The organism is Culturomica massiliensis (genome assembly GCF_900091655.1).
Lineage (GTDB): Bacteria > Bacteroidota > Bacteroidia > Bacteroidales > Marinifilaceae > Culturomica > Culturomica massiliensis.
This window is the reverse complement of the sequence record NZ_LT594620.1, coordinates 115,343-173,013: the sequence shown is the minus strand read 5'-3', so window position 1 is coordinate 173,013 and position 57,671 is coordinate 115,343. Positions and strand designations below refer to the sequence as shown.

Here is a 57,671-nt window from a genome sequence, read left to right as displayed (position 1 = left end):
GACTACCAGGGTATCTAATCCTGTTCGATACCCACGCTCTCGTGCATCAGCGTCAGTTACAGTCTGGTAAGCTGCCTTCGCTATCGGAGTTCTAAGTTATATCTATGCATTTCACCGCTACTTAACTTATTCCGCCTACCTCGTCTGTACTCGAGCTCTACAGTATTAATGGCGAGTCCGGGTGAAGCCCGGATATTTTACCACTAACTTATAGTGCCGCCTACGCACCCTTTAAACCCAATAAATCCGGATAACGCTCGCATCCTCCGTATTACCGCGGCTGCTGGCACGGAGTTAGCCGATGCTTATTCGTAAGTTACAGTCATCGCGCTACACGTAACGCTTATTCTCCACTTACAAAAGAGGTTTACAACCCATAGGGCAGTCTTCCCTCACGCGACTTGGCTGGTTCAGGCTATCGCCCATTGACCAATATTCCTCACTGCTGCCTCCCGTAGGAGTCTGGTCCGTGTCTCAGTACCAGTGTGGGGGACCTTCCTCTCAGAACCCCTACCTATCAAGGACTTGGTGGGCCGTTACCCCGCCAACTATCTAATAGGACGCATGCCCATCCTGTACCTCAGAAGATTTAAATCAAAATAGATGCCTATCATGATTACTATGGGATATTAATCCACGTTTCCATGGGCTATCCCCCTGTACAGGGCAGGTTGCATACGCGTTACTCACCCGTGCGCCGGTCGCCATCAGTCGGTATTGCTACTGACCATGCTGCCCCTCGACTTGCATGTGTTAAGCCTGTCGCTAGCGTTCATCCTGAGCCAGGATCAAACTCTTCATAGTAAAAAAAACTTGTAAAATTATATTCCTTTGCCCAGTTATATCCGTCCGAAATGGTTGATTTCAGGACTCGCACTTGCTTCATTTTGTCACTACAATATGTTAAAGAACTTCTGTCGGTCTTGACCGCTGTTTTTTAGCGGAAAGTGACGGCAAAGATAAGGCGATTCATACAAACTTCCAAATCCTGACCGCTCTTTTTTTTCAAAACTTTTTTCAAGAACTGACTCCCCGATTACCCCGCTGCCATAACCTCTATCTCTCGGAAAGCGGGTGCAAAGATAACGCAATATATAAACCATTTCCAAATTTTTTATACAGTTTTTTGCGGAAAATTTTCTTTTTATTTTTAAGTTATTGATTTACAACACACCCCAAAAACCACCTGAAAACAATCAGGCAAATAAATAACCGGCAAATTTAAATTTCAGACAATCTTTACGACAAGAATATTCTGAATACATAGAAAAATCGGTTTTTTAAACCATCATTCTTTGATTCACGTTCTTCAAATTTTTCCAAATTGTCCTGCTACTAAAATAAACGGTCATTACCAATATTATAAAAAATAAAGCCTTACATCATGACAACTTCTCAGTTCTATTAGAAAGACCGCAGTCAAAAAAGATATCGTTATCGATAGATGTAACCGGTCACGTTACGATAAAGTAACACGACAGGAATATTTTCCGGAATTTCATAAACACCCATCGTTCACAAACACTAAAAAAACAGTATATTTGCGGAAATCAAAAACAACTGATAGCAATAAGTATGGCACAATCACCTTCTATCCCCAAAGGGACAAGAGACTATTCACCGGAAATAATGGTGAAACGGAATTACATATTCGACACGATTAAAAGTGTTTTCAAATTATACGGTTACATGCCTCTGGAAACTCCGGCAATGGAAAATTTATCTACATTGATGGGAAAATACGGAGACGAAGGAGACAAACTATTATTTAAGATATTAAATTCCGGAAATTTCATAGCGGATATTTCTGACGAAACATTACTAGACAGAAACATTCCCCAATTGACCCATAAAATTTCTGAAAAAGGTCTTCGCTACGATCTGACTGTTCCCTTTGCACGATTTGTTGTCCAGCATCAATCGGAAATTGCATTTCCTTTCAAAAGATATCAGATCCAGCCGGTATGGAGAGCCGACAGACCGCAGAAAGGACGTTACCGGGAATTTTATCAATGTGATGTCGATGTAGTAGGGAGCGATTCTTTATTAAATGAGGTCGAATTGGTCCAAATTGTAAATGAAGTATACAAGCGACTGAAAATCAATGTACGACTCTTAATCAACAATCGAAAAATTTTGGCAGGTATCGCCAATATAATCGGTTATCCCGACAAACTCACCGATATTACAGTAGCTATCGATAAAATGGATAAGATCGGGAGAGAAGCTGTCAATCAGGAATTGCGGGAAAGAGGTATCGATGAAGAAGGTATTGCTAAATTGCAACCGATACTGGATCTAAAAGGCAGTAACGAAGAAAAACTGGCACAGCTTCAGACCGTACTGAATGAAAGCGAAACGGGACTGAAAGGAATTGAAGAATTGAGTTTGGTATTCGATTATTTGAAAACATTGAATATTTCCATCGATATCAAGTTAGACCTGACTTTAGCCAGAGGATTGAGTTATTATACAGGAGCCATTTTTGAGGTAAAAGCACTGGATGCTGAAATCGGAAGTATTACGGGAGGCGGACGCTACGATGATTTGACGGGCATATTCGGTTTAAAGAATGTTTCCGGCGTAGGAATCTCTTTCGGGGCAGACCGGATTTTCGACGTTATGAACCAACTCGATTTATTCCCGGCAGACACAAAAGCAACCACACAGATTCTCTTTGTCAACTTCGGAACAAAAGAAGAAAAATTCTGCTTATCCTTGCTCCAGTCCTTACGTCAGCAAGGTATAAATGCAGAATTATATCCGGATGCTGCAAAAATGAAAAAGCAGATGACGTATGCAGATAAAAAGGGAATACCTTTCGTAGCATTGGTCGGCGAAAACGAAATACAATCCGGTACAGTAGCTTTAAAAAATATGCAGACCGGCGAACAAGAAAATGTAAAAGTCGAAGAATTAGCACATAAAATATGTTGATCCATAAAAAAGAACACAGACCTTTAAAAAGTCACGGATACGATTCCCGCTGTCCGTGACCTTGAATATCTTTTCATTCCGCGTTTTATCAATTTTTTAATTACCAATCATCTATTTTTCAATTACTATGATACATTATATATCTCCCGTTCCGCTAACGTTTGAGACGATAGAAAACATTTTAAACAAAGGATATAAATTAGCTTTATCCGAAGAAAGCAAACAATTAATCAATGATTGCAAAGCCTATCTGGATGAAAAAATTGCAAGATCGGAAAAACCGCTATACGGCATCACGACCGGATTCGGCTCACTTTGCAAAATCAGCATTTCTCCGGAAGATCTCAGTCAGTTACAGGCTAATCTGGTCATGTCCCATGCTTGCAGTGTCGGTGAACCCATTCACAAAGACATCATTCGTTTGATGTTATTATTAAAAGCTCATGCATTGTCTTTGGGTAAATCGGGAGTACAACTCGCCACCGTCGAGCGGATCATCGATATGTACAATCACGATGTACTTCCGGTTGTCCGCGAATTGGGATCTTTGGGAGCATCCGGCGATTTGGCTCCTTTGGCCAATTTATTTCTACCGCTTATCAACGAGGGGACTGTTTATTACAAAGGAAAAATTCAGGATGCCAAAGAAGTTAATGAAAAGTTAGGATGGAGCCCGATTGCTTTAGGAGCAAAAGAAGGTCTGGCATTACTTAACGGGACCCAATTTATGAGTTCCCATGCAGTATATGCATTATTGAAAGCTTTCAAAATTGTAAAATATGCCGATATTATCGGAGCGATCTCACTGGATGCTTACGACGGACGTATCGACCCCTTCTTACCGCAAATCCATGAAGCACGTCCTCATCCGGGACAAATTGAAACGGCAAGGAACATCCGGGCATTATTAAAAGATTCTGAATTTCAACAGAAACCCAAAGTACGTGTGCAGGATCCCTACTCTTTCCGCTGTATGCCTCAAGTACACGGCGCCTGTAAAGATACGGTCATGTATGTCGCTTCCGTCGTTGAACGGGAGATAAACTCCGTAACCGACAATCCGACCATATTCGTCGAGGACGATATGATCGTTTCCGGCGGTAATTTCCACGGAGAACCCCTGGCACTGGTACTGGACTTTTTAAGCATTGCACTGGCCGAATTAGGAAGTATTTCAGAACGCCGCACTTACCGCCTGATCTCGGGCGACCGGGGACATTTACCGGAATTTCTGGTAGCTAATCCGGGATTAAATTCCGGATTTATGATCCCGCAATACGCTGCTGCTGCCATCGTCAGCAAAAATAAACAACTTTGTACCCCTTGCTCTGTCGATTCAATTCCTTCCTCCAACGAACAGGAAGACCACGTCAGTATGGGAGGAAACGCAGCGACCAAAACGGTAAAAGTATGTGAAAACGTAGAACGTATCCTGGCTATAGAATTACTGAATGCAGCACAGGCTATCGATTTGCAGCGTCCGGGCAAAACCTCACCCTACCTGGAAGAGTTTTTAAAAGAATTCCGGACCATTGTGCCTTTCAACCAGGAAGACCGGGTTATGTATAAAGATATCGATGCAGCAACCGCATTTTTACAAGAAGGAGAATTCCATACAAACTAAATATTAAACATACATTCAATAAAAACCGTCTGACGATCTTTTCAGACGGTTTTTTCATTTTATATTATACCCATAATCCTCCCTTACAAAAAAAGAATTGCAAATCACAAATCAAAAGTAATTGAACAAATCTGTAAGCCAGTCATGACAAAAATGCCAAAGAAGTCAACGGACTTATAAAAATAATTCCATAACTTTATGGAATTCGTGTCAATTATACATCTATGCAATAAGGAAACAAAAATACAGATCATGAAAACATTACTCACTCTGATTTTTTTATCAGCTTTTTTGGGAAGCTTCGCCCAGGACAAATGGGAAACCTTATGTAAAGAAAAACCGCAAACAGCATTACAAGAAGCCCGGAAATTATTTGAAAAAGCCCGGAAAACCGATAACAGCCCGGAAATGCTTCAGGCTCTTATCATACAAATTCGGTGTCAAACGGCCATTGACAGGGATTCTATGCCCGCACTGATTCAAAAAACAGAAAACATACTACAAAACAGCAACAATCCGGTGGAACAGAGTATCCTCCATTCCTTGTTAGCCGATCTTTACTTGAATTATTACAATTACAACCGTTATCAAATCAATCAACGTACTCCGCTAGCCGATTATATTCCTGAACATATAAATGAATGGAGCCGGAATTTATTCTATGATCAGATCAGCCGGCATGCCCTGGATGCGCTTCAACCCCAAAGCTTATTGGAACAAACGCCGGCAACAGCTTATAAACCCATACTTCTCCTGGGAAAAGATTCCCGCTCATTACGTCCGACATTACTGGACTTTATCGGTTACAGAAGCATCGACCAACTAAAACAACTGGAAAATTCTTCGACAATTTCCCAAACGGCGGTAGACAGTCTGTTGGTAGCCCTACCGTTTTTTTTACAACAGCCGCTCCCCGGTTCACTTTCCGGCTATACACTCAACATATTGAAAATATATCAACGTCTGATTCACGCCGGCATGTCTTCCTCCAATCCGGAAGCTTTACTATGTGCTGAACTAAGCCGATTACATTACATAAAAAACTTATCTTACGAAAATGACAGTCTTTATCTGGAACGATTACAGGAACTAGTTACTCAATACGACAACCAGCCTTTAATAGTCGAGGCTATTGCTCAAATTGCACAAACTAAATTAATTGACCGAAACAACACCGATACTGAAACAGTCTATCCGGAAATAATTGCTCTTTGTCAAAAGTACATCCGGAAATATCCGACTTACGCCCGTATTAATTTACTGAAACAAATTATCCAAACCATTAACCGTCCCAAATTGTCCGTTCAATACAACGACTATATTTACCCGGGCCAATCTTTAGTGTTACAAGCATCTTATTACCGGGCCAAAGAAATACAACTCGATATCTATCGTATAAAAGAAACGACAGAAGCCTATTACAAAACGGGAAACGATTCATCCTCGGTCAACAAACAACTCTTTTTCAGTAAAAAATACACATTACCTTCCCGGTATGTAAAAAGAGATACGACTTTTCGTATTCCCATTTCCCAAAGCGGACTTTATGAAATCGTACTGCGAAGCCCTAACAGTAAAAAAATAGTCAACACATTCATTTGTAATAGCTTATTCACAGTCTCACAAAAAGACAACCAAAAAATAACATTCATCGTCAGAGATCGCATGAGCGGAGCCCCGGTATCCGACGCCCGCATCCGTATTTTCGCCCCTATTTCCGGAAAATACAGAAATTACAGGCAAATCACGGAAATCCGTACAAACAAACAGGGACAAGCCGTTTATAACAGCAGCAAATCACAGATTAACTACGAAGTCATCAATGACCGAAATCCGAATGGTCCTATATCTTCCGAATATTATTACACACCCCAACCCAATAAGGCCAGCTATTATACCGACATTTTTACCGATCGTCCCATATACCGGCCGGGGCAAACAGTCTCATTTTACGGTATTGCCTGGACCCGGACGCCGGACAGTACATATATCGAACCCAACCGGTCGTATGAAGTGACATTATCGGATCCCAACCGGCAAATCATCAACAAATGCACGGTAAAAACCAACGAATGGGGTTCTTTCAACGGCTCATTTACCATTCCACCCCAAACATTAAACGGAGAATTTCGCTTGAATATAGCAGGAAAAGGATATGCCTATATTACCGTGGCTGAATACAAACGTCCACAACTGGAACTCATTCTCCACCCGCAAAAAGATTCCTATGCCTTCGGAGAACAAATCCGACTAACCGGTAAAGTCAAAACCTATTCCGGAGTATCGTTACAGAATATTCCCATCAGTTATGAAATTACGTTACAATCATTCTATCCCCGGCCGAATGCCTCCGAAACCGTTATTACGGGAGAAACACAATCTGATCCGGAAGGTAATTTTTCATTCAGCTTTCAAGCTCAAAAACCGGTATCCTCGTACTATATGAACTCCTATTATTACAATATAAAACTAACAGCAACCGACACCAAAGGGGAAAGCCAGGAAATCATCCAACGTCTTCCGATTCAGGATGCTTTCTATAAATTGACTATACTCGGCAAGACTTACGTCAACAAACAAGACAAAAATCACTTCTATATCCAGGCTGTTAATGCTGCAAACGAAAAAATCTCCCGGACGATTTCATACAGCATAAGTAAATTACAGCCACTGACATCCTTAAAACAATCCTATAATCCGGACAGTGCCCATATAGAGAAAACCTTATATCGAGGGGAATTAAACACCTTAACCGATTCTCTATACGTCGATTTTTCTTCGTGGCAATCAGGAGCCTATATACTTATTGCCCAAGAAAAGACACGTGAAAAAGACACCGTTACAACTAAAAAAATCTTCTATCTTTATTCTGCTCAGGACGCCAAACCTCCTTACCTGACCTACGAATGGCTGGTTAAAAACACATTCACCGCCCGTCCGGGGGAGGATATAGAAATTAACTTCGGTACTTCTGCCCGAAACGTATATTTATTGTATGAGTTATATACCGATAAAGGTCTGATCACACAAAAGCAAACCGTACTTTCCGACACGATCCTGCGTTTAAAGATTCCGTATGAAAAAACTTACGGCAGTAACTTTTGTGTCAATTTATCTTTTGTAAAAGACGATCAATTTTTCAACAACAATGTCCGTATATACAAATCAATAGAAGATAAAAAATTAGACATACACACACAGGTTTTCAGGGATAAGCTGATCCCCGGGCAATCCGAAACCTGGGAATTTTCGATCCGGAATACACAAGGACAAGGAGAAATCGCTGAAATTGCAGCCGTTATGTATGACCTTTCATTGGAAAAATTCAAATTTCATGCCTGGGATTTCCAACCCGACTTTTATTTTCGTACCAATTGTCCGGCATGGGCTTACAAGTCAAATCATAACTCCGTTGCCTGGTTCAGCTTCCCCTATCGCCCGGACAAATATCCGGATTTTGTCTTCGACCGCCTGAATTACTACGGTTATGATTTCCATCCCCTCATAGTATACTCCGTAGAAAATATGCTTGCCGTAAAGCAAGAAGTTTATATTACGGAGTATGCCAGCGACATGGAAGCATCTCCCGCCCCAATCAGGGAAAATTCAGCAAACCTCAAAACCCGGCAAAAAAATGCCGGTCACGGACAACAGGAGGACGCCTCCTCTTCCGGTGATTATACCCGGGAAAATTTTGCAGAAACGGCCTTTTTCTATCCTCACCTGGTCAGCACCGACAGCGGTACGGTAAAACTTCATTTCACCGTACCGGAAACCCTGACCCGCTGGAAATTCATCGCTCTTGCCCACACCAAAGACCTGGCCTACGGTAAGATTGAAAAAGAAATCACGACACAAAAAGAACTTTCTGTCATGCCCAATATTCCACGCTTCTTCCGAAACGGCGACCGGACTGTCCTAAAAGCGACCGTTAATAATCTCAGTTCCGAAACCTTACAGGGAGAAGCGATTCTGGAACTGTTCAATCCAACCGACAATACCGTCGTGCTGCAACGCAAAACCGATTTCCGGACAGAAGCGGGGAAAAGCAGTACCGTCGATTTTGAATTCGCTATTCCACAAAACACCAGTATACTCGGTTGCCGAATAATTGCGCGTACACCTGATTTCAGTGACGGCGAACAACATCTCATACCGGTATTGCCGGACCGCATTCTGTTAACAGATGCACTAGCCTTTTATGCAACAGAAAAAGGCAAACACCGGTTTGAAATGCAACCGGCCTCCAAAACCAAGCAAGACTACCGTTTGACGTTAGAAGTTACGGCAAACCCACTTTGGTATGCAGTACAAGCCCTCCCCCGTTTACAGGAAGCGCAAAACGACAACATCACCGATCTGGCCGCTGCCTTTTATACCAACACAATCGGTCATTCCATTGTAAAATCGAATCCGGCAATTGCCACAGCCTTGAAAACCTGGAAGATGACAGCTTCTTCCAATACGTTATTATCTAAACTGGAACAAAACAGCGAATTGAAATCCATACTCCTTGAAGCAACGCCTTGGGTTTTGGATGCTCAAAACGAAACAGAGCGTATACAGTCTCTCTCTCAACTCTTTGACCTCAATCGCCTAAACGATTTACAGAACCGTTCACTTCAAAAAATGGCCGATTTACAAAACGAAGAAGGTGGCTGGAGTTGGTTTAAAGGAATGCCCGCAAGCCATTTTATGACTTACAATGTCCTGACCATTATGGCCAAAGCCAGCCTTTCGGGACAACGGGAAGCCGGTGAGAAAGAAAAGTTCATGCAAATAAAAGCATTGCGTTATATCGATCAGGAACTGATCAAGAATTTCACTGCACAAGACACAACATTAACCCATAACCGTCTGCTTTACCTCTACACCAGAAGTTTTTATACGGATATTCCTCTGGGAGATGCCCTTTCCATTCATAAATCACTTCTGAAACAATTAAACAGACAATGGCCGGATTTATCCGTTTATGAAAAAGCTTTAGCCGCCATCGTTTTGTCCCGATACGGTCAAAAAGAATACGCAGAACGAATTTTAAGCTCATTAAAAGAATACGCTACACTCCGGCCGGATCAAGGAATGTTTTGGGCCAATAACCGATCCGGCTATTATACCAATTCCGCCATACTCATTCATACCACGATTATGGAAGCTTTTCATGAAATACAGGGAAATACGCCCGATATCGACCTGATGAAACAATGGCTGCTTCGTCAAAAACAAACCCAGAACTGGGGCGACGTCCCCAGTACGGTCGACGCTATATACGCATTGTTATTAACCGGCAAACGACAGCTTGACGAACCGGAACACCTGACAATAGCCGTCGGCAAAAAAGAAGTGAGTATTCCGGAAAACGACAATGTTTTCGGATATATCAAACAAACCTATACAACCGGAGAAATAACTCCCGATATGTCCACTGTGACCCTGGATAAAATACAGGATTCACCGACCTGGGGAGCTTTGTACCTCCAATATTTCGAGCAACTGAAGCAAGTACGGAAAAAGAAAAATACAACACTCCAAATCGATAAAAAACTTTTCATTGAAAAAACAACTGCCAAAGGGAAAGAATTACTCCCCATCGATAAAGAATTACACCTGGGCGACAAGATAATTGTACGCCTGACCGTCACCCTCGACCGGGATATGGAATACCTGCATATAAAAGACCTGCGGGCAGCCTGTTTCGAACCGGTCGAACAAATTTCCGGTAATCAATGGAAATACGGTACCTGTTATTACGAGGAAATTAAAGACGGAATAACTAACTTTTTTATCCATTACCTGGCCAAAGGCAGCTATACTTTTGAATATGCCTTATGGGTCAATCAAGAGGGAACATACCAGGACGGCCTGGCAACCATCCAATGTCTGTATGCACCGGAGTTTGTCTCTCACAGCACTACGACAAATATAAAAGTGAATTAATTCTTCAATTTACCCTACAAAAATGTCCGCAAAACCTGCTGATTTTGCGGACATTTTATTTTTTTGAATACTTACTTATCTATAACCAGACGGAATCCCGAACCATGAATATTCTCGATCCTGACACTTTCGTCATCTTTAAAAAATTTACGTAATTTTGTAATATATACGTCCATACTCCGGGCCGTAAAATAATCATTAGCCCCCCAAATCTCATTCAACGCTTTTTCCCTGGTCAGAAGACCATCCTGGTGTTTGTATAATAATTCTAATAAATGTGCTTCTTTGGGTGTCAATTTAATAACCTGATCCCCGTCCCAGGTAACCGTACGCAATTCCGTATTAAAATCATATCTTCCGATTTGAATAACTTTCAGTCTGTCCTCGCCACTGTCATGCTCACAACGGCTGAGAATTGCTTTTATCTTCAATATCAGCAACTCAGAATCAAAAGGTTTTATGATATAGTCGTCTGCTCCGATCTCATACCCTTGTTTCATATCTTCTTTCAGACTCTTGGCTGTGATATAAACGAAAGGAACGGATGAATCGATTTCCCGTATCTTCTTACCCAAAGTAAAACCGTCCATTTCCGGCATCATTACATCCAGAAGGCAAATGTCAAATCTTTCCTTACGAAACGCTTCCAATCCTTCGTTCCCATTTACACACAGCGTCACTTCATAGTCAGATAACTGAAGATAAGACTTCAACACAGAACCAAAACAAGGATCATCTTCTACCAATAATATCTTTTGTCCCATACAATATTTCCAATAAATTAGTTGGCTAATTTACTATTTAAAATTAAAAAAGCAATATATTACTCTATTCTAAAAATAATCTCGACTAAAGTTCCTTTATTCTTTTTCGAAGTAAGACGCATAGAGCCATTATGCAACTCTACAATCGATTTTGCATAACTCAACCCCAATCCGAAGCCCCTTACATTGTGCAAATTTCCACTCGGTACCCGGTAAAATCGCTTAAATACCTTCCGTTGAGCCTCTTTTGAAATACCGATACCATGGTCCTGTACTCCTATAATCCGCATATCTCCCTCTCTCCGCGTAAAAACCTCTATTTCCGGAGCTCCGGAAGAATATTTGACGGCATTATCCAAAAGATTGGATATGACATTCATCATATGTACCTGATCCACGTAAAGGATAAAATTTTCAACTTTTAACCGACAAGCCAAAGTACCTCCGGCAGTTTGTACCTGTAACATAAAATGCCCCACCGCTTCACGGATCAAATCATTCATATCCGTTTCCACACGATTCAAATGAATTTCCCGACGGTCTAATTTCGCCTGCTGCAATATACGTTCCACGTATTTATTCATCCGCTCGTTCTCGCTTTTAATAATCGAATTGAACTGCAACAACTGTTCCTTATCATTCAAAACTTTTTCTTTAGCAATAGCAGAAGTAGCTAAAGAAATAGTAGCAATAGGGGTTTTAAATTCATGGGTCATATTATTGATAAACTCGCTCTTCATCACAGAAAGTTTCTGTTGCCGCATGATAATGAGTATTGTCACTGCAAATACGATCAATAAACCGAAAACACAAAAACCGGATGCAAAGAACAACCATCCCATATTTTCAATGATAACCGGTTGCACCGATTTAAAACGTATGCCCAGATAATAATCTTTCTTAATGTAATCGTAAGGGAAAAGATCCACATAGTAAAAATTTTCAAGCTCCTTGTCCCTTACCTTATCCAACAAATCTTTTCTGGATAAGATTTCATATGTAAACGGTATACGTATGTTATATCCCCTAAAATAACTGGTAAGCAAACTTTGCAAATCTATACTCTCCAACCTCTTCTGGATTGAAACATTCTGCGGATCCTTTTCTTTGACCAACCGGATCATAAAATCCTTCAACTTCTCGTTTATCACCGAATACAGATTGGGTTCCCGGGTTGTGTCTACAGCCGAATAACCAATAGATTTAATCGTTTGAACAATAAACTCCTGGTTGCTTAACTTACGTACCCCCGAATGCGGTAACGGTATTTTCTGAGGAGCAATATAAGAACGCTCCTGATTCAAACGGTTGATATCCGTATGTAAAAAATCATACAAATAGGTTGAAGACCATCCCCCCATAACATTCCCCCCTGCCGAAGAAGCTATCAATTCATTGTAATTCTGAATTTCCCCCAATTGTTTCTGGACTTCCCGGAGATATTTCAGATAATTGATCTCTTCTACCCGGTTCACAACCCGGTTCAATACATCGTAAACCCGGGAAGAAAAACGAGTCTGCCGTTCCTGAAGAGCATACTTTATCCAAATCCACTGGACAATAACTACAGCAGAAAAAGCCGTAATCATAAACACCAACAACACCCGGATAATAATCTTTTTAATCATATCCTATTACGTATATTTCTTTGATACCGAAGTAAAGTCAAAAGGTAAAATTAATATTATTTTCAATGCAGACAAATTCACGCTCTCAACAACTGAAAAACATTTTCTTAAAAAAGAAAAAGGATGCCCACGAATGAGCATCCTTAAAAACAACTAAGTAATAAAAACGGGAAAACAAAACCACTTTCGTGGTTTATATCTATTGCAATCTTTCAGTCAACAACTGATAGATATTACTTTCTTTATTCTCGATACACATACTTTCAAACAATCTTTTTTGAACATCCGCACTATCTTTCAGCTCATCCCATATCAAAAACAAAGATAATTCCTGGCTCGGATTCATTTCAATCAACTTCTCTATATACTCAAACCGATACCGCTTGAATTTTTCCAAACGCCTCCGGTAACTTGCCAATATAAATTCACCACGACTATTAAGAACTTCCCTCCGTTGCAGATTATGAATCATTTTTTCCAATTCAGCCAAAGGCATATCATACCTTTCTTCCAAAAGCTGTTGTAAAAAAACATATTCTTCCGCCAAATCCGAGCCTGTTACTGAAATCCGACCGATATCAGCCAAACTGCCTTCAATCTGAATTTTCCGATGCGAATCGATTATAAAATCAATCGACCGTCCTTTATCCAAATTCAGCCAGACCCAAGCCGGTACACTCACCCCTTTGCTTTTCAAATCGATTTTCCCATCCACCACATCCTGCTCTGCAATTACAACAGTATCATTTGTCTGCGGCTCGATCATCGCCAATGTGATTTTTCCTTCCAACCCCTCAATCTCTCCCTTTATAACCGTTACATCAGAGTTACAAGCATATAATAATAAACCCGCTATTATCCAAAACACCTCCGACATTCTCATCACACCGTTGTTAAAAATGAACTTCTTCAGGAAAACCCACACAAATATATAAATTAATTAAAAAAAACAAAAGATTTTCCTAAAAAAGATCAATGAATCTGTTGTTTATTCAAAAAATGCAGGATAGCGCCGGAAGGCCGGGGGGCATTCGAACTTACGATTTTCCCTTCCGGATCAACCAGAATAAAACGCGGCACACTGATAATCATGTAATCCTGATTGAATTTCCCATTCTTATCTATAATAGCTTGCATGCCCCCGTATTTTTCTTTCTTTAATGCTCTCTCCCACTCCGACTTCCGATCCGTTCCGTCTATAGATACACACAAGAACTGAATATTCTTTCCTTCATATTCCTTTTCCAACAACTTTATATAAGGTAATTCTTTTTTACACGGCATACACCAACTTGCCCAGACACTGATGTACAGATACTTCCCCCTGAAATCTTTCAACCGGATCGTTTTTCCATTTCCTCCCTCCAAAGTAAAATCAGGCGCCGGCTCTCCCACCAACAATTTCTCCCAACGGCTCACGATATCCTCAATATATTGGATACGTTTGGAATCCTTACACTCGCGCCGGAAAACTTCCAGCAAATGCCCGGCTCCCTCTAACCCATTATTTTCCCACATATACCTGTATACCACTTCCGACAACAAAAAGTCACGGATATCCGGTTTGGTAAAATGAACAAAAATATAATCGGCAATACCACTTGTATAATTCTCTCCGGCATCGTATTGGTTACCCCCTTGAAAATATACATAATTCAACAAGAACTTACGATAATCACGGGTAACAAACAATTCGTCATGATCCAAAGAAAAAGTCGATAAAAAATCACTAAACATTTTTCCCGGATGATAAGATCCGACCTGATTCTGCTGCCGATAAAACGGATATACCAGGATACGCTCTCCTATGGAGTAACGAATTCTCAATTTTTCAATATCCGTAAAAACAGCATCAAAATTCTTAGCTTCAAGCAATGTGGTCTTCTCTTCAATCAAACGTTGCATTTGTTTGACAAAGTCTTCCTCTTCCAAGGCATAATAATCCTTATTGAAGAAAACAGCCATTTCCTGCTCCTTCATATAATTATTGATCCCCCCCAAGCTTCCGCTGAAATTCAAAGATCCGGAAATATTCAACATATTAACATATATCTCCAGGTCTTCACCGGGACTTAAATACAAATCGAGAGAATTCGGTAAGAAAGAGGCATAAACGCCTTTTTGCAACGGTATCGAACCTGCAAAAAAGCCATTCTCATCCAATGGAAAAGAATAAATCGTGTCATCAACCCATACAGAAACAATCGTATCTCCGTTTTCTACCCGGCCACTGACAATAACGGCATTCTTCCGGGCACAGGAAGACAACAATAAAAATATTATTATTGCACCCGCGATAATTTTCATTTAGTTTCCCCTGTTTTTATTATGAACAAATATAAACAAAGAGAAATGTAATCCGTGTTAAAAAAAACCTAATAAAAAATGGCGGCTTCGATAAAAGCCGCCATTTTATTATAATTAAAGTTCAATTACTTAACAATAGCCTGAAAGTCCGGATTCTGGAAGAATTTAGCAAATTCTATATCCGTTTCTGCCAGGTTCTTCATAGAAGAATCTTTTGCACAAGCATCTTTCAGGTTTGACATAACCATATTAGCATCATTCGTTCTGGCTCCGATAACAGCCTTCAGGTAAGAAGCCAATGCAGAATTGTCTTTGCCTTCGTTCAATTTCTTCAATGCTTCGTTGTTATTACCGTTCAGCAAATTAGCCAAAGCAGCATTTACACAGTTGCATTTTCCGAAATAATCAACAGCAGCTTTGTAATCCCCTTTCATGATAGCTACAATACCTTTGTTATAGTTTACTTCATTACCTGCACCGGTTGCCGCACCAAACAAAACTTCTGCCTCTTTCACATTGCCGTTTTTCAATTCAACTGCACCCAAATTGTTTTTCACAATCTTATTATTTGCAGACAAACTGTTTGCTTTGTCGAAATCGGATTTAGCCTGAGCAATTTTACCCATTTCAAAAAGAATCATACCGGCATCGTTGAAACCTCTCCAATCATTCGGGAACTGTGACATTACAGTTTCATAAACAGCCAATTTATCAGCATCGTTATCGAATAAAGTAGCGGCATATAACAATTCTTCAACATCCAATTCTGAAGGATTGGATTTAGCCAGGTCTTTGATCTGTTCGTCAGATTTTCCTACACGCTCTGCATTTACAACAAATTTAGAACGTCTCAATTTCGGAAGAATCTGATCTGCAATTGCAGAGTAAGCAGAAGCAATATTTTTAATTTCTCTTTCTCTCACTTCCGGATCAGAATGCATGGCCAATACACGAAGAATCAACTCTTTGTCACGGATGCTGGAAGCTTCCATAGCCTTTTTGAATCCTTCCCAGTCTTCTGCTACCACATATTTCTTGAAGAAATCCAAATTCTTATATTCATCCATTTTGTTTTTCTTCATATTCTTTTTCAGGAAATTGTCTGAAGCACCCTCACGTTTGTTTGCTAATTTATCATTCCAGTCATAGGATCCGTCCGGAGAAGCATAAGACTGAATTTCAACGTTTTTCAGATTTACATTTTCATCCGCTTTAGCCTCCTTCAGGAATTTCTCCATAGCCAGAATTTCTTCGGATTTCACCTGATTGTTACGAATCTGGGAAGAGTTGATCAGATAATAAATAGCAGCTTCATTCTGTTCCGGAGTAATTCTTTGGAAATTATCTTTACCCAAAACAATAGCCGGATCATTATTTACCAAAGTTGCTGTAGCTACGATACCGTCAGCAATCTTAATCGGATCGAAATCAACCGACTTGGCACCTTTAGAAGCCTGTACCTTCACTACAAGATCTGAAATTCTCATAGCGTCTTCATAAGGCATCTGACCGGTGTAAGAAATTGTTTTACCAGCTTCATAAGGCACAACAACGTTATTTCCCTGAACATTTTCTCCCTGCAAAGTCTGTGAGGCAAAAGCTTTTTCACCACCTTGATATTTCAATACGGGAGTCGCTACTGCCGTAACATTCTTGTTAAAGAATTTAGCAGGAATAGTCACGTCGATTTTTACATCAACCATATTCCCTTTCTCTTCCAATACTTCAGGTGTTACTTTATAACCTAATTCTCCAGCCCTTTTTTTCATTTTATTCAAAGGAGAACAAGAAATAACGACAACCCCTGCCAACATTAAAGTTGCAACTGATCTAAATGTCCTTTTCATAATTGTTCAAAATTTTATACTTAAAAAATCTAATTGGTCCTTGTTTTTCAGAGCAAATGTATAAAAAAATATCAAAATAACCACTCCTTATAAAAAATATTGCAGAATTAACCAATATTCAGTTTATGCTTAATCAATCTTTCTGCAAAAGCGATGGCATTATCCACTCCATCAGGGTCGGAACCACCGGCAGTAGCGAAAAACGGCTGACCGCCGCCGCCGCCTTTTATTTCCTGAGCAGCCTCCCGGACAATCTGGCCGGCATGTAAACCATATTCTTTAACCAAAGCATCGCTGATCATGACCGTCAAGTGAGGTTTACCTCCGTAAACACCTCCCAGTACCAGAACGACTTTGTCATATTCTCCTTTCAACTGGAAGGCCAGATCTTTTACCTTAGCCTGCGGAAGTTCCGTCGTTTCGAATATCAGATTGATATCCCGGATAACGATCCGCTCATTCTTCAACCGCTCTTTTACCAACTTCAGGCTTTCGGCTTCAAATCGTTCGATATCTTTCTTCAAACCTTCATTTTCCTCCAAAAGTGCCGTGACATTTTCCATCACCCCTTTATTGGATTTAAACAACTTCTCGACATCCTTCATTAAGTCGAAATAATTGACGATATATTCCTCGGCCTTATCTGCCGTTATCGCTTCAATACGTCTTACGCCGGCAGAAACGGAACTCTCACTGAGTATCCGGAAAAAACCGATTTGCCCCGTCGCAGGCACATGCGTACCTCCACATAATTCTATCGAATCTCCAAATTTGATAACCCTTACCAAATCTCCGTACTTTTCTCCGAAAATGGCAATAGCTCCCATTCTCTGCGCTTCACTCATAGCAACAGCCCGACGTTCCTCCAAAGGCAAATTCTGACGAATCAAACGATTCACGATCGCAGCAACTTCCCGCAACTCTTCATCGGTGACTTTCTGAAAATGAGAAAAGTCGAATCGTAAATGCTCATCACTGACATACGATCCCTTCTGTTCAACATGCTTACCCAATACCTGCCGCAACGCATAATCCAAAAGGTGGGTTGCCGTATGATTATTGGCAATCAATACCCGCCGGTGTAAATCAACCTTGGCAAAAAATACCTGAGTCAGATCCATAGGCAGTTGCTCCACGATATGTATCGTCAAACCATTTTCTTTCCGGGTATCAATGACCCGGATTTTTTCCTCCTCCCCAGTCAACCAGCCACTATCACCGACCTGTCCTCCGGCTTCTCCATAAAACGGGGTCAGATTAAAAACAAGATGATACTGTGTTTTTCCTTTGGTCACCACCCGGCGATAACGGGCTATACGTACTTCAATTTCCGTATTGTCATATCCGACGAACTCCTGCTCATCGTCATTGAGCAACTCCACCCAATCATCCGTATCTACAGCAGAAGCCGAACGGGAACGTTCTTTCTGTGCTTCTAATTCTGCCTTAAACTCCCGACGGTTTACAACCAGACCCTGTTCCCGCAAAATCAATTCGGTAAGATCCAAAGGAAAACCATAGGTATCATATAATTCGAAAGCTACATTTCCCGGTACTGTCACAAAATCTTCCTCTTTCGTCTTGGCTATAATACGATCCAGCAGCTTAATGCCCTTATCCAACGTTCTTAAAAAAGCATTTTCTTCCTCCCGAATAACCTTCTCGATCAACTGTTGCTGAGAAACCAATTCAGGATAATGCTGTCCCATCACTTCAATCAGAACCGGAACAAACCGATACATAAAGGCATCTCTCTGATTCAGATAAGTATAAGCATACCGGACAGCACGCCTTAATATACGGCGAATCACATACCCCGCTTTCACATTGGACGGTAATTGACCGTCTGTTATCGAGAAAGCAATGGTCCGCAAATGATCCGCGATCACACGCATTGCGATGTCGGACTCCTCTGACGCTCCGTATTTTATCCCGCTGAACTCTGCAATTTTACCTATTATCGGAGTAAAAACATCCGTATCGTAATTGGATGTCTTCCCTTGTACAGCCATACATAAACGCTCGAATCCCATACCGGTATCCACATTGGTATGCGGTAAATTTTCCAGACTTCCGTCCGCTTTACGATTGAACTGCATAAACACCAGGTTCCAGATCTCTATCACCAATGGATTATCCTTATTAACCAGTTCCCGTCCAGGTTTTATCTTCCGTTCCGCATCCGAACGTAAATCGATATGCAATTCGGAACACGGACCGCACGGTCCCATATCTCCCATTTCCCAGAAATTATCCTTCTTGTTTCCAAATAATATCCGGTCCTCCGGTAAATAATTCAACCAATACTCCCGGGCTTCCATATCCGGCTCCAGATTGTCTTCCTTATCACCTCCGAAAACAGTTGCATACAACCTGTCTTTATCCAACTTCATTACATCCGTCAGAAACTCCCATGCATAGGCAATAGCCTCCTTTTTGAAATAATCTCCAAACGACCAGTTACCTAACATCTCAAACATGGTATGATGATACGTATCATGTCCTACTTCCTCCAAATCGTTATGCTTTCCGGAGACCCTCAAACACTTTTGCGAATCCGCAACACGTTTATATTTCATACTCACATTACCTAAAATAATGTCTTTAAACTGATTCATCCCGGCATTTGTAAACATCAATGTGGGATCATCTTTGATCACCATCGGTGCCGATGGCACTATCGTATGTGATTTACTCTCAAAAAAATCGAGAAATTTCTGCCTGATTTCTGCCGACTTCATATTTATATGTTATTGTGTTTATATACTTTAAAAATAGTTTACAGCTTACAAGAGACAGCTGTATCAAGGTTGCAAAATTAGATTATTTCTTTAACTTTGCATCGGAAAACTTTAATTTTATATATACAAATGCGAAAAACAGGATATCGCTTTAACCCCGAGACACTGTCATACGATAAAATAGAAACCACTTTGCGAAAGCAATTCTGGATTCTTACCAAAAAGTTATTCTCCACCGTGTCTCTGGCTATCGTCATTTTCTTCATTGTTTCTGCATTTGTGGATTCCCCGAAAGAAAAAGCTTTAAAACGTGAAAATGAGGAAATCCTGGCTCAATATCATCTGTTAAGCAATGAAGTTGAGAAACTGGACGGAATACTGAAAAATCTGGAAGAAAGAGACGACAATATTTACCGGGTTATCTTCGAAACCGAACCGATAGACGCCTCAATACGAAGAGCCGGATCGGGGGGTGTTAACAAATACGAGCATTTAAAACATCTGGATAATGCCGAATTAATTATCAGTACCACCAAAAAACTGGATGAACTTTCCAAAGCCCTCTACATACAAAGTAAATCTTACGATGATGTCGAAGAGCTGGCAAAAAATAAAATTGAAATGATAGCTTCAATCCCGGCCATTATTCCAATATCGATGAAAGATCCCCGGGTACGTATATCTTCTGCGTTCGGGAATCGCGTACATCCATTCTATAAAACGATAAAATTTCATGCCGGAATGGACTTTGCCGGAGCAGTCGGGACACCCATCCATGCTACAGGAAACGGAAAAGTAATTTCTGCTGAAATCCGCCAGGGATATGGAAAATGTATCGTTATCGACCACGGTTTCAGTTATACGACACTGTACGGCCATCTGAACGGATACAATGTAAAAGTCGGACAAAAAGTAAAACGCGGAGATATCATTGCCTTTATCGGAAACACCGGAGGTCTTTCTACCGGTCCCCATTTACATTACGAAGTGAGAAAAAACAACGTACCGATGGACCCGATCAATTATTACTTTAATGATCTTACCCCGGACGAATACGATGAATTGGTAAATATCGCCAACAACACAGGTCAAAGTATGGATTAAAGGAGAAAAAGGTATTCCGGAGATTTCAGCCCCGAATACCTCAATTTTTCTTCGATTTTTGATAGAAAATCATGGAACCGGAAAAACAATCTTTAAAAGTATATTATTCAATCGGAGAAGTAGCCGATATGTTTCAGGTCAACACATCCCTTATCCGTTTTTGGGAAAAGGAATTCGATATCATCAAACCCCACAAAAACAAAAAAGGGAACCGCCAGTTTACAAAAGCCGACATTGACAATTTTCACCTGATCTACCATTTGGTAAAGGAAAAAGGTATGACCCTAAAAGGGGCCCAAATGAAATTAAGCGAACAGAAAGCTGAAACAGAAGCCAATTTTGAAGTTGTCAAACGTCTCCAAGCCATCAAAGAGGAATTGATCCTTATCAAAGAGCAACTGCCTTAATCTAGTTCTGATTTTTTTTACAAATCAATATACATCGGCCCGGTACTCATGTCTTACGGACAAAATACCGGGCCGTAATGAAATTATATAAAATCCGAATAAATACCTCATATTTCTAACCCTTGCAAATTAAAAATACACGAAATGACCTATGTAAAAGACATCACCGCTCTAATTGAAGCATTTGCACCGCTTAGTTTGCAGGAAGATTACGATAATGCCGGATTAATCTGTGGAGACCCCGGCAATGAGGTATCTTCTGCATTGCTTTGTACCGATATAACCGAGGCCGTTATCGATGAAGCCATCGCCGGACATCATAATCTGATCATTTCCCACCATCCGCTCACCCTGCAAGGCGTGAAAAATCTTGTCCCCGACAATTATATCAAACGATGTTTGTTAAAAGCAATCCGCAATGACCTGAACCTGTATGCAGCACACACGAATATGGACGCCGTCATCAAGGGGGTCAGCGGGAAAATGGCGGAAAAACTGGGATTAACCGACCAAACCGTATTACAGACAAACGGACGCCTATTCAGCCTGACCTTCTTTACCCCGGAAAAAGAAGCCGAAAAGATAAGAACGGCAGTTCTGGAAGCCGGCGGCGGACACATCGGCAAGTATAGCCATTGCTCTTTTAACAACAGAGGACTGGGGACATTTTTACCCCAGGAAGGTACACACCCTTATTGCGGTGAAAAAGGACACCTGCACACAGAAGCTGAAATCCGGACAGAGATCACCGTCCCGGAATACCTGCTCCCTTCTTGCATACAAGCTCTAAAATCAGTTCATCCTTATGAAGAACCGGTTTGGAATACCGTTTGCATCGATAATGTAAATCCCTCTACCGGTTTCGGTATTGTCGGCTATCTTCCGGAAGAAACAGAAACCCGTGTTTTCCTGCAACAGTTGAAACAACTTTTCGGGTGTGGAACGATCCGCCATACCGGAATCTGTTGTCCTACTGTCAAAAAAATTGCCGTCTGCGGAGGTTCAGGAGCCTTCCTGATACGCCATGCCATTCAAAGTAAAGCTGACATTTACATCACCGGCGATATCAAATACCACGACTTTTTTCAAGCCGAAAACCGGATTATTTTAGCCGATATCGGGCATTATGAAAGTGAACAGTATACAAAAGAGATTTTTTATGAGCTACTTACAAAAAAAATACCTAAATTTGCGGTTCAGTTTTCTAAGGTGAATACAAATCCGATAAATTATTTATAATATATGGCAAGCAATAACAATGAAAAACTACAGGAACTGACAATAGAAGAAAAACTGCAGCACCTGTACGAACTACAACGCATCGATACCGAAGTCGATAAAATCAGAACTTTAAGGGGAGAACTTCCATTGGAAGTACAGGACCTGGAAGACGAACTGGCCGGTTTGGAAACTCGTCTGGAAAACCTGAGAACGGAAATCGGAGAAGCAGATAAAAGTGTCGCACAGAAAAAAATCGAGATTTCTAAATCCGAAGAACTGATAAAAAAATATAGTGAGCAGTTGGATAACGTGCGGAACAACCGGGAATACGATGCTTTAAGTAAAGAAGTCGAATTCCAGAAGCTGGAAATCGAATTACAGCAGAAACGCATCCGCGAAGCTCAAAAAGCAAAATCTGAAAAAGAAGAAGCCCTTGAAATAGCTTCCCGCCAATATGAAGAGAAAAAAGCCGATTTAGAAGCCAAAAAGGCCGAATTGGAGGATATTATTGCTGAAACTCATAAAGACGAAGAAGAATTAATCAAAAAATCAGAACAATTATCCCATAATATTGAAGAACGTCTGCTTACAGCATACAAACGCATTCGTTCCAATGCCCGTAACGGGCTGGCTGTCGTCACGGTCGACCGTGATGCCTGTGGTGGTTGTTTCAATAATATACCGCCGCAACGGCAATTGGATATCCGTTCCCGCAAGAAAATTATCGTCTGTGAATATTGCGGTCGTATCCTTATCGACAAATACATCTGCGACTATGACGGAAGCCAGCAGAAAGCAGACCTCGAAACAGCCATGGAGGCCCAAAAGAAAAAAGGAAGAAGAACTAAAAAATCAGAAGAATAAAATAAAGGCTGCGTGAAAAGCAGCCTTTTTTGAATTCAGAAATTTAAAGACAGACTGATTTAGAGGATATCTCCGTACTTTTAAATTTCCGAATTTCCGAATCTTTATACTAAAACTATGATTGCTACGAATTACAATCCGAAAGAAAGTGAAGAGAAATGGTATCAGTATTGGATGGAAAACAAATTTTTCCATTCGGAAGTAGATAAAAGCAGAACACCTTACTGCATAGTCATTCCCCCTCCTAACGTCACCGGAGTACTTCATATGGGGCATATGCTCAATAATACGATTCAGGACGCATTGATCCGCCGTGCCCGCCTGCAAGGAAAAAATGCCTGCTGGGTGCCGGGAACCGACCACGCCTCTATTGCAACGGAAGCCAAAGTCGTAACAAAACTACAAAGTGAAGGTATCCGGAAAACAGACTTAACCCGTGAAGAATTCCTGAAACACGCCTGGGCATGGACAGAGAAACACGGGGGCATCATCCTGAAACAATTGCGTAAATTAGGTGCTTCCTGCGATTGGGAACGTACTGCGTTCACAATGGATGAATTACGCAGTGAAAGCGTTATCAAAGTTTTTGTAGACCTTTTTAACAAAAATCTCATTTACCGGGGAGTACGCATGGTAAATTGGGATCCGAAAGCCCTCACAGCTTTATCGGACGAAGAAGTCATATACAAAGAAGAACACGGTAAACTGTATTACCTGCGTTATAAAATCGAAGGAGAAAACGGTTATGCCGTTGTCGCTACGACACGCCCGGAAACCATCATGGGAGATACCGCCATGTGTATCAACCCCAATGACCCGAAAAACCGGCATCTGAAAGGTAAAAAGGTGATCGTTCCTTTGGTAAACCGGGTCATTCCTGTTATCGAAGACGAATATGTAGACATCGAATTCGGTACCGGCTGCCTGAAAGTGACGCCGGCCCATGATGTCAATGATTATATGCTGGGTGAAAAATACAATCTCCCGGCTATCGACATCTTCAATGATAACGGTACAATCAGTGAAGCCGCCGGACTATACGTCGGCATGGACCGTTTCGATGTCCGGAAACAAATCGAAAAGGATTTGCAAACCGCCGGATTACTTGAAAAAACAGAAGCCTATACCAATAAGGTAGGTTATTCGGAACGCACCAACGTGCCTATTGAACCTAAGTTGTCTATGCAGTGGTTTCTGAAAATGGAACACCTGGCACAAATCGCATTGGAACCGGTTATGAACGACGACATCCGTTTTTACCCGGCCAAATTCAAAAACACATACCGCCATTGGATGGAAAACATCAAAGACTGGTGTATCAGCCGTCAACTGTGGTGGGGACACCGGATTCCGGCCTGGTATTTACCGGAAGGCGGATATGTCGTAGCTGCGACAGAAGATGAAGCGCTGGAACTAGCCCGAGTAAAAAGCGGCAAAGCCGACCTGTCGCTGTCAGACCTGCGACAGGACGAAGATTGCCTGGATACCTGGTTCTCCTCCTGGCTGTGGCCGATTTCCCTGTTCGACGGAATCAATCATCCGGATAATGAAGAACTCAACTATTATTACCCGACAAGCGATCTGGTAACCGCACCGGATATTATTTTCTTCTGGGTGGCACGTATGATCATGGCCGGTTACGAATACAAAGGCACTATGCCTTTCAAAAACGTATATTTCACAGGTATCGTACGCGATAAACTAGGACGTAAAATGTCTAAATCGCTGGGGAATTCTCCCGACCCACTGGACCTGATCGATAAATACGGTGCTGACGGTGTCCGGGTGGGCATGTTACTGTGCGCCCCCGCCGGAGGCGATCTGCTGTTTGATGAAAGTCTGCCGGAACAAGGACGTAACTTCACCACGAAAATGTGGAATGCTTTCAAATTGGTAAAAACATGGGAAATCGCTGACATCGCCCAACCGCAACATTCGGCTCTGGCATTGACCTGGTTTGAAAATGTCATCAATAAAGCTAAAGAAACCCTGAACACCCAATTCGAACAATACCGCATTTCGGAAGCATTGATGACCGTATACACTACTTTCCGGGACGAATTTTCTTCCTGGTTGCTGGAAATCATCAAACCGGCTTACGGACAGCCTATCGACCGGAAAACATACGAAAAGACCCTTGATCTGTTCGCAGAGCTTTTACAATTGCTTCATCCGTTTATGCCGTTCATTACGGAAGAAATCTGGCAAAACCTGAAAGAACGTAAAACAGGTGAAAGTATTATGGTATCCGTTATCAACAATGACACTCCTTACGATGAGAATCTGCTGAAAGAATTTGAATTCGTAAAAGAAATAATTGTCGGTATACGGAATATCCGGAAACAAAATAACATCGCTTTCAAAGACAGACTGGAACTGAAAGTAAAGAAAAATGACCGTTATCCGGCAGCTTTTGCCAGCATTGTCGAAAAAATGGGTAATATCTCTGCAACCGAAACGGTAACCGAAGCAGTTAAAGGTGCGTGGAGCTTTATCGTTGATACGGTAGAATACTTTATCCCGGGCACCGGCAACGTTGATACCGCAGAAGTTAAAGCCAAACTGGAAGAAGAACTGAAATACACCCGGGGATTCCTAAAGTCAGTAATAGCAAAACTCAGTAACGAACGCTTCGTCAGTGGTGCTCCCGAACAGGTTGTCGCTAATGAACGTAAGAAACAAGCCGACGCTGAAGCTAAAATAGCTGCCATTGAAACCCAGTTGGCTGAACTGAAATAAAAAAGTCATATATTTAAATAAATGCCGGATTCATTGAATTCCGGCATTTTTATTTCCCAATAATCCTTGCTCCAGATAGACAAAATCACTACTTTGTAAACCCGTAAAACAACCCTTTAATACCATGAAAACAGGACTTATATTTCCGTTGCTTTATGTGTTTTGTCTGACAGCTTGCCGTTCCGGGAATTCAAACTCTGCCACGCAAACGACAGCAGACTCATTACCGGTCGTTCAGAAAAACGTCATTCCGCTTAAATATTACGGACATCTCTATTGCCCGGTAATAATCAATGATTCTGTCAGAGGAAATTTTATATTCGATACCGGAGCCGATAATTTATACGTAGACAGCCTGTTTTTGGCCCGGTCTCCTCTCCCGCAGCAACAAACCGACATGGCTATGTTACCGGGAGTCGGTTCTTCCTTTCAAAAAGTAAAACTAATCCGGGATAAATACAACTGTCAATACGGTCCGCTGACACTGACACCTCCATATACCGTCACCATAAACCTGAAACCGATCCTGGGAAAATATGCGGACGGGATTATCGGAATGAACTTTCTGAAAGACTCGGTCTTTTCCATCGATTACATAAAAGAAAAAATCCATTTACTGGATCCGAAAGAATTTTCGGCTGAAGGATATGAAAAGCTTCCCATATCCATCCGCAAAAACCGGATATATATACAAGCTGCAATACAGGTAACGCCTGACAAAAAAATCAAAGGAGAATTCCTGCTGGACTTAGGCAACGGCGGAAGTATTGATCTGACAAGCCACTGTGCCCGGGAAAACAAACTGGCACAAATCCTGCCCGAAAAAATAAAAACATATACCAACTGGGGAGGGATCGGAGGAGCTTCCTCTTCATACACCTTCCGGGCAGACACCTTCTATATCGGTAATCAAAAAATAATCAAACCCATTGCATATTATTCCAACGATACGCGGGGCGCATTATCCTCCAAAAACTACATCGGGCTCATCGGCAACAATATTTTAAATCGTTTTGACCTCATTGTAAACATTCCGGACAGTAGCCTTTACCTACGTCCCAATAAAAATTTTACCCTTCCATACAACCAAACCAGCACAGGCTTCAGCTATGTAGACCGGACAGATATTTGCAACGGATGGATCGTCAGAGCTCTTTATGAAGGATTACCCGCAGAAAAAGCCGGATTGCAAATTAACGATATCATCATAAAAATCAACAATAAGCCGACCAAAGACCTCTCCATCGACGAGCAGGAAAAACTTTTTAAAAACCTGGGCAGTCCTTATACCCTCACCGTAGAACGCGGCAAACAGCTCCTTGAACTCACTCTCGAAAAAGTAAATCCTAATCGTTAATAACAGACTTCGATGCTATATTTAAAAATGCCCGTCGTATTAACCGACAGGCATTTTTAAATATAAGCCATATCAAAACCGATCCCGATACGAAATCATTTCAAGGCACGTTCAATAACTTCAATCAGCTTTTGAAAAGACTCCTCACTATAACCTTGCTCAGCCAGAATAATTTTCCCATCCCGGTCAATCAGAAAATTACGGGGAATTGTAGCCGTAGCAAATAAAGAATAAATTTTCCGATCCGTATCCATACCCATCGGAAACCGATATCCGGTTTGCTTGCGGAAAGCCTCTATCTTGTCATAGGAATCCTGACGGGAAATCGGCAGAAAAACAAAATCTTTTCCCCTAAAACGATCGATAATATCTTTCTGTACCCTGGCCAGTTCCTGACGGCAAGGAGGACACCAGGTTGCCCAAAAGTTCAGCAACACCACCTTCCCCTTCAAATCCTTACTATCGATCACCGAACCGTCAAACATTTTCACCTTGAATTCGGGCATCTTCTGCCCCACCTTTACCAATGTCTCTCCGGCCTGCGCCTGTACATACGAATAAGCAGAAAGCAATAAAAATACAAATAACAATTTCTTCATATCCCATAATTATTAAAAATGACCAACTCCACAACGATTAATTCATGCCAAAAATAAAAATATTATGGAATTATTTTACCAATTTTGCATGAAAAGGAAACGGCGAAGAATTTTAAAATTTGTATAGTATTTATTTATAAGCCGGTATCCTTATATTTGATCTAAAAATCGAAAAAGTGAAAACAAGCGGTAAAAACAACACGATGAAATACGGGCTGAACGATAAACCCGGAGCATTTCCAATGCTAATGTACGGACTGCAATGGTGGATCGTTTCGATTCCCTGTGTCGTTATTATGGGAATTATCGTCGCACAACTTCACTTTTCGGAAGCTGACGGACAGATTTTTTACATGCAGAAACTATTCGGAGTCATGGGAATTGCAATGACAGCCCAGGTACTGTGGGGCCACCGCCTACCGGTAATCATCGGACCGGCCTCCGTTCTCCTGATAGGTATTCTGGCAGCCATTTCCGTAGGTACAAATGCCATTTACACATCCATTTTGATTTGTGGAGCGATCATTGCTCTACTGGCATTCGGAGGATGGTTATCGAAATTACAGGCCCTTTTTACCCCGCGTATCATTATTGTCATTCTATGCCTGATAGCTTTTACTCTCGCTCCGGTGATACTGCAACTTTTGTTCGGAAAATCCGGACACGCCCTGTTCCACCTCTTTTTTGCTTTGATATTGGCATTCGGCATGATTATCGCCAACAAAATATTAAAAGGAATCTGGAAATCCACCGTCGTATTATTCGGAATCATTGCAGGTACGCTGATATATTACAGTATAGAAGACTTACCCCTTTTCCCGGCACCGGCAAACTTAACGGAAGAAAATTTTTCTATATGGCTCGGATCGCTGGATTTTAATGCCGGTGCTATACTTTCTTTTTTCTTCTGCTTCATCGCACTTACCGTAAACGAACTGGGTTCGATTCAAGCCGTAGGACAAATGCTGGAAGCCGACGGGATGAAAAAACGTACCGACAGAGGGGTTGCTCTGACAGGATTGTCCAATATGCTATCGGGCGCCTTGGGGATCATCGGTCCGGTCGACTATTCCATGAGTCCCGGTATCATTGCTGCCACCGGCTGCGCTTCCCGGTATACCCTGATACCTGCAGGCCTGGGGTTACTCGCCTGCGCATTCTTCCCGGGATTTATTCAGATACTCAATTGTATTCCGCCTACCGTCATGGGAATCATCCTACTGTACCTTATGTCGTCTCAATTATCGGCAGGTATGCAAATGTTGAACCGTAACAATGCCGTATCGGATTTCAATAGCGGTATCATTATCGGATTTCCCCTTATGGTAGCTTTGTTATTGTCATTCGCACCACACCAGGCAATTGAACAAATCCCGGCCTTTATACGCCCCATTGTCGGAAACGGATTCGTCATGGGAGTAATTTTCGTCCTGCTACTGGAACATTTGGTCTTTCCACATAAAAAAAACAAAATACAAGCCTAACTTATAACAATTTCCAAAGACATTGCTCCAGATCGACACAACCGTTTTTCTTAAAAACGATTCCTTCTGCCTCCAGTAGCTGACGTTGTTCCGGCCAATGCGGGACAATCCTTCCCTGACTGTTTACGACCCGGTGACAAGGCAAATAAAACGCCGTCGGCGCTAAAGCCATCGCCTGTCCTACCATTCGGGCATGTTGCGGGAAACCGGCCAAACGAGCCAGCAAGCCATAAGTACAAACACGCCCATAAGGAATCCGGGCAACAATATCATATACTTCTGCATTCAATTTCTCCCGGCTGACACGCATCTCTATATTTTTTATTTTTTCAAAATTAAAAATAAAATTCAAACAAACGATGAGTATATTTGTCCCGAAGCAAACAAAGAAAGCAAATAAGTAAAATCAATCGTAAACCAGAAACATTATTCCCAATTTAAAATTTACAATCTAAAATTCAAAATCTTTCCTATGGAATCTACCTACTTCTATGAAGGTCCGATCGGACAATATTGTCTTTGTGAAACAGACGGAAAATTAACCAGACTATGGTTGGGTAACCGTATTTCAATGGCAACTCCCGGTAAGAACATCGAAGAAACCCCTCTCTTACGGGAAGCCCATAAACAATTAAACGCCTATTTCAACCGGGAACTTCAAACGTTCGACCTGCCTCTTTTTCCCCAGGGAACCGACTTTCAATTAAAAGTATGGAATCTGCTTCGGGATATTCCCTACGGCACAACCATCACCTATGGCGAGTTGGCCCGTCGTACAGGAGATCCGAAAGCCTGTAGAGCCGTAGGATCGGCTAACGGGCACAACCCTTTACCGATTTTTATTCCCTGCCACCGGATTATGGGAGCCGGAGGTAAACTTACAGGCTACACCGGAGGTCTGGATATAAAAATCAAATTATTGCAAATCGAAAGAATATATTTAGGATAAACCCGGTATTCCCGATGATTCAAATTACAATCTGTCGTCCCGGTAAAACCGGTATCCTTAGCCGAAAATGTAACAATAATGCAACAAACTTTCAGGAAATAACAGCAAACAGTAATGTATCTTCGTAAAACAAAATACGACCGGATGATTCGGTCATGTCGCAAAAACCATCCGGGTCGTATCGTAATTATCTCCAAGTCACTTGAGTTCCTGCAAAGCCTTTAACGCAACTTCATCGTCCGGGGTAACCTGAAGTACTTTTTCAAAATATTCCTTCGCAGCCGGCAGGTCTTCGTGAATATAATTATAATAAGCCAGATACTTATAACTTTCAACCAACTCTCCGGCATAACGTTGAGGATTACTTTGAGTTATCTCTATAATCTTTTCGTAATAAGGTTTAGCTAAACCTTGTGTAGATTCAGGATCCAATTGTGAATTGGTTCTGGCCCGCCAGAAATAACCGACATAGCTGGAAGGAACAGCCTCTGTCAACAAGGTAAACACAGAATCGGCCAAATGCAACTCCCTTTGGCGTGTTTCCGGAATAGAATCCGCATTCCCCAAACTATAATAACATTTCCCGAACTTCAACAACTCTTCGGCAGACAATTGTTTTTCCTCCCTGAAATACTGTTCATAATTCTGCAAAGCATTCGCATAATCCTTCATCTTCATTTGTAAATCGGCCATTTCCAAATATAGCGTATTCTTTTCCTTATCGACAGCCAACGCTTTCTGATATTGCTTCAAAGCATTTGCATAATCCATGATTCCGGCCAGACCTTTAGCATAACAAACATAGTCCTGAGCAATCAAATCCTCCGGAGATGTCGTTTCAACAAACTTACGTATCCACTCTACCCCTTCTTCTCCCGGTTTAGTCTCTGCATAAATATAAGCCTGTAACCGTCTCCCGACGATATTATCCGGCTCTGCGGCAACAACAGTCTCCAATACAGGTAATGCCTCCGCATACTGTTCATTAAAATACAAACAACTGGCGTAATGCAACATGTGCTCTGTTGTCTGTAAGCCGGTATTCATATATCGGGCATACGCCTTTACAGCCTTCCCATAATCCCCGGCCATCCGGTGAAGCTCTCCTTTACAATAATAACTCCCCGGAAAATCCGGAAAATTTTCAATCGCTTTATTTACGGAAGCCAATGCCGAAGCTTTGTTCGTCGGACCATAAACAGCTGCCTGCTTCAAATAAGCAGGAATACAGGAAGCATCGTAGTAAATAGCCATATCGTAACACGTACAAGCTTCGCCGGGCTGTTTTTCCTGTATCAGCATATCCCCCTCGACCAGATAGATTTCCGGATTTGTTGCATCGTATTTTTTGGCCTTTTCTATTGCAGTCTTTACGGCATTCTCGTCGCGGACATATAAATAAGCCCGGGCAATAGCCAATTCCACGGCGACGTTTTTCCTATATCCTTTCATTCCCTCCGCTTCTTTAAACTGACGTTCAGCAGCCGTTGCATCATTCTTTAAACTCAACATTCCTTTTCCTACATAATTTAAAGGATGAGAAGGATGGGTCTTTATACCTTCCTCAAAATAAAAAGCGGCAGAGTCGGCTTTTCCCAACATCAGATAACTGCTTCCCAGGTAATAGTAATTTTCAGCGTTATTCCCTTCTGTACTCTGTAACTGTTTCAAAAAAAACAGTTTTGCGGGTCCGTACATACCTGCTTCGTAAAAATAAACTCCGGTCTTATTATCTGCAGCTTTCGATATAAAAACTACACTTAACCCTAAAATAATCCATATAATCCGTTTCATCGTTTTTAATTTTTATAAGTTATCTGCAAAACCTGCCATCCGGATGCAAGACTTCCGTCCATCAGGCTCATCCTAAATTGTAATTTCATCATTCATCCGTTATATTTACAATATTTACAGGCATTGTTGCCGGCAGCAATCCATTCTTCAGCACAATCCTCTGTCCGCGGCTTCCCGCCAAAAACGAAGCCAAGCCGGTAGGCAAACCACTCCGGGGATCGTTCAATAAAATATAAATACTCCTCCGTAACGGATATTGTCCGGTATACAGATAATAAGGATAAGGCTGAAAACTGTTGCGGGCATTCGGTAACATTGCACTCCCGACACGCATTACCCGTACCCTATTTAAAAATTCCATACTCAACGAATCCCGGTCGTCACTGATCCAATTCACACCGATCACACCAAGTGCATCCGGCGTACGGGAAACATAATCGACGACGGCCCGGTTGGAACCGGCAGCAAAACAATTCTCCGACAGTGAATCCCCCTGCAAAAGAGAGTCCAGCATATAACGGACAGTACTGGAATTCGGATCGTCGAAAGCCACCCGGATATTTCCCCCTCCCATCCGGCCATACAAGTCTTTCCACCGGAGAATTTTACCTGAAAGAATTTTCCGGAGCATATCCGTATTGACAATCGTATCGTTATTCTGCAGATTCACGATCAAAGCAATTCCATCCGTTGCAATCCGTATGACCTGCGGGAAAAACTTACGACTATGAAAAGATGCCATTTCTTCTGCCGTCAACGGCCGGGCAGCAACAGCCAACCGGACACTGTCCGCCAACAGCAGGTTGATCGCCCGGGTCTCATTGGTATAAGCGGGTACGATACCTGCTGCGGGGGTCAATGCCTCAAAAACAGCCAATTCAGCATCCAATAACGGGAAAAGAGTTGCGTCTACAGCAATCCGGATAACCCCGCTGTTCAAGGTATCCTGATTTACAGCCGGCTTGCTTCTGCATCCCCACAACATACCAATCAGTATAATCACCCCAACAAACAGATTTCCCTTACCAATCATCATAACATCGCTAATTTTGATTCAACTTAAAAGTAACCGGTAAAGTAAAACTTGCAGACACGGGAACACCTCTCTGCTTTCCCGGTATCCATCTCGGCATTTTCTCCACCATACGAACCGCCTCTTTATCCAAAGCAGGATCGACAGAACGAACGACGACAACATCCCGGATAGCTCCGTCTTTCCCGACGACAAACTGAATATACACCCTGCCTTCTATACCGTTTTCCTGGGCCGTAATGGGATATCTCAACTCCTTGTGCATCCACCTATGCAAAGCCTCCATTCCTCCCGGAAAGGCAGGCGGTTGCTCCACCACTTGAAACACCTCGTCTTTCTCTTCCTCCTGAACGATCACCTTGTGTTCTTCCAATTCTGCAATATCCTTTCCATGCTCCTCATCGTTCCCTTTCACATCCGCAACAGAAATAGCTGCTTTCGTTTCAGTCACCTCCTGTTGTGTTTTGATCTCATCCTCATCCCTCACCTGCTCGTCCGCCTTAATAACAGGAGCCGTAAATTTTATGGTACTCTTCAAAGCCGGAGGCGGTGGAGGGGGAACTTCAATCTGTATCTTATTTTCCTCCTTTACTTCCGGTTCATCCATTTTTAAATCGGACAAAGCCGTTACCGATACCATTTTTTCCGTATTTTCCACCGGACGGATAAAACGGATAAATGCCGGTAAAAGCAACGCAACAATTACACATACAACCACAATCAGATATGCAGTAATGTGGCGCCGCGGAGATGTCTTACGAAGCTTATAGGCTCCGAAATCCTTATTTTTTCCCTCAAATACCAATTCGCACCATTCGGGGGAAGTCCATTTGATATCTTTTGCCATAATCTTCCTATTTAGACTTATTAACCGGGTCCTCCCGGACGACATACCCATCATGTGTCAGATTCTCCAACAGTTGTAAATCCCCGGGAGTAATATCTACAATTGCATATCGCCCGATATTACATATCTGCATTTCATCCAACGCATCTATCAAATTACTGTAATCGGCAAAATCCGTAGCTTTTATCAACACAACCGGAGAATTCTTATCTTTCTTCAACTCGGCAACCTCCTTTTCAAACTCTTCACCGGTAATCTCCAGATTCAACTTTTTTTGCTTCAGTTTTTTCACTTTTTCTACTACATCCCTGTTCCGTCCCAATAAAACAGAACGCAATCCGGAAGAGGAAAAATCCGTAGCCTTTACTAAATCCGGATCTTCATAATTAGCTTCCCCGAAATAGTAAAACACCTTACTATCTTTCCCAAGCAAGACGGTCACTGCCGTAGAAGCCTTCACTTTATTCTGCTCCTGTTCATTCTGCACATCCTTACGCGGCATACTGATCTCCATGGTTTGGGGTTTTATAAGAGAAGTACAAAGCATAAAAAAAGTTATCAGCAACATATTCATATCCACCATGGGGGTAAAATCTACCCGGATATTGAATTTTTTCTGCTTTCCCTTTTTCCTTACTCCGTCATCTCCTTTTACCTGTATCTCAGACATAACGTTTTTCTTTTAATTAAATTTCAGGCATATTCTTCAGAGAAGTGATCAGATTGTATCTGTTCTCCCTCAAATCCTGAAGCGTATTCATGACATCCTTTATAAAAGGATACGGAGTATGATGATCTGCTTTAATAGCAATAATCAAATCCTTATTTACCTCACGAGCAAATTTCACCCATGATTTAAACTGGTTATCCGTACTATCGCAAGGAATCCCGTAATTCATCAAAATACGGTCCTGTTCTTCGGGAGCCAGATTCAAAAATTGTTTCATACCCTGTATAGGAACTCCGAAAGAATTACTCAGACTGAATTTTTTTACCTCTGCATCCGTAAAAGTAACTCCATACTGCTCTCCCATTTTTTTCAACACCTCGGCCCGGTTCTGGGGTTTATCCAATCCCAGAAACACCTTACCCCCGGGTTCAACCAGTACCTGCAACACATTCGTTTCAGGAATTTTTATCTCCGAAACGGAAGCAGGCGTATTTACCGATACCGGTTCCTTTTGCACAAAAGTCGATGTCAGCATAAAAAAGGTGAGCAGCAATACCGTCACGTCACTCATAGCCGTCATGTCTATGAATGTCGATTTCTTTTTTATTTTCTCGTTTGCCATAACGCTCGGTTTTATAACGGTCAGTGTTTCAACGTAAACGTTTGTACAATGTAAGAACCGATTTCATCTATACTATGAGTAACTCCGTCAATTTTACTGGTATAATAGTTATAAGCAATAACGGCGCATGCTCCGGTCAATATACCGAACGCCGTATTTACCAAGGCTTCCGATATACCTGTTGACAAAGCTATCGAATCGGTTCCTCCGGCAGAAGAAAGGGCGGCGAACGACTTGATCATACCGATCACCGTACCGAGCAATCCCATCAAAGTCCCCAGTGTCGTAATTGTAGCAATAACGGGTAAATTTTGCTCCATCCCCGGTAATTCCAGCATCGTAGCCTCATCCAACTCTTTCTGTATCGCCAATTGCTTCTGTTCCATAGTGAAATTAGGATTGCTGTTTATTGCATCGAATTTTGACAAAGAAGAAAGAATCACATTAGCAACAGTACCCTTTTGCTCCATACAGGCTTTACGTGCACCTTCGATATTCCCGTCATCCAACAACAATTTGACGTTCCATACAAAATCCTGTAAGTTTTTCCGGCCCCGGGTTTTCCGTAAAGCGATATAACGTTCCACACTCAATGTCAACACCGTAAACAACAACGTCTGAATAACAGGCACAATTACACCACCCTTATATATCGTTCCCAGCAAATTACCCGGTAAAGGATGATTATTCGGATCATTATTCATAAAATTCGACGGATTACCGAATATAAAATGGTAAACGGCCAATGCCAATATAAAGCACAGTACAATAATCGGAAATGCCGAAATACCGAACCTTCTTTTCTTATTTTTATTTTCACGATTTTTCATGACGATAGTATTTTAGTTGTTTATAAACGTTTCGGACAAGAATTTTAACGATAGCTGATGCAACCTGTAAAATACAGGACACATTACCATACAAATTATAAATATTGTTAATAATAAAAGTCTGATATTTACGAGTCTTTCTGCATATGTTACAACACAAAGCTTCGCAAATTACCATCTCCGGACTCCTCCGCATGATATTTTTCAGAATCCCTTAAGAAAATCAGGAAAGTCAAATTATGATTTGCCGTAAACAATAGATATAGAATCCACTCATATACCGCGTTCCCAGAAGAGCGCGAAAACATTTCTCTGCCGGTATTAATCCGGCAGACAATAATGCATTCCTTACAAGGATAACCTTCACCGCAAACAGAGAATGTTGATTTTTCAGATTACTGAATACACTTTCATTCCCACTGGAAGCAAAAGTACGCTCCATATAGCCCTGTATATCGGGCAAAGAAACATTAAACAAAGCCTGATCATCCACAAGCTGATGATCGGCTATGAGAGAAAGAGAAAGTTCTTCCTGAACCGAATCTTTCCGGATATCCGCTGCAGTCATACACAAAAGAAGCAGCAAAATAGAAAAACCATATAAAATAAAATGTCTCATTTCTTCTCATCAATGCTATATCAAAAATAGATAATATTTATTACTTAATCAATTATTTTCATTAAAAATCACAATGCCGGGAGCAGAATTCTGTTCCCGGCATTCCAAATAAATCAAACCGAATTATAGAATGAAATTAAAAGCCTTCATCCATACCATTCATCATGTTATTGTTTTGATCTTGCTGTCCACGTTGCTGCGGACGGTTACGTGAAGCTTTCATATTCCCGAAACTATACGTTAGCGTAAAACCGACGGTACGCCCGGTACGCCAATTTTCCGCATATTGAGTAAAACCCGTTCCGGAAGTCTCTGTTTTCCATTTCCGGGTATTGAAAATATCCCGGGCATTCACACTCAAACTGAGTTTTCTGTCCCAGAAAGCTTTACGTACACCGGCATCCACCGAATAATTAGCTTTACGATACCCCTGGGCAATGATCCGCTTCGAATTATAGCTGCCGGTCACCTGCAAAGAGAAAGAAGCCGGAAGAGCCACATTCGCAATCATCTTGGCATCCCATGAAAAATCTTCGTTGGCTTTTCCGATCACAGGCGCCTGAGCTCCTTCGGGCAAATAAGAAAACCCGTCTAATTTATTATAATACAAATTTACCGTCGTCGTCAAATCCAATATCCGGGCAAAATTATTTTTCAACACCAGTTCTGTCCCCGCAGATTGGGATTTCGCCACATTTTCATAAGTACTTTTCATGATATTACCATCCAGATAACTGATGCGCTGGATAACATCGTTCGTACTCCGGTAATAAGCCGATATGGATAAAGTATGGCTTTCCCAATTTTTAATATAATTCAATTCATAAGCATTCGAAAACTCCGGATCCAAATAAGGATTACCGTAAGAAATGTTTGTCGAGTCTGTCACATTCACGAAAGAATTCAATTGACGCCCCCAGGGTCGGGAAATACGACGGGTATAATTTACTTGTATCTCGTTTCCGGCAGGCAATGTATAGGTCAGAAAAACACTGGGAAAAAGACTGAAATAATCATTTTTGTAAGGAGATACTTCTCCCTTCGATTGTCCGAATCCCAACGAACGGGTCTCAATATGTGAATATTCCCCTCTCAATCCGGCCTGAAAACCGAATTTATCGAGCCGGCCGGAATAAGTTGCGTAAAGGGCCTGTATATCCCGGTCGTAATAAAACTTATTATACAATTCTTCATCCGGCTGTTCGTCATCGACCGTCGTTCCCGAAAAAGTCTCTACCGGACTTTTCTCCCTGGACATCGTCCCTTTATATCCGGCTTCAAGTTTACTGTTCTCTGAAAAAGCATTTACGTAATCCGCCTGAAGTTCCCAGCCATTCGAGCGCATATCACTTTCCTGCCGCTGATATGAGAAATCCTCTCCCCCGGCATCATATTGAGAACGCTGCTTATAAATACTCGTTCCGTCCATACTCCAGGGATTCCAGGAAGCCGTAATATCCAAATTACTGGTTTTACTGAAATCATGCTTATATCCCAACTCCACATTTCCCCCCTTCATCTTATTTTTGGAATCGGTAATCCGTTGCCGCTCCGCAAAAGAACCCGGGATATTACTGCTATAATTGATCGTTGTCGTCTGATTACGATCGCCGAACATACCGAAAGCTCCGATATTGAAATGATCCTGCTTCGTCAAATGATAAGTCGCTCCGGCCCGGACAAAAACAGGTCCTCCATGACCGTCATTCTCCGATAACTGATTCAAAAAAGAAACGGGATTACCCTCCGCATCCAGATTCGTCCGGTTGGAAATTCCGCCTCCTTCCGTAACCCGGCGCCGATAACCGATATTGGCATAAGCATCTATTTTCCCACTGCTGTAATTGATATTTCCGCTGGTATTCCAGCCGCCACGGGTATCGACTCCTGCTTGTAAACTACCGAAATACCCGGCTTTCCGGTCTTCCTTCAATACAATATTAATAATTCCCGATGTACCCTCCGGACTATATTTGGCAGAGGGATTGGTAATAACTTCTATCCGCTCGATACTCTCTGCCGGCATCTGCTCCAATATCTGCGCCCGGTTATCTGCCGACAAACCGGAAGCCTTCCCGTTGATCCAAACTGTTACACTCGTACTTCCACGCAACGAAACCTCCCCCTCGTTATCCACTTCCACTGAAGGAATATTACTCAATACATCACTCGCCGTACCACCGGTAGACGAAATATTCTGATCGACATTGAACACTTTCTTATCGATTTCAAACTTCATCTGGGATTTCTGTCCCAAAACTTTCACCTCTCCCAACACCTGTGAATCCGGCTCCAACTCAATCATTTTAAAATCGATATTCCCGTTTTTCGAAGAATATGTAAAATTCTTCTCATACGTCCGGTAACCGATAAAAGAAATACTTAATGTATATTCCCCATCCGATAAACGACCGATCTGAAACTCTCCGGAATGATCCGTTACGGCCCCGGTCAGCGGAACTGTCGTACCGGCCTTACGTACACTCACATTGACAAATTCCATCGGTTCTTTGGTCTTTGCATCGATCACGTTTCCCCGAACACTTCCCGTAGCTTCTACAGATGCACTCGACGGTAGCATCCACACAACAAACAAAATAATACTGACTAACTTTTTCATTTTTCTTATAACTATTATACTCCCCTTATAGTTTTATGTCTTAAATTTTCATCCCAGACACAACCATTGACCAATTCGGAAGCCAAAGGTTTATTAATTATAATATAAAATGGATTTTTTTAAATAACATTAAGAATTCTCCAAATATTCTCTGCCGACTAATGTCGAAGCTTTCCTGTAAAATCATGAACCTAATCTCCAAAATCCTGTCTGATAATTTACGATTCAGTCATTACAGAAAAATTACTGTTTATTTGAATCTAAAATCTTATTAGAAAATCAACTCTTTTTACTCCTATTCAAAGCGTAAATCCGAATCATCAATCATTTGTAAGCTGACTTACGGAATAACCAAAAATCTCTCCCCAGGCTTGCCCGTACCCAAATCGTAAATCAAAAATTACACAATGAGTCCGTCCCAGTGTGTTATTTTTTTTCATACCCATTTTACAATTTAAAATCTAAAATTTAAAATCTCCCTCCTCTCATCCTTCATCCAAATACTCTTCTTTGAATATCTGTACACAAAGCGCAAAAATAGCCAATAACAAAGGCCCGAATATCACCCCCATAAAACCAAACAAAGAAAGTCCGATCACAACCCCGAATATGGTAATCAAAGGATGAGTGTCTGCCATTCTCTTTACCAGGAATGAACGAATGACATTATCAGCATTGGAAACAATAATAATACAATAAAGAGATAAGCCGATCGCTGCCCCCCAACTTCCGGTAGTTCCCAGATACAAAGCCAGAGGTATCCACACAACTGCTGTCCCGACGACAGGAATAATCGTTGCAAAGCATGACACAATCCCCCACAAAACAGGAGCAGGAGCACCGAAAATAACATATCCCAACATAGCTATAGCCCCCTGAATAATCGCCAACAGAGGAACCCCGATAGCATTCGATTTAACAACCATATTGAATTCTTTCAGGATATCCCGCTTGTTTCTCCTGTTAAACGGCAAAAGATCGGCAATGTAAGATTCCATTTTCCTTCCTCCGATCAACATAAAATAAAGTACAAAAAGCAATACAACTACATTGATGACAAAACTGGTAATGCTCCCCATTAAAAATTGCCCGAAACGCGGCAACAAAGATATGGCTGCATTGATATTGGCCTTACTCAACAAGTCGTATCCCGTTTTTTCCCGGATCAAATCGGAAACTTTATAAATAGGATCGATTATACTCCTGGGCTCCAGATTGACATCCTGCAACTTATCGATCATCAGCCAGATAATCAATCCCAAAGGAATCAAAAAAATCAAGATGGTTTCCAACAATATCAATATGGCCATAATACTACGACGCATATGGTGGCGTCCGGAAAGATATATCATCTGATCCCGAAGCAAAATATAAACCGTCATCGCTCCCAGTATACCCCCCAAAAAAGGAGTGATCTCCCAAAAGATAACCACCCCTAAAAGCAGAAGAATAACCACCAGCGAATATTTCCAATATTGCTCTTTAACCCCCATGACATCAGGATTTTTCAGCCCATTCCAAAATGGTCTCACTCTTTACTTCTACTCCGATTTTTTTAGCCTTTGACAAAATCCGGCGAGCCAATTCCTGCTTTTTATCGTCAGGGGCATATCTGAAATAAGCCTCGGCAGCCCTGACATGGGCGGCATCCGGTATCGGAAATTCCCGGGTTTCCGGAATTCCGAAATCAGAATCTTTCAATTCCTTTCTCTCTTCGGCACTCAGGCGATCAGAATGCACAGTCCTATCGTTCATAATCAGTTATTTTTTATTACTATCTGATTATAAACGATAAATATTCACCAAAAGATTAGATTTTCACAATATTTATGATCGTCAGTATACTGATACGGTTTTCCGGTCAGGTATGAGGACAAATATCATCCCATGCCGTATCTCCTTCAACTCCGGTCAACCAATCGAAAACATAATGCCGCTCCATCACAACACCTCCGTCCAAAGCTCCCGGAGCCTCCTTCCCATGTACACGGGCATCCACACAGGCCCAATCGTAACGCAACGTCAAATCGGCAGCATCCAGTATTTCGGCATCCGTACGGGGTATCCCCTTGGAAAGCAAATCGTCTATTCCTTTATGTTGCCAGAACAAACCGGCTATGACAGGGACATCACAGATCTCGGAAGGATAAGGCAATTCCTCTACCACTCCGGCAGCCCAAAGAAGCACCGCACAGCATTCGTAACGCCATGCAAACTGTATACGCTGACGTTCTTCCGATTCGGCATCCTGTATATAAGCCATCTCCATCGGTGTAAGAAATGCCTCAATACCGTATATTTCGTTCATCTTATTTACATACAAAAAAGCTTCTCTCCGATCCGGATTTTCGGCCAGCATCACTTCCGAATATACGGCCACGGCAAACAATGCAGCAGCCCGCTGTAACATTTCCTTTCTGCTCCTGACACAAGCATCCTGCTCCGTCACAGCACAACGCAAATGCGCGGCATACGGAATTCCCTGCTCCTTTAAAAGCGCAATTGAACGTGCTTGCCGCTGTTTATCGGCCTCCGTGTCTTCTGAACGCCTGCAATCCAACACATCTGCGTTACCGATAGGCATAAACTCTTTCAGATCGCTCTTCCCCTCAATTGAGAATACCAGCTTCCCCTGACCATTATAGATATGCATATTCGGATATAACAGAAAACCGTTCACCTCCTGTGCCAGATCGAAAAATGTATTGACGATATAATTGGTACGGGCAGCATTATCATCCGTCTCGAAAACAATGCCAACCACACAATTGAAACAGGCGATCTGACGAAGGATATTTTGCTTGACTTCCTCAGAATCAGCTTCTGCCTGCGAAAAATAATCCGCCATACCTTGCACATGAGAAGCGATAAAATCCGGTTTACCCTGCCGGTGGCTCAAATTCAATACAATAGAAGTATCGTCCTGTAAAAAAATAACGGTACGGTCATCTTCTGTCGAAACAGATTTAGCCACCCCCTGAAACAATTTCCGGGCACCCGCAGGTATCCGGTCAGGATCACCGATTACCGTATATAACGTAAGATTTACCTTGTCCATACTCATTCAGATTTTGCTTCGAAGATAACTCTTATATTTTATTCCGGCAACCACCCCTAACCGATATCGTTTTTAATAACCGACAGTCATTCCTTCCCGGTGATGCGTTCCCTGCTCCAACTCATCAATCAGGGCAACTGCAAAATCCGCAACTGAAATCCGGCTATCCCCATCCTTATCTACGATTAAATCATCTTTTCCCAGCCGGAAACGACCGGTTCGCTCTCCGGGTTCCAGGTTGGCAGCAGGACTGAAAAACACCCAATCCAATTCTTTTTCAGGCAATAAATAATTTGTATAAACTGCTGCTAATCCCTTTATTCCCGGCAATAAATGTTCCGGCACCTCCCCGCTATCAAGCAGACGGACTCCGGGCCGGACATACAATCTTCCTGCACCCCCGACCACCAATAGCCTCTTTACGCCGGATTTCCTCACCCCCTCGATAATCGCCTTATACCCCTGAAGAGTATGCTCGTATATATCCGGATCTTTCCACCCCGGATTATAAGCACTGATGACAGCATCCATTCCCGCCGCCAGCCGAGCTACTTCCACCGAATTGGTTACATCTCCTTTTACTATTTCCAGATTATCATCCTCAATATTCAAATTTTCAGGATGCCTGACAACAGCCTTTACCCGATATCCCCTGTTCAAAGCCTCACTCAAAAGAGCCGAACCGACATAACCGCTGGCTCCGATAATAACGATATTCTTCATGATTTTTTTCAGAGTCTACGAAAAAGAAAGGCTATCGGTTACTGCTTTCACCGATAGCCCTAGACAGATATTCCGCATATCCTACGGCAAATATTCTTCCTGTATATTTTTCATCGCTGCAAACAGATTATTCCGGACATGCGGCGAAAAAGTCTCCATCTGTTTCAACAACTTACCGACCGCATCCCGGTTTGTTGCCTGTTCGTAAGGACAGTTCTTTTTCTGTTTCCGGAAACCCCGGTATTGAGCATAGCGCACAGTTTCCTCATTCGTAAGATAAATAAAAGGACGTATCAAAGTAAAACTGCCTCCGAACATTGATAACTTGGGAGGCATACTGGCTATCGTACCGTTAAACATCATACTCATCAGCAAACTTTCCACCGCATCATCCCGGTGATGCCCCAATGCCAGCTTTTGACATCCGTGTTCCCTGGCTATTTCAAACAATGCCTTCCTGCGATTCCACGAACAGACAAAACAAGCCGGTTTCCCGGAATCTTCCCGGACCTCTGCATCAATCACACGAAATACCACTTCAACCCCCAAACGATCACACAATTGCTTTATATATTCACCATCGACCTCATAGGCCACATTTTTCACAGCAATATGAGCCGCCATAACCGTATAACGATATTTCGGATCACGTGCCCTCAAAGCCAATACCTCCAATAAAGCCAACGAATCCTTCCCTCCGGATACGCCGACCAAAATCTTGTCTCCGTCGTTTATTAACCCATAATCATAAATGGCTTTTCCCGCTTTCCGGAAAAATTCGCGCATAAACACTTTTTCTTTCTTCTTCTCTATGGGCGAAGACATCTCTTCCTGCATATACATTGTATTTATTTATCTGATCTGTGCATTTACCGGTATTCACCGACACCATTTATCATCCCTCTATCCCCGGCTACATTTCAAATCATGTACCATCAAAGCCGCAAAACGATCAGAAGCTCCGGATTGCCCCATACGCTTCTCCAACTCATCGTAATCGGCAAGCATACAGGACCGCTCCGGTCCCTCCCCGACAACAGCCTTCAGTTCCCGAAGTAAATTTTTCTCGTTCAACTTTTGCATCAGCAACTCTTTCACCACCTCTCGTCCCATAACCAGATTGACCAGCGAAATGTACTTTACCTTAACAAAAAGTTTGAACAGAAAATAGCTGAAAGCCCCTCCTTCTCCGCTGTAACATACCACTTCCGGTATCTTTAACAAAGCCGTTTCCAAAGTTGCCGTACCGGAAGTCACTAAAGCCGCCCGGGATTGTTGCAATAAACGGTAAGTCTGCCCATAAACGATCGGCACACCACCACCCTTCATATAAGGAGCGTAATCCTCAGCCTTCATAGAAGGCGCTCCGGCAATCACAAATTCATATTCCGGAAAATACTTTACCATCGATAACATCTTCGGTAATACATGCTTCAACTCCTGAGCACGGCTACCTGCCAAAAGAGCTATAATCGGCTTGCCGGATAAACCGTTTACCTCTACAAAATCATGAAAAGACTCCTCCTGCCAAGGTCTTTCGCTGATAGCATCCACCAAAGGATTCCCGGCATACTGCACGACGTAATCGTACTTCCGGTAAAAATCTTCCTCAAAAGGAAAAATAACATACATCCGGTCGACATACGCCTTGATTTTTTTCACACGCCCTGTATTCCAGGCCCACAACTTCGGCGAAATATAATAAAATACTTTAAAACCGGCAGCTTTGGCAAACCTGGCAATACGCAAATTAAATCCCGCATAGTCGACCAGAATCAATACATCCGGCTTCCAGTCCGCAATATCCTCACAACACAAACGGATATTTTCCTTTATTTTCCCTAAATTCTTTAACACGGTAAGAAACCCCATAATAGCCGTATCCTTATAATGCCGCACAATTGTACATCCGGCCTCCTGCATCAAATCTCCTCCCCATCCCCGGAATACGGCTTCCGGATCGTTCTTTTTCAATCCCTTGATCAGATTTGAAGCATGTAAATCTCCCGATGCCTCCCCGGATATGATATAATATTTCATTCGGTATTAAAAATTATATTCTTTTTATGTGTTATCGCTCCTTATCCCCCACTTCTTTTCCGATACTTTATTTCGCAAAGGTAAAAAATACCCTCAAAATAATTACTTTTGCATCCAAATTAAGTCCGTATGCCCGATTATCCTCAGATAAACCGGAGCTTACTTTCACCACGGATTTTATAACCTTATAAGCCGGTATGATTTTAGCAGGAAAAAAAGCAGCCTATATCACCCTCGGATGTAAACTGAATTTTTCGGAAACATCGACAATAAAACACAGCCTCGAAGAAGCAGGTGTCACCACGGTAGGGGAAAAAGACGGAGCAGACATCTTCGTCATCAACACCTGTAGCGTTACCGATATGGCCGAACACAAAGGCCGGCAACTGATCCGTAAAATCATCCATCACAACCCGCAAGCCTGTATTGTTGTGGTCGGTTGCTACGCCCAGTTACGAGCCCGCGAAATACTGCAAATCGAAGGTGTTGACCTGGTATTAAGTGCCGCCGATAAATTTAAAGTACGCCACTACCTCGAACGATACGATGAACCCGCGACAGACGATCCTCACTCTTGCGACATATTTAAACTCTCGGCTTTCGATCTGGCTTATTCCTTCGGCGACCGCACCCGTAGCTTTCTGAAAATACAGGATGGATGTGACTATTTTTGTACCTACTGTACGATCCCGTTTGCCCGGGGAAAAAGCCGTAGCGCAACAATCCCGCAAGTATTACAGGCTGCCCGGGACATCGCTTCCAAAGGCATACGTGAAGTGATTCTTACCGGTGTAAATACCGGAGACTTCGGACGTGAAACCGGAGAAACATTCTATCGGTTACTACAAGCCCTGGAAGAAGTATCGGAAATCGAACGTTTCCGGATCTCTTCCATCGAGCCCAATCTATTGACCGAAGATATCATCGCTTTTATCGCATCCTCAAAACGTTTTATGCCCCATTTTCATATTCCTTTACAATCCGGAAGCAATGAAGTGTTACGCCTGATGAAAAGACGCTATAACCGCGAACTCTTTGCAGAAAAAGTCTCCCTCATCCGCAATCTATGCCCTGACGCATTCATCGGTGTCGATGTCATTGCCGGAATGCGGGGCGAAACCGATGATTACTTTGAAGATGCCTGCCGATTCATTGAAACCCTGGATATTTCCAGATTGCATGTATTCCCTTATTCCGAGCGTAAAGGCACCAAAGCCCTTGATATCCCCGGCAGCGTCCCTCCCCAGGAAAAGCACCGCCGTGTAAACGCCCTGATCCGGCTATCCGATCGTAAACTTAATGCATTTCAAAAACGCTTCGAGGGACAGGTACGCCCCGTACTGTTCGAAGACAACAACTCCAGAGGATACATCTGCGGCTTTACGGACAACTATATCCGTATCGGACTCCCGTATGACAAAACATTGGCAAATCGTATCATCCCGGTCCCCCTTACCCCGGACATCATGAGAGAAGAATAAAACCATATCAATCGGGATATTTTTCCAGAAATCGGGACGATTTACATGTACAATCCAAAATTGTAAATTCAAAATCCACAACTTATATGTACTATTTTTTTACATATCTTTTGTTATATTCAAATTATTTACAATCACATGCTTATGAATTATAATTATTGTAGCTAATTAACAATATTTAATTAGCAACATGTCACTAAAGAAGTATCTTTGTAGCAGAAAATTTTTCATAGTTTGTTTCTGTTTAGGGTTAGTAGTTATAAGTGGCCGGAATCTCGGCCACTTATTTTTTATTCTTACACTACTTAGTAATACACGATTTTTTTACAACAGCAACAACAAAACAAATCATAAATCGAAAATCGGAAATCAAAAATAATCCTAACTTTGTCCGAGTTTTAAATGATTGAAAACTTCGTTCAGATTCAAATATGTACATCTTCATTACAGGAACAGCAGGATTTATCGGTTCATTCCTGACAGAAGCGTTGACTTCTCGCGGACACCGGGTTTACGGTATTGATTCCATCAACGATTATTATGATATCAATCTCAAAAAAGCCCGGTTGGAAAAATGCGGCATCTCTCAGCCTCAATACGGCCGGGAAATACGATCTGTGACATTACCGGGCTATATATTCCGGCAGATGGATCTGTGCGACAAAACACAATTGAACGAAATCCTGGCCAACAATCATTTCGACTGTATGATTAATCTGGCAGCCCAGGCAGGAGTCCGCTACAGTCTGAAGAATCCGGAAGCTTACATCCAAAGCAATATCTGCGGTTTCCTGAACCTGCTTGAAGGCTGTCGCAACCACAATTGCCCTCGCCTGATCTATGCCTCTTCCTCTTCGGTATATGGCAATTCACAAAATGTACCGTTCAACGAGGCTGAACAAGTCGATCACCCCGTAAGCATATACGCCGCTACTAAAAAAAGTAACGAACTGATGGCCTATACCTATTCTCACTTATACAAAATCCACACCATCGGCCTTCGTTTCTTCACGGTATACGGACCTTACGGACGTCCGGATATGGCACCCATCTTATTCGCCGGATCCATTGCTGCCAACCGTCCCATCCGGATTTTTAACAACGGAAAACTGGCCCGCGACTTCACCTACATCGACGACATCATTGAAGGTATTGTCAAAATTACAGAGCATCCGGAACAGGCAAGCGAAGACACGGCCGGTATCCCCGCAGTCATATACAACATCGGGCACGGTTCCTCCATGCAACTGATGGATTTTATCCACATCCTGGAACGAAACTTAGGCAAAGAAGCTCAAAAAGAATATGTCGGCATGCAGCCCGGCGATGTCTACCAAACCTGGGCCGATACCCGTAAATTGGAACGTGATTTTCATTATAAACCGACGACTTCCCTCGAAGAAGGCATTACCCGGTTTGCACAATGGTATAAAGAATATTATAAAAATCTATAACTCTGTTTTAAAACAAGGGGTACACCGACGGAATTTAAACGGAAATTAAATTCCGGAATTATTGTATAAATACCCCAACAGCTGGTTAATCTTCCCGTAAGACAACAATTAAATCAAGAAAAACGCCAAACACCTCCCTTCTCTCAGAAATATTTTCCTACTTTTACAACATTAATTAACACTTCCCAAAGATGAATAAAGATCTCTTCAAATCTCCGATACGGCGTTTCATTGAAACCAAGATCAACGGTGGAGCCATTTTACTCTTTGTAGCCCTCATTGCCATGATCATTGCCAATTCACCTTTTAGAGAACATTATAATTCTTTATTCGCCCAGGAAGTCGTACTCCAATTCGGTAATTTCAGTCTTTTCCATAGCCACGGCAACAACATGAGCTTTCTGGCCTTAATCAACGATGCCTTAATGGCCGTCTTTTTCTTTTCTGTAGGTTTGGAAATCAAACGGGAAGTTCTGGTCGGCGAGCTCTCTTCTCCCCGGAAAGCCATGCTTCCGGTTGTAGCAGCTTGCGGTGGAATGATTATCCCGGTACTTCTGTTCTTACTGTTTAGCCCTGCCGGAGCCGCAGCCAAAGGAGCTGCAATCCCAATGGCGACAGACATCGCATTTTCCCTGGGCGTCCTTTCCTTATTGGGGAAAAAAGTACCGTTGAGTTTAAAAATATTCCTGACAGCTTTTGCCGTAGTAGACGACATCGGCGGTATCATCGTTATCGGAGTATTTTACAGCAGCCAATTGGTACCCGAATACCTGCTGTGGTCCCTGCTCTTTATCGCCGTTCTTTATATCGGAGGACGCTGGGGCATCTCCAGCAAATTATTCTATATCTTCTTCGGTATCATCGTATGGTATCTTTTCCTGAATTCCGGAATACACCCCACCATTGCGGGAGTTATCGTAGCTTTTACCGTCCCGGCACGTCCCAAACTCGACCTGTCGCACTACACGGCCGACATCCGCAGAAGCCTCGAAAGTCTGCCGGGGCAGGACATGCACCATAACCGTATTCTGACCAATTCCGAACTCTCTATACTCAAACACATCGAAGCGGCTTCCGACAAAGCCATCAGCCCCCTGCAATCCCTCGACGACAACCTGCACCCGCTGGTCAATTACATTGTCATGCCTCTTTTTGCCTTTGCCAATGCCAGCATCTCTTTCGAAGGTTTCAGCCTCGCATCTGTCGAAGGAGTAACCCTAACCGTATTCTTTGCACTGGTATTCGGAAAACTGATCGGTATATTCACCTTCACCTGGCTGGCCATCAAAACCGGTCTACTCAGTATGCCTGAACGCATGAACAACAAAATCCTTTTCGGTGTATCCCTGCTCGGAGGCATCGGATTCACCGTATCCCTGTTCATCGCCAACCTGTCATACTCCGGAATCCCGGACATCGGTAACAACCTCCTGAACCAAGCCAAATTAGGCATCATTTCCGGTTCGGTATTTGCCGGTATCTGCGGCTTCTTCGTCCTCAACCGAATACTGAAACCCGAAAAATATTAAAATATTTTTCTAAAAAAAACACCATTCTTTTGATAATATCAAAATTCCATCTATATTTGCATCGCTTTTGGAGAGATGGCAGAGTGGTCGATCGCGGCGGTCTTGAAAACCGTTGAAGTGAGAGCTTCCGGGGGTTCGAATCCCTCTCTCTCCGCTAAGAATCAAAGCAAAAGCAAGCAAAATCCTGTAAATTAAACGTTTACAGGATTTTTTCTTTCCGGCAAAAAGGCAAAAAATAGCAGAATTCGGGGACATTCACGGACAAAATCGGGGACACTCCCACAATCTGAAAAATGTCACCGATTTATATGTAAGTCGTTTTTATACAGAGAATTGCTATAAATTGCATAACGCTAAATTCAATCCCATTTCATACTTTTATCAACCTCAAAACAACTAAAAAAGTATGGAAAGAAAGACCTTTAAAATCCTGTTTTTTATCAAGAAAACGAGAGTATCTAAAAACGGTGAAGTACCTGTTTTATTAAGGGTAACGGTGAACGGTTTACGGACAGAAACGTCAGTGAACCTGAAAGTGAATCCTGATTTGTGGCACGCTCCCACAGGCAGGACGTTAGGCACAGACGAGAAATCCGAAGAATTGAATAACACTTTAGACACCATTAAACTAAAGGTTATGAAAATCTATCGGGAAATGGAATTTGACGGTGTACGGATTACTGCAAAGGGAATCATCGAGAAGTATCAGGGTAAGGATGAAAAGTCACAAATGACGCTTCTTAAAGTGTTTAAAGACCATGACGAACGGTGCACCATGTTAGCCGGAAAAGATATGTCACCCGCAACCGTAGAACGTTATGAAACCTGTTACCGCCATACGCAGGAGTTTATTCGGAATAGTTTTGGTAAAGATGATGTTTCGTTGGAAAAGTAAACCATAAATTTATTGTCGACTATGAGTTTTTTCTGAAAACAAAACGGAATTGTTGCCACAATACAGCAACCAAATATTTAAAGAATTTCAAAAAAATCATCCGTATTGCATTGGCAAATGAATGGATCAGGAAAGACCCGTTTGCAAATATCCGTTTTCATTTGGATGAAGTGGAGCCCGATTTTTTAGAAGACCACGAGATAAAGAAGATTATGGAAAAACCAATTAAAATTGAACGGTTGGCAGTAGTCAGGGATACATTTATATTCTGTTGTTATACGGGTTTGGCTTTTTCGGACGTGAAAGGATTAAAGCAGGAACATCTTGCAACGGATAACAACGGGGCTTTATGGATTCGTAAGAGCAGGCAAAAGACAAATAATATGTGCAATATCCCATTGCTTGACATTCCGAAACATAATATTAGAAAAATACAAAAATCATCCTAATTGCATAAAAAACGGTACTCTGTTACCTGTTCCCTGCAATCAGAAAATGAACGCTTATTTAAAAGAGATAGCGGATATTTGTGGTATAGAAAAGGAACTCAGGACGCATACGGGCAGACATTCATACGCAACATCCGTGTGCCTAGCTAATGGGGTGACAATTGAAAACGTAGCTAAAATGTTGGGTCATTCAGATACAAAAATGACCCGCCACTATGCAAGAGTTTTAGATAAGAGCATTATGCGTGATATGACAAATGTAAATGCAAAATTCTCTATGCAGGAATAAAGCCCGTTTAATCCGTCGTTCGGAGAGTTGTCCTGAGCTTAATTAAGGAGCTCGGAAACTCTCCGAACTCCCACAAAATCATTGAAAAAGTCAGAATAACTCTGTCGAGTTATTTCCGGCTTTTCCAACAATTTCTCCCACCCACTAACGAACTCGCTATTTAAAGACTTTTCTTATTCTTTTCAGGCTTTTGTAATTCTCTCGTATTCCCTTATTAATTGACTTGGCTTTTCAAGTTGTGGCAAAATATACTCTTTTACATCAAATATCTTGAACGGTTTTATCGGAATGTGATATTTCCGGCTATATGCCGTAGCGGCAAGTACAACCTGAAAACGGTAAAAAAGCTGGCTAAATTGAAAAGAATCCAACGCTTTTTCTACTTCTTCGGATGAATCAAAGTAGAATCGCAAAATAAACATAAATACAAGAGCCTGAGAATCGGTAGATTTATATGTTGATTTTACACCAAAATCAGGAATAGACCAAAACTTTAGTAAAATGTCCGGTAAACGTTCGTTTGTTATATCGGGATTATAACGGATAAAATCAAAACTCATCATAACCATATCAAATTCTTCGGGGCTAACATCAGATTGTGACGTATTGATATTTAATGTCTTCATAATATGATTGTATTATTTTGTGTTAATAAATTTTGTTATAACTCGGTAAAAAGTGCAATATTCTCAATAAAATCAAGTGTTTTCAGAGTTTTTCACGAGCAATAACTCGTTTTATATCGTATGAATAGGTTGTTTCTTTATCAAAATAAACATCTTATGGAAAAGAAGAAAAAACAGAAAAAGGAAAAAACACCTATTGAAAAATACGTTATAGCACAAGTAAGAAAGAAACGCAAAGAACTCAATATGACACAAGCAGAACTTAACGATAGTTTGGGTTTTGGCTCAGGTTTCGTTGGTCAGGTAGAAAGTAATAAATGTCCGTCCAAATATAATTTGAATCACTTAAATAAACTTGCTGAAATTTTTGATTGTTCAATTCGGGATTTCTTTCCTGAAAAATACTTAAAAAAGATTGGCACTGATAATTCATAAGTTAGTTTTTTAGTTTAGTATTTAATAAAACAGCAGCGTGAACATATTGACCTATCCACTTCGGGGGCATCGCCAAACGCCTTACCTGCAAATAGAATCAATAGTCCACGCTTATCATGCGTGAAACCATTGTCTATCTCGCAGGTGTGGATTTTGGCGATTTTCCGAAGCAAGATTTAAGACAACTTTCACAATATGGGGTACAAACTCTTTTTGTGCCCTTTATTCTTTGCCTACAAAAGTAAGAAAGTCCTTAAACTTTACAAAATAAAGTATATTGAAACATAGGGGGTATTTTATTATCTTACTTTATAATAGGCTTTTTCCAATACTTTTTCAAGGTCAGATTCTCTATATAAAACTTTTCCACCAAGGTACAGATAAGGTATTTTCCCTTGATTCCGGTAATCCTGTAAAGCCCTCCGGCTAATCCTTAACCGTTTTGAAACTTCCCGGTCAGTCAAATATTTTTCCCCATTCAATGCCGGACGGCAATTAACTGTTATCTGCTCCACCTTATCAACTATCCGGTCTAAGGTTTTCAGGAAAGCAATAACTTTCAGATTGTCTTTTGTAATCATTTCCATATTATTCTGTTTTTAAGTTTATGCTGCTTTATCTATAGGATGCCCTAACAATGCTTCAATATCCGAAGTCTTGTAAAACATCTTGTGATTGATTTGTGAATAGGGCAATGTACCGTTATCACGGTAAGTTTGCAGGGTACGCTTACTGATATTCAGAAGCCGGCACACGTCTTCGTTATCCAGCCATTTAGATAACTGTTTTTTATGCCCTGTGCATAGTTCATCCATACGGACAATAAAACGCTCAAAGGCTCTTTCAACGGTTTCAAGTGTTCTCTTTTCAATAGCAATAATTTCCATTTTGGTGTTGTTTTAATTATACATATTTTGAATGTCGATGTAAATATATAGTGAAAAAATTGTAATTATAAAAGTATGGTAGCAACTGTCTCCGATTAGGTAGCATTAGTCGCAAAGCACATACTGAAAATACTATACAAACTAAACTCACTATACAAACTTATCCTAATATAAATTCAATCCATCTAACCCACCTATCCATATAATTACTTCACTCACTCACCCACTTCATTCACTCACTCACCTCATTCACATATCAGAGTGAATACCTTTATAAAAGTTTACGTATCTACGTAAGTACATATCCGTAAAAGTACATTTGTATCATGGAAGCAAATCAGAGCAATATACAGCACAAGCACATATCCAAGATAACTATTTGATAATCAAAGAATATTTCTTATTTATTTTGTGGTTTCACTTTTAGCAGATATAAATATGAAACCATTGATTAAACGCCTTTTTATATTATCATTTTACCAGACAAAACCGCTTAAAAACTATCTGAATCTGTATTTACCCTTTACCTACTTTACGTTCCGCAGATTGGCATTTCAAAAATGCCATAGCTTATTAGGGCATTTTCTTTACGCTTCGTTTCACTCCCGCTAAAAATGCCCCAATAAGCCACAGGGGTAAACCCCTTTGGAATCCCCTCCGGCATCTCCGATACCGTTGGAATCACTAACCTAAAACCGTCACACATGGGATACGTCGTACTACATTTAGAAAAGGCATCCGGCACAGATTCCGGTATGTCTGCACATATTGAACGCACAATCTCTCCCCAAAACGCCGACCAATCACGCACCCACCTGAATCGGGAACTTATCCGATTTCCCGAAAGAGTGCAAAGCCGGACAGAAGCCATACAACACCGACTTGACACCGCAAACTTGAAACGAAAAATCGGAAAGAATCAGGTTCGGCAATCCGTGCATTACTGACAGGCAGCCCCGAAGATATGAAACGCATCCAGGCAGAGGGCAAACTTGATGAATGGTGTAACGATAATCTGAAATGGTTACGTGATACTTTCGGAAAGGAAAACGTTGTTTCCGCAGTCCTGCACATGGATGAAACAACACCCCATATACACGCTACCTTAATACCGATTCTTACGGGTGAAAGAAGAAAAGCCAAAACAGAACAGCCCGACGGAAAACGGAAATATAAAAAGAAAGACACCACCGGAAACCGTCTTTGTGCCGATGATGTGATGACACGTGTAAACCTGAAAGCCTATCAGGACACATACGCCCAAAGTATGCAAGCATATGGACTAAAAAGAGGAATTGACGGATCAGAAGCAAAGCATATCACTAACTCACAATATTACCGTGATTTATTAAATCAGTCTGAAAGTATTCAAGCAGACATTAAAAACCTGACAGAGCAACGGGAACAGGCAGAAAAGGAACTTTCACGAATCAAAGGGGATATTAAAACCGGAGAATTAAAAAACGCAGTTGTCAGCACCACGACAAAAGCAGTTAAACGTTTTAATTCATTATTTGATAACAAGGAGATAACGCAAAAGGAGCAGGAAATAAAAGCCCTCACAAATGAAAACAACGATCTGAAAAAAGAAATCAGCCAACTAAACAATCATATTCAGAAAATGGAGAAAGATCACAAAGAGGAAACCGACAAATTGAACGAGACATTAGATAAGATATACTATCTTTTCCCTATAATCAAGGAATGGCTTAAAATCGAAGAACTATGCCGTTTTATCGGGTTTGGTAAAGATATGATAAAGGAATTAACACACAGAAAGCCCATCACCTTTTCCGGCTCTCTTCGCTCTCCTGAATTTAACAGGCATTTTAACACGGAAAACTCCACCGCTAAAGTAGAACACGCCCCCGAAGAACGGGGAAAACTCCGGCTGATGATTGACGGGATTAGTGATTCTGAGTGGTTCAGGAATAAGCGCAAGGAGTTTTTACAAATGGTAGGAGTTAAGCCAAAACAAACTTCAAAGGAGGAACACGGGAAAAGAAAAGGAATGAAATTTTGAAATAAGATTTTAAATGATGAGAATCATTTAGTGATAATGCCCAATGTCCACGTGTACATTGTTGCATATTTTTCCATTTTCAAAGTAGTTATGAAAATGTTATTTGCATCTTCAAAATTTTTGCCATCTATTATCGCCTGAATTAATCCTTTAGGGATATTTAATAATAAACATGAAAAAGTAAGTTCTGCAATTTCCCTGAATTTATTTTTTGTTGTTTCAATATTTGCAAAATTATTAAGGTTTAAGATTAATTCTATTTTTTCAATATGATCGATTTTACCACATAAATTATACATCATTGTATTAGGGATAACTCCCACTTCTGTTGGGTATAAATAATAGGTAGATACTGAAAAAAAATCTTCTTCATAAATACTCCATTTTCCTAATTTGCCAATACCATTTTGTGAAAGAGCATTTTTAACTTTATCAGCATGATTAAATAATTCTATTTTAATTTTAGATTTAGAAGATGCAGTTTTGGGTATTGTTGTAGTAATTTTTTTGATATAATCTTTTATGTCATTTCCAGGGCAAGGTGCTAATCCTAAATTATTTTCTATTTCTTTTAGCCGGAAAAATCTTACATTTGCTAAAAATATAATCCGCCATTTTAATAATCGGATCACTTTTCTGTCTCTACCTTTAAAGAACTGATTAATGGTAATAAAAGTCGATTCATATTCTGCATATAAAGCTAAAAAATAAAAATAGGGTAAAGTAAAAATAGGAAGTAAGAAAGGAAGTAAGAATGATTTTAAACTCCCCATTGTTAGTAATACATCGTATTCAGTAATTGTCTTATAAATAGTAAAGCCTAAAATAGAAATACCAAATATACTCAAAATAGTATTCAGAAAAGTTCTAACCTTTATATTAGTTGGTGTCGGTTCTAATGAATTATTAGCGTAACATTGCAATGCTATTAAAAAAGTAAATAGAGGTAAAAATATCAGTTCAAGAATAAGATTGAAAGTGTAAAAATTTACCAAATACTCAATTATAACTATAGCTTTAACATTATTCAATATTATTCTTTTAAAATAACTTGCATCTTCTATTTGCTTAATATTTACAAATAATATTAAGCCGGAGAAAAACAACCAAAAGCATGAATCTTTAATTAAAGTATAGTCCCATATTCCTATTTTATAAAGAATATAGATTATCCCTGAAGTATATAGTATTAGAATAATAAAAGCAGTAAATAATTTTTTTGCAAAGAATGCCTTTAAAACCTTTATGGAAGATTGTTTTACTGATTTGTTGAAAATAAGATAAAGCAACAAAATACTTAACCAACATAATAACGCAATTTCCCTTGTAGAAATATTATCTAACATTGTATGTAGAGGGGTATTGGTTGATATTTATTCAATCAATGGGATTTGACTCAACTATTCTCAAATTTTTGATATTACCTTTTATCAATGATTTATATTTATTATTTGCTTTATCCTTCCAAATCAACTCTAAATAATATTCGTCTGCTTCAATATATTGATTACGGGTATAAATAAAATGCAAGTATATTTGTTCTCCTTTATTCAAATCTAAAGGAAAAGGAGATGAAATAATTTTTAAATTCTGTGATAACACATTGATTGATAAAAGTGTTGCATTTTCCCCCTTATTATTTATATCAAATTTTAAAAAATCTTCTATACGCACTGAATATGTACCAATGTTTTTTATATATAATTCAGGTAAAATATCTATTCTATTCTTTGCTTTCAGAATTTCATTCTGTTTACTAAGTTCAGTTGTTTGTATTTTAGCATCAATTCTTGCTTTATAAGTATACCATAAAGTAAATCCCGCAATAATTAGTGCTAAGAGAGATATAATTATAGATGCAATTTCCATAGCATTATTTGATTGTAAGTTAAGAGTACAAATATAAATAGAATATTAAAAACTAATAAAAATATTTAGATATTCTATTGATTTATGTTACATTTGTCTAAATGAAATGCGTTGAATTCCGCAGCAAACCGGAACTTACAAACTCGGTGACAGTTTAATTTCAGAGTTTTGAAATATTGATATACAAGCGGTTAGGCAGGTCGTTACGATGCCTCTCTCTCCGCTGAGAATCAAAAAATCCCGTAGAACTCTAATTCTACGGGATTTTTTTCACAGTTATAATTTCGTCAAAGACAGCAAAAAACAGATTGCTTTAAAATAAAACCACCGTATGTCATATCGGTGACATTTATATTTTTAACAGACAGT

The 57,671-nt window shown here is 41.1% G+C and carries 43 protein-coding genes, 1 tRNA gene, 1 rRNA gene and 1 pseudogene (1 of these 46 cut by a window edge); 18 read left to right on the top strand and 28 right to left on the bottom strand.

The genetic code is table 11. The features are described from left to right. Positions 1-804, bottom strand: a 16S ribosomal RNA gene (locus BN8908_RS01120); it reaches 725 nt to the left of the window's first position. Positions 805-1,575: 771 nt separating this feature from the next. On the opposite strand from BN8908_RS01120, the gene hisS reads away from it, so the two are divergent. The 3 genes from hisS (at position 1,576) to BN8908_RS01105 (ending at position 10,498) form a co-directional block, all read left to right on the top strand. After that, complete coding sequence (gene hisS, locus BN8908_RS01115) at positions 1,576-2,937, top strand: histidine--tRNA ligase (RefSeq protein WP_068688488.1); 1,362 nt, start codon at positions 1,576-1,578, stop codon at positions 2,935-2,937. A gap of 127 nt (positions 2,938-3,064) precedes the next feature. Then, complete coding sequence (hutH, locus tag BN8908_RS01110; protein ID WP_021986754.1) at positions 3,065-4,561, top strand: histidine ammonia-lyase; 1,497 nt, start codon at positions 3,065-3,067, stop codon at positions 4,559-4,561. Positions 4,562-4,813: 252 nt separating this feature from the next. Continuing rightward, the gene (locus BN8908_RS01105) at positions 4,814-10,498 is read left to right on the top strand and encodes an alpha-2-macroglobulin family protein (protein ID WP_161945842.1); all 5,685 of its coding nucleotides are present in this window, start codon (positions 4,814-4,816) and stop codon (positions 10,496-10,498) included. Between the two features lie 71 nt (positions 10,499-10,569). Here the strand turns inward: BN8908_RS01105 and BN8908_RS01100 are convergent, their stop codons facing one another. The 6 genes from BN8908_RS01100 to alaS form a co-directional block, all read right to left on the bottom strand. Further along, positions 10,570-11,262, bottom strand: a complete 693-nt coding sequence (locus BN8908_RS01100) for a response regulator transcription factor (RefSeq protein ID WP_021986756.1) — start codon at positions 11,260-11,262, stop codon at positions 10,570-10,572. 59 nt (positions 11,263-11,321) lie between these two features. After that, on the bottom strand, positions 11,322-12,890 hold the full coding sequence (locus BN8908_RS01095; protein WP_068688485.1) for a sensor histidine kinase: 1,569 nt from the start codon (positions 12,888-12,890) through the stop codon (positions 11,322-11,324). 199 nt (positions 12,891-13,089) lie between these two features. Further along, positions 13,090-13,773 (bottom strand): DUF4369 domain-containing protein, encoded by a 684-nt coding sequence (locus tag BN8908_RS01090; protein WP_118773609.1) that lies wholly within the window; start codon positions 13,771-13,773, stop codon positions 13,090-13,092. Positions 13,774-13,862: 89 nt separating this feature from the next. Beyond that, positions 13,863-15,197, bottom strand: a complete 1,335-nt coding sequence (locus BN8908_RS01085; RefSeq protein WP_021986759.1) for a TlpA family protein disulfide reductase — start codon at positions 15,195-15,197, stop codon at positions 13,863-13,865. 125 nt (positions 15,198-15,322) lie between these two features. After that, positions 15,323-17,044: a tetratricopeptide repeat protein gene (locus BN8908_RS01080; protein WP_021986760.1), complete on the bottom strand. Its 1,722-nt coding sequence runs from the start codon at positions 17,042-17,044 to the stop codon at positions 15,323-15,325. A 107-nt stretch (positions 17,045-17,151) separates the two neighbouring features. Then, complete coding sequence (alaS, locus tag BN8908_RS01075) at positions 17,152-19,785, bottom strand: alanine--tRNA ligase (RefSeq protein ID WP_068688481.1); 2,634 nt, start codon at positions 19,783-19,785, stop codon at positions 17,152-17,154. Positions 19,786-19,914: 129 nt separating this feature from the next. Here alaS and BN8908_RS01070 point away from each other — a divergent pair, with 129 nt between their 5' ends. The 6 genes from BN8908_RS01070 (at position 19,915) to BN8908_RS01045 (ending at position 27,477) form a co-directional block, all read left to right on the top strand. Continuing rightward, positions 19,915-20,889 (top strand): M23 family metallopeptidase, encoded by a 975-nt coding sequence (locus tag BN8908_RS01070; protein ID WP_021986762.1) that lies wholly within the window; start codon positions 19,915-19,917, stop codon positions 20,887-20,889. A 71-nt stretch (positions 20,890-20,960) separates the two neighbouring features. Next, on the top strand, positions 20,961-21,296 hold the full coding sequence (locus BN8908_RS01065) for a MerR family transcriptional regulator (protein ID WP_021986763.1): 336 nt from the start codon (positions 20,961-20,963) through the stop codon (positions 21,294-21,296). Positions 21,297-21,440: 144 nt separating this feature from the next. Beyond that, the gene (locus BN8908_RS01060; RefSeq protein ID WP_068688480.1) at positions 21,441-22,535 is read left to right on the top strand and encodes a Nif3-like dinuclear metal center hexameric protein; all 1,095 of its coding nucleotides are present in this window, start codon (positions 21,441-21,443) and stop codon (positions 22,533-22,535) included. A 3-nt stretch (positions 22,536-22,538) separates the two neighbouring features. Next, positions 22,539-23,381 carry a zinc ribbon domain-containing protein gene (locus tag BN8908_RS01055; RefSeq protein WP_021986765.1) on the top strand — a complete coding sequence of 281 codons (843 nt, stop codon included), beginning with the start codon at positions 22,539-22,541 and terminating at the stop codon, positions 23,379-23,381. Positions 23,382-23,498: 117 nt separating this feature from the next. Then, a complete protein-coding gene (locus BN8908_RS01050) occupies positions 23,499-26,120 on the top strand; it encodes a valine--tRNA ligase (protein ID WP_068688479.1) in 2,622 nt (873 codons plus the stop codon). Positions 26,121-26,244: 124 nt separating this feature from the next. Further along, positions 26,245-27,477 carry a PDZ domain-containing protein gene (locus tag BN8908_RS01045; RefSeq protein ID WP_068688477.1) on the top strand — a complete coding sequence of 411 codons (1,233 nt, stop codon included), beginning with the start codon at positions 26,245-26,247 and terminating at the stop codon, positions 27,475-27,477. Positions 27,478-27,572: 95 nt separating this feature from the next. Here BN8908_RS01045 and BN8908_RS01040 read toward each other — a convergent pair whose 3' ends face one another. Continuing rightward, positions 27,573-28,076, bottom strand: a complete 504-nt coding sequence (locus BN8908_RS01040; RefSeq protein ID WP_021986768.1) for a TlpA family protein disulfide reductase — start codon at positions 28,074-28,076, stop codon at positions 27,573-27,575. Positions 28,077-28,252: 176 nt separating this feature from the next. On the opposite strand from BN8908_RS01040, the gene BN8908_RS01035 reads away from it, so the two are divergent. Then, positions 28,253-29,560 (top strand): uracil-xanthine permease family protein, encoded by a 1,308-nt coding sequence (locus tag BN8908_RS01035; RefSeq protein WP_227461825.1) that lies wholly within the window; start codon positions 28,253-28,255, stop codon positions 29,558-29,560. 1 nt (position 29,561) lies between these two features. On the opposite strand, the gene BN8908_RS01030 is transcribed toward BN8908_RS01035, so the two are convergent. Beyond that, on the bottom strand, positions 29,562-29,870 hold the full coding sequence (locus tag BN8908_RS01030) for an MGMT family protein (RefSeq protein WP_068688474.1): 309 nt from the start codon (positions 29,868-29,870) through the stop codon (positions 29,562-29,564). A gap of 162 nt (positions 29,871-30,032) precedes the next feature. On the opposite strand from BN8908_RS01030, the gene BN8908_RS01025 reads away from it, so the two are divergent. Further along, positions 30,033-30,509, top strand: a complete 477-nt coding sequence (locus BN8908_RS01025) for a methylated-DNA--[protein]-cysteine S-methyltransferase (RefSeq protein WP_021986771.1) — start codon at positions 30,033-30,035, stop codon at positions 30,507-30,509. A 198-nt stretch (positions 30,510-30,707) separates the two neighbouring features. Here the strand turns inward: BN8908_RS01025 and BN8908_RS01020 are convergent, their stop codons facing one another. From BN8908_RS01020 to lpxB, 14 genes are all read right to left on the bottom strand, one after another. Continuing rightward, complete coding sequence (locus BN8908_RS01020) at positions 30,708-32,303, bottom strand: tetratricopeptide repeat protein (protein ID WP_068688473.1); 1,596 nt, start codon at positions 32,301-32,303, stop codon at positions 30,708-30,710. A gap of 88 nt (positions 32,304-32,391) precedes the next feature. Then, on the bottom strand, positions 32,392-33,336 hold the full coding sequence (locus tag BN8908_RS01015; RefSeq protein ID WP_068688498.1) for a PstS family phosphate ABC transporter substrate-binding protein: 945 nt from the start codon (positions 33,334-33,336) through the stop codon (positions 32,392-32,394). 10 nt (positions 33,337-33,346) lie between these two features. Beyond that, positions 33,347-34,183 carry an energy transducer TonB gene (locus BN8908_RS01010; RefSeq protein WP_021986774.1) on the bottom strand — a complete coding sequence of 279 codons (837 nt, stop codon included), beginning with the start codon at positions 34,181-34,183 and terminating at the stop codon, positions 33,347-33,349. Positions 34,184-34,190: 7 nt separating this feature from the next. Continuing rightward, on the bottom strand, positions 34,191-34,853 hold the full coding sequence (locus BN8908_RS01005) for an ExbD/TolR family protein (protein WP_068688472.1): 663 nt from the start codon (positions 34,851-34,853) through the stop codon (positions 34,191-34,193). A 16-nt stretch (positions 34,854-34,869) separates the two neighbouring features. Then, positions 34,870-35,475 (bottom strand): ExbD/TolR family protein, encoded by a 606-nt coding sequence (locus BN8908_RS01000; protein ID WP_021986776.1) that lies wholly within the window; start codon positions 35,473-35,475, stop codon positions 34,870-34,872. A gap of 20 nt (positions 35,476-35,495) precedes the next feature. Then, the gene (locus BN8908_RS00995; RefSeq protein ID WP_068688471.1) at positions 35,496-36,305 is read right to left on the bottom strand and encodes a MotA/TolQ/ExbB proton channel family protein; all 810 of its coding nucleotides are present in this window, start codon (positions 36,303-36,305) and stop codon (positions 35,496-35,498) included. A 232-nt stretch (positions 36,306-36,537) separates the two neighbouring features. Further along, entirely contained in the window at positions 36,538-36,924 is a 387-nt protein-coding gene (locus BN8908_RS00990) for a hypothetical protein (protein WP_021986778.1), read from the bottom strand. A gap of 136 nt (positions 36,925-37,060) precedes the next feature. Then, complete coding sequence (locus BN8908_RS00985) at positions 37,061-39,544, bottom strand: TonB-dependent receptor (protein ID WP_068688469.1); 2,484 nt, start codon at positions 39,542-39,544, stop codon at positions 37,061-37,063. Positions 39,545-40,029: 485 nt separating this feature from the next. Next, positions 40,030-41,037, bottom strand: a complete 1,008-nt coding sequence (locus tag BN8908_RS00980; protein ID WP_021986780.1) for an AI-2E family transporter — start codon at positions 41,035-41,037, stop codon at positions 40,030-40,032. A 4-nt stretch (positions 41,038-41,041) separates the two neighbouring features. After that, positions 41,042-41,299, bottom strand: a complete 258-nt coding sequence (locus BN8908_RS00975) for a DUF6582 domain-containing protein (protein WP_068688467.1) — start codon at positions 41,297-41,299, stop codon at positions 41,042-41,044. 106 nt (positions 41,300-41,405) lie between these two features. Next, a complete protein-coding gene (locus BN8908_RS00970; RefSeq protein WP_068688496.1) occupies positions 41,406-42,602 on the bottom strand; it encodes a DUF4272 domain-containing protein in 1,197 nt (398 codons plus the stop codon). 72 nt (positions 42,603-42,674) lie between these two features. Beyond that, a complete protein-coding gene (locus BN8908_RS00965; protein WP_068688464.1) occupies positions 42,675-43,325 on the bottom strand; it encodes an NAD(P)-dependent oxidoreductase in 651 nt (216 codons plus the stop codon). 81 nt (positions 43,326-43,406) lie between these two features. Then, positions 43,407-44,162, bottom strand: coding sequence for a tRNA 2-thiocytidine biosynthesis TtcA family protein (locus BN8908_RS00960; RefSeq protein ID WP_021986784.1), 756 nt, complete (start codon positions 44,160-44,162; stop codon positions 43,407-43,409). Positions 44,163-44,228: 66 nt separating this feature from the next. Beyond that, entirely contained in the window at positions 44,229-45,365 is a 1,137-nt protein-coding gene (lpxB, locus tag BN8908_RS00955) for a lipid-A-disaccharide synthase (RefSeq protein WP_068688462.1), read from the bottom strand. A gap of 197 nt (positions 45,366-45,562) precedes the next feature. Here lpxB and mtaB point away from each other — a divergent pair, with 197 nt between their 5' ends. The 5 genes and pseudogenes from mtaB to BN8908_RS00930 all read left to right on the top strand — a co-directional run bounded on the left by mtaB (position 45,563) and on the right by BN8908_RS00930 (position 51,462). Next, on the top strand, positions 45,563-46,846 hold the full coding sequence (gene mtaB / locus BN8908_RS00950) for a tRNA (N(6)-L-threonylcarbamoyladenosine(37)-C(2))-methylthiotransferase MtaB (RefSeq protein ID WP_068688460.1): 1,284 nt from the start codon (positions 45,563-45,565) through the stop codon (positions 46,844-46,846). Positions 46,847-47,277: 431 nt separating this feature from the next. After that, positions 47,278-48,300, top strand: a complete 1,023-nt coding sequence (locus tag BN8908_RS00945; RefSeq protein WP_068688458.1) for a GDP-mannose 4,6-dehydratase — start codon at positions 47,278-47,280, stop codon at positions 48,298-48,300. A 191-nt stretch (positions 48,301-48,491) separates the two neighbouring features. Next, on the top strand, positions 48,492-49,829 hold the full coding sequence (nhaA, locus tag BN8908_RS00940) for a Na+/H+ antiporter NhaA (protein WP_021986788.1): 1,338 nt from the start codon (positions 48,492-48,494) through the stop codon (positions 49,827-49,829). A 69-nt stretch (positions 49,830-49,898) separates the two neighbouring features. Then, positions 49,899-49,983: transfer RNA gene (locus BN8908_RS00935), tRNA-Ser, on the top strand. A 252-nt stretch (positions 49,984-50,235) separates the two neighbouring features. Further along, positions 50,236-51,462, top strand: a pseudogene (locus tag BN8908_RS00930) (site-specific integrase). 182 nt (positions 51,463-51,644) lie between these two features. Here BN8908_RS00930 and BN8908_RS00925 read toward each other — a convergent pair. After that, on the bottom strand, positions 51,645-52,088 hold the full coding sequence (locus BN8908_RS00925) for a hypothetical protein (RefSeq protein WP_068688456.1): 444 nt from the start codon (positions 52,086-52,088) through the stop codon (positions 51,645-51,647). 156 nt (positions 52,089-52,244) lie between these two features. Here BN8908_RS00925 and BN8908_RS00920 point away from each other — a divergent pair, with 156 nt between their 5' ends. Further along, positions 52,245-52,523 carry a helix-turn-helix domain-containing protein gene (locus BN8908_RS00920; protein ID WP_068688454.1) on the top strand — a complete coding sequence of 93 codons (279 nt, stop codon included), beginning with the start codon at positions 52,245-52,247 and terminating at the stop codon, positions 52,521-52,523. Positions 52,524-52,822: 299 nt separating this feature from the next. Here the strand turns inward: BN8908_RS00920 and BN8908_RS00915 are convergent, their stop codons facing one another. Then, entirely contained in the window at positions 52,823-53,110 is a 288-nt protein-coding gene (locus BN8908_RS00915; RefSeq protein ID WP_068688452.1) for a helix-turn-helix domain-containing protein, read from the bottom strand. Positions 53,111-53,128: 18 nt separating this feature from the next. Then, the gene (locus tag BN8908_RS00910) at positions 53,129-53,410 is read right to left on the bottom strand and encodes a helix-turn-helix domain-containing protein (protein WP_068688450.1); all 282 of its coding nucleotides are present in this window, start codon (positions 53,408-53,410) and stop codon (positions 53,129-53,131) included. Between the two features lie 931 nt (positions 53,411-54,341). Between BN8908_RS00910 and mobV the strand changes: the two genes are divergently transcribed. Further along, positions 54,342-55,433: a MobV family relaxase gene (mobV, locus tag BN8908_RS00905; protein ID WP_316245203.1), complete on the top strand. Its 1,092-nt coding sequence runs from the start codon at positions 54,342-54,344 to the stop codon at positions 55,431-55,433. 23 nt (positions 55,434-55,456) lie between these two features. On the opposite strand, the gene BN8908_RS00900 is transcribed toward mobV, so the two are convergent. Together BN8908_RS00900 and BN8908_RS00895 are read right to left on the bottom strand one after the other, a co-directional pair. Further along, complete coding sequence (locus BN8908_RS00900) at positions 55,457-56,779, bottom strand: hypothetical protein (RefSeq protein ID WP_068688447.1); 1,323 nt, start codon at positions 56,777-56,779, stop codon at positions 55,457-55,459. A 31-nt stretch (positions 56,780-56,810) separates the two neighbouring features. Next, positions 56,811-57,302 (bottom strand): hypothetical protein, encoded by a 492-nt coding sequence (locus tag BN8908_RS00895; protein WP_068688445.1) that lies wholly within the window; start codon positions 57,300-57,302, stop codon positions 56,811-56,813. Positions 57,303-57,671: the final 369 nt, after the last annotated feature.

Bases quoted from the DNA above. Each gene is read 5' to 3' on its own strand.
- hisS (WP_068688488.1), top strand. From the start codon at position 1,576: ATGGCACAATCACCTTCTATCCCCAAAGGGACAAGAGACTATTCACCG.
- hutH (WP_021986754.1), top strand. From the start codon at position 3,065: ATGATACATTATATATCTCCCGTTCCGCTAACGTTTGAGACGATAGAA.
- BN8908_RS01105 (WP_161945842.1), top strand. From the start codon at position 4,814: ATGAAAACATTACTCACTCTGATTTTTTTATCAGCTTTTTTGGGAAGC.
- BN8908_RS01100 (WP_021986756.1), bottom strand. From the start codon at position 11,262: ATGGGACAAAAGATATTATTGGTAGAAGATGATCCTTGTTTTGGTTCT.
- BN8908_RS01095 (WP_068688485.1), bottom strand. From the start codon at position 12,890: ATGATTAAAAAGATTATTATCCGGGTGTTGTTGGTGTTTATGATTACG.
- BN8908_RS01090 (WP_118773609.1), bottom strand. From the start codon at position 13,773: ATGAGAATGTCGGAGGTGTTTTGGATAATAGCGGGTTTATTATTATAT.
- BN8908_RS01085 (WP_021986759.1), bottom strand. From the start codon at position 15,197: ATGAAAATTATCGCGGGTGCAATAATAATATTTTTATTGTTGTCTTCC.
- BN8908_RS01080 (WP_021986760.1), bottom strand. From the start codon at position 17,044: ATGAAAAGGACATTTAGATCAGTTGCAACTTTAATGTTGGCAGGGGTT.
- alaS (WP_068688481.1), bottom strand. From the start codon at position 19,785: ATGAAGTCGGCAGAAATCAGGCAGAAATTTCTCGATTTTTTTGAGAGT.
- BN8908_RS01070 (WP_021986762.1), top strand. From the start codon at position 19,915: ATGCGAAAAACAGGATATCGCTTTAACCCCGAGACACTGTCATACGAT.
- BN8908_RS01065 (WP_021986763.1), top strand. From the start codon at position 20,961: ATGGAACCGGAAAAACAATCTTTAAAAGTATATTATTCAATCGGAGAA.
- BN8908_RS01060 (WP_068688480.1), top strand. From the start codon at position 21,441: ATGACCTATGTAAAAGACATCACCGCTCTAATTGAAGCATTTGCACCG.
- BN8908_RS01055 (WP_021986765.1), top strand. From the start codon at position 22,539: ATGGCAAGCAATAACAATGAAAAACTACAGGAACTGACAATAGAAGAA.
- BN8908_RS01050 (WP_068688479.1), top strand. From the start codon at position 23,499: ATGATTGCTACGAATTACAATCCGAAAGAAAGTGAAGAGAAATGGTAT.
- BN8908_RS01045 (WP_068688477.1), top strand. From the start codon at position 26,245: ATGAAAACAGGACTTATATTTCCGTTGCTTTATGTGTTTTGTCTGACA.
- BN8908_RS01040 (WP_021986768.1), bottom strand. From the start codon at position 28,076: ATGAAGAAATTGTTATTTGTATTTTTATTGCTTTCTGCTTATTCGTAT.
- BN8908_RS01030 (WP_068688474.1), bottom strand. From the start codon at position 29,870: ATGCGTGTCAGCCGGGAGAAATTGAATGCAGAAGTATATGATATTGTT.
- BN8908_RS01025 (WP_021986771.1), top strand. From the start codon at position 30,033: ATGGAATCTACCTACTTCTATGAAGGTCCGATCGGACAATATTGTCTT.
- BN8908_RS01020 (WP_068688473.1), bottom strand. From the start codon at position 32,303: ATGAAACGGATTATATGGATTATTTTAGGGTTAAGTGTAGTTTTTATA.
- BN8908_RS01015 (WP_068688498.1), bottom strand. From the start codon at position 33,336: ATGATTGGTAAGGGAAATCTGTTTGTTGGGGTGATTATACTGATTGGT.
- BN8908_RS01010 (WP_021986774.1), bottom strand. From the start codon at position 34,183: ATGGCAAAAGATATCAAATGGACTTCCCCCGAATGGTGCGAATTGGTA.
- BN8908_RS01005 (WP_068688472.1), bottom strand. From the start codon at position 34,853: ATGTCTGAGATACAGGTAAAAGGAGATGACGGAGTAAGGAAAAAGGGA.
- BN8908_RS01000 (WP_021986776.1), bottom strand. From the start codon at position 35,475: ATGGCAAACGAGAAAATAAAAAAGAAATCGACATTCATAGACATGACG.
- BN8908_RS00995 (WP_068688471.1), bottom strand. From the start codon at position 36,305: ATGAAAAATCGTGAAAATAAAAATAAGAAAAGAAGGTTCGGTATTTCG.
- BN8908_RS00990 (WP_021986778.1), bottom strand. From the start codon at position 36,924: ATGAGACATTTTATTTTATATGGTTTTTCTATTTTGCTGCTTCTTTTG.
- BN8908_RS00985 (WP_068688469.1), bottom strand. From the start codon at position 39,544: ATGAAAAAGTTAGTCAGTATTATTTTGTTTGTTGTGTGGATGCTACCG.
- BN8908_RS00980 (WP_021986780.1), bottom strand. From the start codon at position 41,037: ATGGGGGTTAAAGAGCAATATTGGAAATATTCGCTGGTGGTTATTCTT.
- BN8908_RS00975 (WP_068688467.1), bottom strand. From the start codon at position 41,299: ATGAACGATAGGACTGTGCATTCTGATCGCCTGAGTGCCGAAGAGAGA.
- BN8908_RS00970 (WP_068688496.1), bottom strand. From the start codon at position 42,602: ATGGACAAGGTAAATCTTACGTTATATACGGTAATCGGTGATCCTGAC.
- BN8908_RS00965 (WP_068688464.1), bottom strand. From the start codon at position 43,325: ATGAAGAATATCGTTATTATCGGAGCCAGCGGTTATGTCGGTTCGGCT.
- BN8908_RS00960 (WP_021986784.1), bottom strand. From the start codon at position 44,162: ATGCAGGAAGAGATGTCTTCGCCCATAGAGAAGAAGAAAGAAAAAGTG.
- lpxB (WP_068688462.1), bottom strand. From the start codon at position 45,365: ATGAAATATTATATCATATCCGGGGAGGCATCGGGAGATTTACATGCT.
- mtaB (WP_068688460.1), top strand. From the start codon at position 45,563: ATGATTTTAGCAGGAAAAAAAGCAGCCTATATCACCCTCGGATGTAAA.
- BN8908_RS00945 (WP_068688458.1), top strand. From the start codon at position 47,278: ATGTACATCTTCATTACAGGAACAGCAGGATTTATCGGTTCATTCCTG.
- nhaA (WP_021986788.1), top strand. From the start codon at position 48,492: ATGAATAAAGATCTCTTCAAATCTCCGATACGGCGTTTCATTGAAACC.
- BN8908_RS00925 (WP_068688456.1), bottom strand. From the start codon at position 52,088: ATGAAGACATTAAATATCAATACGTCACAATCTGATGTTAGCCCCGAA.
- BN8908_RS00920 (WP_068688454.1), top strand. From the start codon at position 52,245: ATGGAAAAGAAGAAAAAACAGAAAAAGGAAAAAACACCTATTGAAAAA.
- BN8908_RS00915 (WP_068688452.1), bottom strand. From the start codon at position 53,110: ATGGAAATGATTACAAAAGACAATCTGAAAGTTATTGCTTTCCTGAAA.
- BN8908_RS00910 (WP_068688450.1), bottom strand. From the start codon at position 53,410: ATGGAAATTATTGCTATTGAAAAGAGAACACTTGAAACCGTTGAAAGA.
- BN8908_RS00900 (WP_068688447.1), bottom strand. From the start codon at position 56,779: ATGTTAGATAATATTTCTACAAGGGAAATTGCGTTATTATGTTGGTTA.
- BN8908_RS00895 (WP_068688445.1), bottom strand. From the start codon at position 57,302: ATGGAAATTGCATCTATAATTATATCTCTCTTAGCACTAATTATTGCG.